The 56,736-nt window shown below is 70.2% G+C and carries 50 protein-coding genes, 4 tRNA genes and 2 pseudogenes (1 of these 56 only partly in view); 37 read left to right on the top strand and 19 right to left on the bottom strand.

The features are described from left to right. From ACFYZB_RS18480 to gvpK, 8 genes and pseudogenes are all read left to right on the top strand, one after another. Positions 1-236, top strand: the 3' end of a protein-coding gene (locus ACFYZB_RS18480) for an NADH-quinone oxidoreductase subunit J (protein ID WP_388759470.1). 406 nt of this gene lie to the left of the window's left edge; the window shows 236 of its 642 coding nt (coding positions 407-642); the start codon falls outside the window, past its left edge; it ends in the stop codon at positions 234-236. Further along, the gene (gene nuoK / locus ACFYZB_RS18475) at positions 236-610 is read left to right on the top strand and encodes an NADH-quinone oxidoreductase subunit NuoK (RefSeq protein WP_351214354.1); all 375 of its coding nucleotides are present in this window, start codon (positions 236-238) and stop codon (positions 608-610) included. Before ACFYZB_RS18480 ends, nuoK begins: the two co-directional genes overlap by 1 nt. Further along, positions 607-2,601: an NADH-quinone oxidoreductase subunit L gene (locus ACFYZB_RS18470; protein ID WP_388759467.1), complete on the top strand. Its 1,995-nt coding sequence runs from the start codon at positions 607-609 to the stop codon at positions 2,599-2,601. The genes nuoK and ACFYZB_RS18470 overlap by 4 nt, the downstream gene beginning before the upstream one ends. A gap of 6 nt (positions 2,602-2,607) precedes the next feature. Beyond that, entirely contained in the window at positions 2,608-4,182 is a 1,575-nt protein-coding gene (locus ACFYZB_RS18465; RefSeq protein WP_388759464.1) for an NADH-quinone oxidoreductase subunit M, read from the top strand. Continuing rightward, positions 4,179-5,699 (top strand): NADH-quinone oxidoreductase subunit N, encoded by a 1,521-nt coding sequence (locus tag ACFYZB_RS18460; RefSeq protein ID WP_388759462.1) that lies wholly within the window; start codon positions 4,179-4,181, stop codon positions 5,697-5,699. Before ACFYZB_RS18465 ends, ACFYZB_RS18460 begins: the two co-directional genes overlap by 4 nt. 236 nt (positions 5,700-5,935) lie before the next feature. Continuing rightward, positions 5,936-6,799 carry a zinc metalloprotease HtpX gene (htpX, locus tag ACFYZB_RS18455; protein ID WP_351214362.1) on the top strand — a complete coding sequence of 288 codons (864 nt, stop codon included), beginning with the start codon at positions 5,936-5,938 and terminating at the stop codon, positions 6,797-6,799. Positions 6,800-6,888: 89 nt separating this feature from the next. Then, positions 6,889-7,047: pseudogene (gene gvpO / locus ACFYZB_RS18450) on the top strand (gas vesicle protein GvpO); the annotation flags it as partial. 123 nt (positions 7,048-7,170) lie between these two features. Further along, positions 7,171-7,269: pseudogene (gvpK, locus tag ACFYZB_RS18445) on the top strand (gas vesicle protein GvpK); the annotation flags it as partial. A 21-nt stretch (positions 7,270-7,290) separates the two neighbouring features. On the opposite strand, the gene ACFYZB_RS18440 reads toward gvpK, so the two are convergent. The 3 genes from ACFYZB_RS18440 to ACFYZB_RS18430 form a co-directional block, all read right to left on the bottom strand. Continuing rightward, positions 7,291-7,692, bottom strand: a complete 402-nt coding sequence (locus ACFYZB_RS18440) for a YccF domain-containing protein (RefSeq protein WP_351214364.1) — start codon at positions 7,690-7,692, stop codon at positions 7,291-7,293. 141 nt (positions 7,693-7,833) lie between these two features. Then, a complete protein-coding gene (locus ACFYZB_RS18435) occupies positions 7,834-9,087 on the bottom strand; it encodes an APC family permease (protein WP_388759458.1) in 1,254 nt (417 codons plus the stop codon). Between the two features lie 220 nt (positions 9,088-9,307). Then, positions 9,308-9,796 (bottom strand): YajQ family cyclic di-GMP-binding protein, encoded by a 489-nt coding sequence (locus ACFYZB_RS18430; protein ID WP_166001462.1) that lies wholly within the window; start codon positions 9,794-9,796, stop codon positions 9,308-9,310. Positions 9,797-10,040: 244 nt separating this feature from the next. On the opposite strand from ACFYZB_RS18430, the gene ACFYZB_RS18425 reads away from it, so the two are divergent. Both ACFYZB_RS18425 and ACFYZB_RS18420 read left to right on the top strand, forming a co-directional pair. Then, a tRNA-Tyr gene (locus ACFYZB_RS18425) sits at positions 10,041-10,122 on the top strand. Positions 10,123-10,440: 318 nt separating this feature from the next. Beyond that, positions 10,441-10,692 (top strand): hypothetical protein, encoded by a 252-nt coding sequence (locus tag ACFYZB_RS18420; RefSeq protein ID WP_388759454.1) that lies wholly within the window; start codon positions 10,441-10,443, stop codon positions 10,690-10,692. 91 nt (positions 10,693-10,783) lie between these two features. On the opposite strand, the gene ACFYZB_RS18415 is transcribed toward ACFYZB_RS18420, so the two are convergent. The 4 genes from ACFYZB_RS18415 to ACFYZB_RS18400 all read right to left on the bottom strand — a co-directional run bounded on the left by ACFYZB_RS18415 (position 10,784) and on the right by ACFYZB_RS18400 (position 14,650). After that, the gene (locus ACFYZB_RS18415) at positions 10,784-11,239 is read right to left on the bottom strand and encodes a transposase (RefSeq protein ID WP_388759514.1); all 456 of its coding nucleotides are present in this window, start codon (positions 11,237-11,239) and stop codon (positions 10,784-10,786) included. Then, a complete protein-coding gene (locus tag ACFYZB_RS18410; RefSeq protein WP_388759452.1) occupies positions 11,155-12,372 on the bottom strand; it encodes an ISL3 family transposase in 1,218 nt (405 codons plus the stop codon). The genes ACFYZB_RS18415 and ACFYZB_RS18410 overlap by 85 nt, the downstream gene beginning before the upstream one ends. Positions 12,373-12,504: 132 nt before the next feature. Beyond that, positions 12,505-13,776 (bottom strand): glycoside hydrolase family 3 N-terminal domain-containing protein, encoded by a 1,272-nt coding sequence (locus ACFYZB_RS18405; RefSeq protein ID WP_388759450.1) that lies wholly within the window; start codon positions 13,774-13,776, stop codon positions 12,505-12,507. Positions 13,777-14,167: 391 nt separating this feature from the next. After that, positions 14,168-14,650, bottom strand: coding sequence for a carboxymuconolactone decarboxylase family protein (locus ACFYZB_RS18400; RefSeq protein ID WP_388759447.1), 483 nt, complete (start codon positions 14,648-14,650; stop codon positions 14,168-14,170). Between the two features lie 173 nt (positions 14,651-14,823). On the opposite strand from ACFYZB_RS18400, the gene ACFYZB_RS18395 reads away from it, so the two are divergent. Genes ACFYZB_RS18395 through ACFYZB_RS18385 form a run of 3 tightly spaced genes read left to right on the top strand, consistent with a single transcriptional unit; the run spans position 14,824 to position 15,701 of the window. Continuing rightward, the gene (locus ACFYZB_RS18395; RefSeq protein WP_388759445.1) at positions 14,824-15,177 is read left to right on the top strand and encodes a DUF6233 domain-containing protein; all 354 of its coding nucleotides are present in this window, start codon (positions 14,824-14,826) and stop codon (positions 15,175-15,177) included. 44 nt (positions 15,178-15,221) lie between these two features. After that, positions 15,222-15,446 carry a hypothetical protein gene (locus tag ACFYZB_RS18390; RefSeq protein ID WP_351612174.1) on the top strand — a complete coding sequence of 75 codons (225 nt, stop codon included), beginning with the start codon at positions 15,222-15,224 and terminating at the stop codon, positions 15,444-15,446. A gap of 42 nt (positions 15,447-15,488) precedes the next feature. Further along, complete coding sequence (locus ACFYZB_RS18385; protein ID WP_351214378.1) at positions 15,489-15,701, top strand: hypothetical protein; 213 nt, start codon at positions 15,489-15,491, stop codon at positions 15,699-15,701. A gap of 129 nt (positions 15,702-15,830) precedes the next feature. Here ACFYZB_RS18385 and ACFYZB_RS18380 read toward each other — a convergent pair whose 3' ends face one another. Continuing rightward, entirely contained in the window at positions 15,831-16,487 is a 657-nt protein-coding gene (locus ACFYZB_RS18380; RefSeq protein ID WP_388759442.1) for an SDR family oxidoreductase, read from the bottom strand. A gap of 455 nt (positions 16,488-16,942) precedes the next feature. Next, entirely contained in the window at positions 16,943-18,208 is a 1,266-nt protein-coding gene (locus ACFYZB_RS18375; protein WP_388759439.1) for an amidohydrolase family protein, read from the bottom strand. A 370-nt stretch (positions 18,209-18,578) separates the two neighbouring features. Between ACFYZB_RS18375 and ACFYZB_RS18370 the strand changes: the two genes are divergently transcribed. The 8 genes from ACFYZB_RS18370 to ACFYZB_RS18335 all read left to right on the top strand — a co-directional run bounded on the left by ACFYZB_RS18370 (position 18,579) and on the right by ACFYZB_RS18335 (position 23,799). Next, positions 18,579-18,651 (top strand) — tRNA-Thr (locus ACFYZB_RS18370). Positions 18,652-18,697: 46 nt separating this feature from the next. Continuing rightward, positions 18,698-18,770: transfer RNA gene (locus tag ACFYZB_RS18365), tRNA-Met, on the top strand. 90 nt (positions 18,771-18,860) lie between these two features. Continuing rightward, a complete protein-coding gene (rpmG, locus tag ACFYZB_RS18360; RefSeq protein ID WP_003948671.1) occupies positions 18,861-19,025 on the top strand; it encodes a 50S ribosomal protein L33 in 165 nt (54 codons plus the stop codon). Positions 19,026-19,208: 183 nt separating this feature from the next. After that, positions 19,209-19,661, top strand: coding sequence for a MaoC family dehydratase N-terminal domain-containing protein (locus ACFYZB_RS18355; RefSeq protein WP_153539332.1), 453 nt, complete (start codon positions 19,209-19,211; stop codon positions 19,659-19,661). A 7-nt stretch (positions 19,662-19,668) separates the two neighbouring features. Next, positions 19,669-20,097, top strand: coding sequence for a MaoC family dehydratase (locus ACFYZB_RS18350; RefSeq protein WP_388619550.1), 429 nt, complete (start codon positions 19,669-19,671; stop codon positions 20,095-20,097). Positions 20,098-20,209: 112 nt separating this feature from the next. After that, positions 20,210-20,779: a TetR/AcrR family transcriptional regulator gene (locus tag ACFYZB_RS18345; RefSeq protein WP_388759435.1), complete on the top strand. Its 570-nt coding sequence runs from the start codon at positions 20,210-20,212 to the stop codon at positions 20,777-20,779. A 165-nt stretch (positions 20,780-20,944) separates the two neighbouring features. Next, positions 20,945-22,363, top strand: coding sequence for a DHA2 family efflux MFS transporter permease subunit (locus ACFYZB_RS18340; RefSeq protein ID WP_388759432.1), 1,419 nt, complete (start codon positions 20,945-20,947; stop codon positions 22,361-22,363). Positions 22,364-22,743: 380 nt separating this feature from the next. Then, positions 22,744-23,799, top strand: coding sequence for a UDP-N-acetylmuramate dehydrogenase (locus tag ACFYZB_RS18335; protein ID WP_388759429.1), 1,056 nt, complete (start codon positions 22,744-22,746; stop codon positions 23,797-23,799). A 38-nt stretch (positions 23,800-23,837) separates the two neighbouring features. Here ACFYZB_RS18335 and ACFYZB_RS18330 read toward each other — a convergent pair whose 3' ends face one another. Then, on the bottom strand, positions 23,838-24,470 hold the full coding sequence (locus tag ACFYZB_RS18330) for an NAD(P)-dependent oxidoreductase (protein ID WP_388759426.1): 633 nt from the start codon (positions 24,468-24,470) through the stop codon (positions 23,838-23,840). Positions 24,471-24,575: 105 nt separating this feature from the next. On the opposite strand from ACFYZB_RS18330, the gene ACFYZB_RS18325 reads away from it, so the two are divergent. Together ACFYZB_RS18325 and ACFYZB_RS18320 are read left to right on the top strand one after the other, a co-directional pair. Next, positions 24,576-25,187, top strand: a complete 612-nt coding sequence (locus tag ACFYZB_RS18325) for a TetR/AcrR family transcriptional regulator (RefSeq protein WP_388759423.1) — start codon at positions 24,576-24,578, stop codon at positions 25,185-25,187. 45 nt (positions 25,188-25,232) lie between these two features. Then, positions 25,233-25,958, top strand: coding sequence for a hypothetical protein (locus ACFYZB_RS18320; RefSeq protein WP_388759420.1), 726 nt, complete (start codon positions 25,233-25,235; stop codon positions 25,956-25,958). Here ACFYZB_RS18320 and ACFYZB_RS18315 read toward each other — a convergent pair. Next, the gene (locus ACFYZB_RS18315; RefSeq protein WP_388759417.1) at positions 25,903-26,943 is read right to left on the bottom strand and encodes an adenosine deaminase; all 1,041 of its coding nucleotides are present in this window, start codon (positions 26,941-26,943) and stop codon (positions 25,903-25,905) included. The two genes, ACFYZB_RS18320 and ACFYZB_RS18315, sit on opposite strands and share 56 nt — an antisense overlap. Positions 26,944-27,077: 134 nt before the next feature. After that, entirely contained in the window at positions 27,078-28,304 is a 1,227-nt protein-coding gene (locus tag ACFYZB_RS18310) for a pyridoxal phosphate-dependent aminotransferase (RefSeq protein ID WP_351214401.1), read from the bottom strand. A 262-nt stretch (positions 28,305-28,566) separates the two neighbouring features. Here ACFYZB_RS18310 and ACFYZB_RS18305 point away from each other — a divergent pair. The 10 genes from ACFYZB_RS18305 (at position 28,567) to ACFYZB_RS18260 (ending at position 41,884) form a co-directional block, all read left to right on the top strand. Then, a tRNA-Trp gene (locus ACFYZB_RS18305) sits at positions 28,567-28,639 on the top strand. Positions 28,640-28,745: 106 nt separating this feature from the next. Continuing rightward, complete coding sequence (gene secE, locus ACFYZB_RS18300; RefSeq protein ID WP_132857187.1) at positions 28,746-29,033, top strand: preprotein translocase subunit SecE; 288 nt, start codon at positions 28,746-28,748, stop codon at positions 29,031-29,033. A gap of 80 nt (positions 29,034-29,113) precedes the next feature. Next, positions 29,114-29,968, top strand: a complete 855-nt coding sequence (nusG, locus tag ACFYZB_RS18295) for a transcription termination/antitermination protein NusG (protein WP_388759414.1) — start codon at positions 29,114-29,116, stop codon at positions 29,966-29,968. 183 nt (positions 29,969-30,151) lie between these two features. After that, entirely contained in the window at positions 30,152-30,586 is a 435-nt protein-coding gene (gene rplK / locus ACFYZB_RS18290; RefSeq protein WP_030345386.1) for a 50S ribosomal protein L11, read from the top strand. Between the two features lie 103 nt (positions 30,587-30,689). Further along, complete coding sequence (gene rplA / locus ACFYZB_RS18285) at positions 30,690-31,415, top strand: 50S ribosomal protein L1 (protein WP_388759411.1); 726 nt, start codon at positions 30,690-30,692, stop codon at positions 31,413-31,415. A 200-nt stretch (positions 31,416-31,615) separates the two neighbouring features. Beyond that, positions 31,616-32,512, top strand: a complete 897-nt coding sequence (locus tag ACFYZB_RS18280) for a hypothetical protein (protein ID WP_388759408.1) — start codon at positions 31,616-31,618, stop codon at positions 32,510-32,512. A 280-nt stretch (positions 32,513-32,792) separates the two neighbouring features. Beyond that, positions 32,793-33,323 (top strand): 50S ribosomal protein L10, encoded by a 531-nt coding sequence (rplJ, locus tag ACFYZB_RS18275; protein ID WP_208899324.1) that lies wholly within the window; start codon positions 32,793-32,795, stop codon positions 33,321-33,323. 111 nt (positions 33,324-33,434) lie between these two features. Next, the gene (gene rplL, locus ACFYZB_RS18270; RefSeq protein WP_388759405.1) at positions 33,435-33,818 is read left to right on the top strand and encodes a 50S ribosomal protein L7/L12; all 384 of its coding nucleotides are present in this window, start codon (positions 33,435-33,437) and stop codon (positions 33,816-33,818) included. Positions 33,819-34,396: 578 nt separating this feature from the next. Then, positions 34,397-37,882 (top strand): DNA-directed RNA polymerase subunit beta, encoded by a 3,486-nt coding sequence (gene rpoB / locus ACFYZB_RS18265; protein ID WP_388759402.1) that lies wholly within the window; start codon positions 34,397-34,399, stop codon positions 37,880-37,882. A 102-nt stretch (positions 37,883-37,984) separates the two neighbouring features. Continuing rightward, positions 37,985-41,884 (top strand): DNA-directed RNA polymerase subunit beta', encoded by a 3,900-nt coding sequence (locus ACFYZB_RS18260; protein WP_388759399.1) that lies wholly within the window; start codon positions 37,985-37,987, stop codon positions 41,882-41,884. Between the two features lie 63 nt (positions 41,885-41,947). Here ACFYZB_RS18260 and ACFYZB_RS18255 read toward each other — a convergent pair whose 3' ends face one another. The 6 genes from ACFYZB_RS18255 to ACFYZB_RS18230 form a co-directional block, all read right to left on the bottom strand. Beyond that, a complete protein-coding gene (locus ACFYZB_RS18255) occupies positions 41,948-43,417 on the bottom strand; it encodes a M48 family metalloprotease (protein WP_388759397.1) in 1,470 nt (489 codons plus the stop codon). A gap of 44 nt (positions 43,418-43,461) precedes the next feature. Next, positions 43,462-43,974 carry a Pycsar system effector family protein gene (locus tag ACFYZB_RS18250; protein WP_388759395.1) on the bottom strand — a complete coding sequence of 171 codons (513 nt, stop codon included), beginning with the start codon at positions 43,972-43,974 and terminating at the stop codon, positions 43,462-43,464. After that, positions 43,971-45,395, bottom strand: coding sequence for a PE-PGRS family protein (locus tag ACFYZB_RS18245; protein ID WP_388759393.1), 1,425 nt, complete (start codon positions 45,393-45,395; stop codon positions 43,971-43,973). The genes ACFYZB_RS18250 and ACFYZB_RS18245 overlap by 4 nt, the downstream gene beginning before the upstream one ends. 29 nt (positions 45,396-45,424) lie before the next feature. Then, positions 45,425-47,584, bottom strand: a complete 2,160-nt coding sequence (locus ACFYZB_RS18240; RefSeq protein WP_388759391.1) for a hypothetical protein — start codon at positions 47,582-47,584, stop codon at positions 45,425-45,427. Beyond that, positions 47,581-48,588: a hypothetical protein gene (locus ACFYZB_RS18235; RefSeq protein WP_388759389.1), complete on the bottom strand. Its 1,008-nt coding sequence runs from the start codon at positions 48,586-48,588 to the stop codon at positions 47,581-47,583. The genes ACFYZB_RS18240 and ACFYZB_RS18235 overlap by 4 nt, the downstream gene beginning before the upstream one ends. Before the next feature lie 184 nt (positions 48,589-48,772). Then, entirely contained in the window at positions 48,773-49,471 is a 699-nt protein-coding gene (locus ACFYZB_RS18230) for a Crp/Fnr family transcriptional regulator (RefSeq protein ID WP_388759511.1), read from the bottom strand. Between the two features lie 454 nt (positions 49,472-49,925). On the opposite strand from ACFYZB_RS18230, the gene rpsL reads away from it, so the two are divergent. The 4 genes from rpsL (at position 49,926) to tuf (ending at position 54,286) form a co-directional block, all read left to right on the top strand. Then, the gene (gene rpsL / locus ACFYZB_RS18225) at positions 49,926-50,297 is read left to right on the top strand and encodes a 30S ribosomal protein S12 (protein WP_003948652.1); all 372 of its coding nucleotides are present in this window, start codon (positions 49,926-49,928) and stop codon (positions 50,295-50,297) included. A 2-nt stretch (positions 50,298-50,299) separates the two neighbouring features. Beyond that, a complete protein-coding gene (rpsG, locus tag ACFYZB_RS18220) occupies positions 50,300-50,770 on the top strand; it encodes a 30S ribosomal protein S7 (RefSeq protein WP_055706461.1) in 471 nt (156 codons plus the stop codon). Positions 50,771-50,809: 39 nt separating this feature from the next. Further along, on the top strand, positions 50,810-52,936 hold the full coding sequence (fusA, locus tag ACFYZB_RS18215) for an elongation factor G (RefSeq protein ID WP_351214427.1): 2,127 nt from the start codon (positions 50,810-50,812) through the stop codon (positions 52,934-52,936). Positions 52,937-53,092: 156 nt separating this feature from the next. Further along, entirely contained in the window at positions 53,093-54,286 is a 1,194-nt protein-coding gene (tuf, locus tag ACFYZB_RS18210) for an elongation factor Tu (protein WP_388759386.1), read from the top strand. A 137-nt stretch (positions 54,287-54,423) separates the two neighbouring features. Here the strand turns inward: tuf and ACFYZB_RS18205 are convergent, their stop codons facing one another. Continuing rightward, positions 54,424-56,469 (bottom strand): glycosyltransferase family 4 protein, encoded by a 2,046-nt coding sequence (locus ACFYZB_RS18205; RefSeq protein WP_388759384.1) that lies wholly within the window; start codon positions 56,467-56,469, stop codon positions 54,424-54,426. Positions 56,470-56,736: the final 267 nt, after the last annotated feature.

Genomic DNA, 56,736 nt, shown 5'->3' with positions numbered 1-56,736 from the left:
TGGTCGTCGACGCCTTCCGCACCACCTGGATCGACCTGAGCGGGCCGGCCGCCGGCTCCACCCGGGTCACCGGCGAGAGCCTGTTCCGGAACTGGGTGCTGCCCTTCGAGGCCCTGTCCGTGCTGCTCCTCGCGGCCCTGGTCGGCGCGATCGTCCTGTCCCGCAGGGCGAAGGCGGACGCGAACGCCACACCCCCGGCCGTCGTGACCGCCGGCGAGAAGGAAGGCGCCCGCTGATGCACCTCGCCTACCCGGCCGTACTCTCCGCCCTCCTGTTCTGCACCGGCCTGTACGGCGTCCTCGCCCGCCGCAACGCGATCCTGGTCCTGATGTCGGTCGAGCTGATGCTCAACGCCGTCAACCTCAACCTCGTCGCCTTCGACGTCTGGCTCAGCCGGGCCGCGAAGGAGACCCTGCACTCCGGCCAGGCGCTGACCCTGTTCACCATCACCATCGCCGCCGCCGAGATCGGCATCGGCCTGGCGATCGTGCTCGCCGTCTACCGCAACCGCGGCACCTCCGACATCGACAAGCTCCGCGACACCGCCGAGGGCCCCGGCACCGAGGGACCGGACTCCTCCGCGGCCGAGAAGGCTGAGGCCACCGCGTGACCACGACCACCCTCGCCGTCCTCGTCCCCCTTCTGCCGTTCCTCGGCGCCGCGGCCGGGCTGCTGCTCGGCCGCACCGCGCCCGGGTTCGTCCGCCCGCTCGCGGTGCTGCCGCCGCTGGCCTCGCTCGTCCTGGCCGCACTCGTCGCCGCACGCCAGGGCGGTGGCCAGGCCATCACCGCCCACACCGGACTGACGCCTACCGGCTCGGTCCCGATCGAGCTGGCCCTGGACGTCGACGGCTTCGCCGCACTCGTCGCGATCCTGGTCGCGTTCGTCGCCGCCTGCGTGCAGATCTACTCGACCGGCTATCTGCGCGACGACCCGCGCTACCCCTCCTACGCCGCCCTCGTCTCCCTGTTCACCTCCGCGATGCTCCTGGTCGTCTACTCCGGCGACCTGATCGTGCTGCTGGTCGGCTGGGAAGTCATGGGCATCTGCTCCTACTTCCTGGTCGGCCACTACTGGGAGACCCCCGAGGCCCGTGCCGCCTCCCTGAAGGCCTTCCTCGTCACCAAGCTCGGCGACGTGCCGTTCCTCATCGGCCTGTTCGCGCTCGCCACCGACGCAGGCTCGTTCCGGATCACGCGTGTCCTCGGCGCCGTCGCGAGCGGCAACCTGCACCACCCGACCGTCGTTGCCCTGCTGCTCCTCGCGGGCGTCGCGGGCAAGTCGGCGCAGTTCCCGCTGCACACCTGGCTCCCGGACGCGATGGCCGGCCCCACGCCCGTCTCGGCGCTGATCCACGCCGCGACGATGGTCGCCGCCGGTGTCTACTTCATCGCCCGTCTCCTCCCGGTGTTCGAGGCGTCCCGGGCCGCGATGGTCGTCCTCGCCGTCATGGCCGCCGTCACGATGGTGGGCTCCGGCCTCGCCGCGCTCGCCCAGGACGACATCAAGCGCGTCCTCGCCTACTCGACCATCGGCCAGCTCGGCTACATGACCGGCGCCCTCGCCGTCGGCGACCGCGGTGCCGCCGTCTTCCACCTCCTGTCCCACGGCGCCTTCAAGGCGCTGCTGTTCCTCGCGGCCGGCGTGATCATCCACGCCGCCGGCACCAACTCACTGGCCGCCATGTCCCGCATGCGCGGCCTGCGCGACCGCGTCCCGGACGCGTTCTGGACGATGACCGTGGCGCTCCTCGCGCTCGCCGCGATCCCGCCGTTCAGCGGCTTCTTCTCCAAGGAGTCCGTCCTCGGCGCCGCCGAGCACGTGGTCGACGGCCACCCGGACCACGCCCCCTGCGCCGCCGGCTGGATCGTCCTCGTCGCCGGGCTGGTCACCGCCCTCCTCACCGCCGCCTACGCGACCCGGCTGTGGCTGCTGGCCTTTTGCGGCCGGGGCGCCGAGGCCCCCGACCACGGCCGTCAGCCCCTGACGATGACCGTGGTGCTGTGGGTGCTCGCCGTGCCGTCGCTCGCCTTCGGCGGGCTCGCCTACCGGGCGCTGCCCGGCTGGTTCGACGGCCGCGACCTGACCCCGACCCTGCTCACCTCCATCCTCGGCACGGGCCTCGCCCTGGTCGGCGGGCTGCTCACCTACGGCGCCTGGCAGCGCACCACCGCACTCGCCGCCCGGGTCCCGCTCGGCGCGGTCGCCGCCCATCCGGGGGAGGACGCCGGGCTGGTCGAGGCCGAGGCCATCGCCACCCACGAGCCGGCCTACGGCGACATCGCCTACGCGCCCGACCCGGCGGACCCGGCGCGGCTGCTACTCGGCCCGCTGCGCCGCCACGCGGCCGCCGGCTTCCACCTGGACGCCGTGTACGCGGCGCTGTTCGTCCGCCCGGTCCAGGCCGGAGCGAGTCTCGTCCGGTTCCTCGACCGCGAGGTCGTCGACACCTACGTGCAGGGCGCGGCCGCCCTGCCCCGGCTGCTCGGGGCCGCCGTACGGCGGGCGCAGACCGGCAATGTGCAGACCTATGTGAGCGCGCTGCTCGCCGGCACCGTCGTCCTGGCGGTCGCCGTCGTCCTCGTCGCCACGGGAGCGTGAGCAGGCGTGATCGATATCAACGAGTCCGTGATGCAGTTCCTTCTGGCATTCGTGGTCGTCGGCCCGCTCCTCGGCGCCGTCGCCGCCCTCCTCCCGGCCCCGCCCGGACTGAAGGGGAAGTCGCCCGGGCAGGCCGTGCTGCGGCACGGTGTGACCGTGACCGGCGCGATCCTCATCGCCGCGATCGTCCTCGCGCTCGGCTTCGACCACGACCATCCGTCGAAGATGCAGGCCACGACGGACATCAGCTGGATCCCCGCGCTGGACGTGCGGATCCACCTCGGCATCGACGGCATCTCCCTCCCCCTCGTCGTCCTGACCGCGCTGCTGACCTTCCTCTGCGCGCTGTACTCCTACTTCAAGCCGCCCGCGGGCGGCTCCCCGAAGGCGTTCGTCGCACTGCTGCTCCTGCTCGAGTCCGGCACCCTCGCGACCTTCGCCGTCCTCGACCTGCTGCTGTTCTTCCTCGCGTTCGAGATGGTGCTCATCCCGATGTACTTCCTCATCGCCCGCTGGGGCGGCGAGGGCCGGACCCGGTCCGCGTGGAAGTTCATCCTGTTCACGCTGCTCGGCTCCGTCGTCATGCTGCTCGGCCTGCTCCTGATCGGGATCAAGGCGGGCACGTTCGACATGGTGGCACTCGCCACTGACAACGGCCGGTCGCTGACCGCGTCCGTGCAGGTCATCGCCGTTCTGGCGATCGGGATCGGGCTCGCGGTGAAGTCGCCGATGTGGCCGCTGCACAGCTGGCTGCCCGACGCCCACACCGCCGCTCCGACCGTCGGCTCGGTCCTGCTGGCCGGCGTCCTGCTGAAGATGGGTACGTACGGGTTCGTCCGGATCCTGCTGCCGGTCGCACCGCACGGCTTCCACACCTTCGCGCCGTACCTCGCCGCGTTCGCCGTGGTCGGGATCATCTACGGATCCCTGGCCTGCCTGGCCCTCGCCAAGCGCGGCGCCAAGGGCGACCTCAAGCGGCTGATCGCCTACTCCTCCGTCGGCCACATGGGCTTCGTCCTGCTGGGCATCGCCACCATGACGCCGACCGGCGTCAACGGCGCCCTGTTCGCCAACATCGCCCACGGCCTCATCACCGGCCTGCTCTTCTTCCTGGTCGGCGCGCTGAAGGACCGCACGGGCACGACCGACCTCGACACCCTCGCCGAGGAGACCGGCCTCGCCCTGTACGGCAAGGCGCCGCGGCTCGGCGGCCTGCTCGCGTTCGGCGCGGTCGCCTCCCTCGGCCTGCCCGGGCTCGCCGGGTTCTGGGGCGAGATGCTGGCGCTGTTCGGCGCGTTCGAGCCCGCCGCCGGCCTCAGCCGGCCGGCCTTCCTCACCTTCATGGCGATCGGCGCGTTCGGCACCCTGCTGACCGCCGCGTACATGCTGATCGTGGTCCGCCGCGTCTGCATGGGCGCCGCGCCGCAGGAGGCCCCGAAGCTCGCCGACGTCCACGGCTACGAGTTCGCCGCGTGGACCCCGCTCGTCGCCCTCACCGTCGTCGCCGGACTGTGGCCGAGGGCGCTGCTCGGCCTGACCGACCCGGCCGTGCACCAGCTCCTCGCAGGAGGCACCCGATGAGCGCCCAGCCCCTCGCCGAGTCGCTGGTCCAGTCCGTCGACTGGCTCGCCGTCGCCCCGCCGACCATCGCCGCCGCGGTCGGACTCGCCGTCCTGGTCGCCGACCTGTTCCTGCCCGAGGCCCGCAAGGCCGTCCTCGGCTGGGTCTCGGTCGCCGGACTGGCCGTGGCCGGGCTGATGCTCCTGCCGCTGCTGGGCGGCGACCGCAGCACGTTCTGCGTGAACGGCGGTGGTACGCGCGCGTGCAGCTACACCGCCGACCACTTCGCACTCGTCATCCAGTTCCTGGTCCTCGGCGGCGCGCTCCTCGCGGCCCTGCTGTCCGTCACGAACCTCAAGGACGACCAGCGGCGTGTCCCGTCCGGCGAGTTCTGGTTCCTGCTGCTGTCCTCCGCGGCCGGTGCCGCCCTGCTGCCCGCCTCCCGCGACCTGGCCACCCTGATCGTCGCCCTGGAGGTCGCCTCCCTGCCCGCCTTCGCCCTTGTCGGTATCCGGCACGGCGACGAGCGGTCCTCCGAGGCCGCCCTGAAGTTCTTCCTGTCCTCGGTGACGGCCACCGCGGTCAGCCTGATGGGCATCAGTTTCGTCTACGCCTCCACCGGCACCCTCTACCTCACCCAGGTCGCCCAGCGCCTGCCCCACGTCGGCGGACAGTTGCACACGCTCGCCCAGGCGGGTGTCGTCCTCACCCTGATCGGCTTCGCCTTCAAGACGGCCGCCGTCCCCTTCCACTTCTGGGTGCCCGACACCTACGTCGGCGCGCCGCTGCCCGTCGCCGCCTACCTGTCGGTCGTCGGCAAGGCGGTCGGCTTCTCCGGCCTGATCCTCGTCACCGTCGTCGCGTTCCCGTCGTACGCCGGCGTCTGGGGCCCTGCGCTCGCCGTGCTGGCCGCCCTCACCATGACCGTCGGCAATGTCGGCGCCCTGCGCCAGCAGGCCACGCGCGCGTACAGCGCCGTACGACTGCTCGCCTGGTCCTCCGTCGGCCAGGCCGGCTACCTGCTGGTGCCGATCGCCGCAGCCGGCTACGCAAAGGACGCCCAGAAGGCGATCGGTTCGACGGTCGCGTACGCGCTGATGTACGCCGCCGTGAACCTCGGCGCGTTCGCGGTGGCCGCCCTGGTGGGCCGTAGCCGGGCCCTGAACCGGATCTCCGACTACCGCGGCCTGTACGCCGCCAACCCGCTCACCGCGCTCCTCCTGGCCTTCTTCCTGCTCTGCCTGGCCGGGCTGCCGCCGGGCGTGATCGGGCTGTTCGCCAAGGTCACCGTGTTCTCGGCGGCCGTGGACGCGGGCCTCGGCTGGCTCGCCGTCGTCATGGCCGTCAACGTGGTGATCGCCCTGTTCTACTACCTGCAGTGGACGGCACTGCTGTTCCGCGCCCCCGAGGGCGAATCCGCGCGGCACCATGTCCCGGCCCCCCTCACGGCAGCCCTCGCCCTCACCGGCGTACTCGGCGTCGCCCTGTCCGGAGCACCCCAGCTGGTCCTCCGCTTCGCGGCCACCGGACTGTTCTGAGACCCGGCCACACGCGCGTGAGGCACCCGCGGCCTCCACGCGCGCGTGGCCGAACGCGCCTGACCCACCCAGCCCTGAGCACCCCACTCACCCGGCCGTACGCACCCCGTCACCCGTACGGCCCGACGGGCACCCGCACCCACCAGGGAACTCCCAGCCGCCGCCTGGCGTTGTCACAGGCGGGAGGGTCCACTGGACCAAAGTGTTCCCCAGCTGCACGACTTGGAGGGCGCACGGTGCACCGCCGGCACAACGGGCTCAGGACCGCAGTACTCCTCGGGGGGCTGTCCGCACTCATCATCGTCATCGGCAGCTTCTTCGGCCGCACCGGCCTGGTCGTCGCGGTCCTGGTGGCCCTCGGCACGAACGCGTACGCGTACTGGAACAGCGACAAGCTGGCACTCCGCGCGATGCGCGCCCGCCCGGTCAGCGAGTTCGAGGCCCCGGCGCTGTACCGCATGGTCCGCGAGCTGTCCACGCAGGCCCGCCAGCCCATGCCCCGCCTGTACATCTCGCCCACGGAGGCCCCCAACGCCTTCGCCACGGGCCGCAACCCGCGCAACGCGGCCGTGTGCTGCACCGAGGGCATCCTGCGCCTGCTGGACGAGCGCGAGCTGCGCGGCGTCATCGGCCATGAGCTCAGTCACGTCTACAACCGGGACATCCTCATCTCCTCGGTGGCCGGCGCCCTCGCGTCGGTGATCATGTTCCTGGTGAACTTCGCCTGGCTGATCCCGGTCGGCCGCTCGGACGACGACGACGGCCCAGGCCTGCTCGGCATGCTCCTGATCATGATCCTGGGCCCGCTCGCCGCGAGCCTCATCCAGCTGGCCATCAGCCGCTCCCGGGAGTACGAGGCGGACGCCTCCGGAGCCCAGCTCACCGGCGACCCGCTGGCCCTCGCCAGTGCCCTGCGCAAGCTGGAGATCGGCACCCAGCAGCTCCCGCTGCCCCCCGAGCCCCGGCTCGAGACCGCGAGCCACATGATGATCGCGAACCCGTTCCGCGCGGGCCAGGGGCTGACCAGGATGTTCTCCACGCACCCGCCGATGGCGGAGCGCATCGTCCGGCTGGAGCAGATGGCAGGCCGCAACCGGTGAGGCCCCGCCGTCCCGGCAAGGACCGGCACGGCCAGAAGGTGATGGATCACGAACGACCGTGAGCCCGACACAGCACGCACCCCGTCGCGCAAGCCGAGGTCGAAGTCGTGGAGCTGGAGCGCGTGCCCGACACGGGCAGTGTCATGGCCGGCTACCAAGTCATATTGGACCCCGCGGGCAATCTGCTCGGGTACGAGCGCGTACACCGCTACACCCGCGCGCAGGTCGACAGAGAGGGCCGCGGTTAGGGCTGCCTTGGGACCACAGGACACCCCCTGAGCCCTTCCCCTTCGTTTGAAGGGAAAGAGATCGTGACTGTTCTGCCGCAGGGCGGCGGTGCCGTCGCCGGGCCGGCCGGAGGTTCTGGAAACCTGTACGACCGGATGGCCGAACTGTGCGACCGCCACGGCCTCACCCCGGCCGACCTCAACATCGACCTCGGGCCGCTGGGGACACTGCTGCCGCCCTGACCAGCGGTTGGCGCAGCGGCGTCAGCGCCCGGCGAACCCCTGGTCCGACGGAACCACCTCACGCCCGAGCGGCATCAGCGAGATCGGGATGAGCTTCAGGTTCGCCCAGCCGAAGGGGATCCCGATGATCGACAGGAACAGGGGGATGCTCGTGATCAGGTGGCCCAGGGCCAGCCACCATCCCGCGAAGATCACCCAGATCACGTTGCCGATGAAGGACCCCGCCCCCGCGTCCGGCCGTTCCACGGTCGTCCGGCCGAACGGCCACAGGACGAAACCGGCGATGCGCAGCGACGCGATGCCGAACGGGATGGTGACGATCAGGACGAAACAGATCAGGGCAGCGATGACATAACCGATCGCCATCCAGAAGCCGCACAGGACGAGCCACAGGATGTTGAGCAGCAGGTTGAACACCTTCATGATCGGTACCTCTCCGGGTCGCTCCGTCGGCATGCCTGCTGCCACAAGTATCAGTGCGTCAGGCGTACTCGCAGAACCGCGGCAGCCTTGTGGCCTGATCGGGAACGTACAGAGAACGTACGGAAACGATCGCGTTCGACGTCACCCGATACGCCGCCGCCGCGCCCACCGTCGTACGGCGTAGGCCGCCACGCCCACCGCGAGCACACCCGCTCCCACGGCCACCGAGACGGCGGGGAGCGCGAACGCCAGTGTGGCGCAGCCCAGCAGGCCGACCACCGGCACCACGCGGGCCGACGCGGCCGGACTCAGGGTCCACGCGGAGGCGTTGGCGAGGGCGTAGTAGGCGAGCACGCCGAAGGAGGAGAAGCCGATCGCGCCGCGCACGTCGACCGTCGCGGCCAGTACGGCGACCACCGCGCCCACCGCGAGCTCCGCCCGGTGCGGCACCTGGAAGCGCGGGTGCACGGCCGCCAGCGTCCCCGGCAGATGCCCGTCCCGGGCCATGGCGAGCGTCGTACGGGACACGCCCAGGATCAGCGACAGCAGCGAGCCGAGCGCCGCCACCGCCGCCCCGGCCCGCACCACCGGGACGAGCCCCGGCAGGCCGGCCGTCCGTACCGCGTCGGCCAGCGGCGCCGCCGCATGCCCGAGCCGGTCCGCACCGAGGACGGCGAGCACCGCGACGGCCACGCACGCGTACACCACGAGTGCGATCCCCAGGGCCAGCGGAATGGCGCGCGGGATCGTGCGCGCCGGATCCCGTACCTCCTCCCCGAGGGTCGCGATCCGCGCGTACCCGGCGAATGCGAAGAACAACAGCCCCGCCGCCTGGAGGACCCCGCCCGCGCCCGACGACAGCCCGATGTCCAGCCGCCCGGCGCCGGCTCGCCCCGAGGCCAGGCATCCGACCACCACGGCCGCGAGGACTGCCAGCACCACCGCCACGATCACCCGCGTCAGCCACGCCGACTTCTGGATCCCGCCGTAGTTCACGGCCGTCAGGGCGACCACGGCCGTGACCGCCACCCCGTGCGCCTGCCCCGGCCAGACGTAAGCACCCACGGTGAGCGCCATGGCCGCGCAGGACGCCGTCTTGCCGACCACGAAGGCCCAGCCCGCGAGATAGCCCCAGAAGGGGCCCAGCCGTTCCCGTCCGTATACGTACGTGCCGCCGGAGGCCGGATGGCGCGCGGCCAGCCGGGCCGACGACAGGGCGTTGCAGTAGGCCACCACGGCCGCGAGTGCCAGCCCGGGCAGCAGCCCCGATCCGGCCGCGCGCGCGGCCGGCCCCAGGGCCGAGAACACACCGGCCCCGACCATCGCGCCGAGGCCGACGACCACGGCGTCCCGCACGCCGAGGGTGCGTCGCAGTGCGGTGCCGGTGGATGTCATGCGCCGCACCCTAGTGACCGCCGCAACCGGGTGGTGGCCTGGTGGCGTCCTTCACGTCAACAGGCCGGGAACCTACGGTCGACAGGTCGGGAACATGCGGTCGACAGGGCACGCATGCGCGCGACGACAGCAGGGAGGGGCGGGCACCGCTCGGGGGCGCCCGCCCCTCCCTGCTGCCGCGGCTGTCCTGCCGCTGTCCCGCAGGACGTCCTGGTGGGTCCTACCGGTAGTTCACGAACTGCAGCGCGAAGTCGAAGTCCTTGCCCTTCAGCAGCGCGATGACGGCCTGCAGGTCGTCCCGGCTCTTGGACGAGACCCGCAGCTCGTCACCCTGGACCTGGGCCTTCACACCCTTGGGGCCCTCGTCGCGAATGATCTTCGCCACCTTCTTCGCGTTCTCCTGGGAGATGCCCTCCTGGATCGACGCGAAGATCTTGTACTCCTTGCCGGACAGCTGGGGCTCGCCGGCGTCCAGGGCCTTCAGCGAGATGCCGCGCTTGATCAGCTTGGACTGGAAGACGTCGAGGACGGCCTTCACCCGGTCCTCGGAGTTCGCCTCCATGAGGATCTTGTCCCCGGACCATGAGATCGAGGCACCCACGCCCTTGAAGTCGTAGCGCTGCGAGATCTCCTTGGCGGCCTGGTTGAGGGCGTTGTCGACCTCCTGCCGCTCGACCTTCGAGACGATGTCGAAACTGGAGTCGGCCATGTCCTGTGGCTCCTTGTATCGGGGTGCTTATCGGTGCGGATCGGTGCGAATCGTGCATGCCGACGTGCGCGGTGACGGCCGCCGGGCCCGGCATGACACAGGGCCGCATCCGCACCAGCCTAGCCATCCCGCGAGCCGGGGGGCGGAGATCAATCGGGTGGCGAAGCACCCCTGTGTATCGGGTATTGTTTACGTCGTCGCCAGGGAGCGCCGCCGAAAAGCGGTTCGATCTGGTGGTCAACCCGGCGGTGTGCCCGAGCGGCCAAAGGGAGCAGACTGTAAATCTGCCGGCTCAGCCTTCCCAGGTTCGAATCCTGGCGCCGCCACACGGTAACGAGAGCCCCGTGACCTGCGAGAGCAGGTCACGGGGCTCTCGTCGTGTCTTCGGGTGTCGGCGACGGCTGAAAAGTGGTTCTGGATCACTTTCCGTGTCAGGGCCACGGAGCGTCACCGGAACCGCGATCATGAACGGTCGTGACTGATGTGGCGCCTCATGGACAGCCAGAGCAATCGGTTGTCCCTTGAACGCCGCCCCAAGGCAGAATCAGCGCATGACAACTTGAAGAGCACCGGCCGGAAGGAAGTCCTGGCGCAAGCGGGGAAACGGCTGGTCCGTCCGCGACGGTGACCGCTGGATCTGCCTCGTGTGCCACGAGCCTGTCCGCTCCTACCAGTTCCGCTTCCATCCGCCCGAGTCCTCCAGCTTCGAGCGCTGCATCGGGTTTGCCTGGTGCTCGGGGTGCCGGATCTACTCGGGCAACATGGTCTACGTTCCTCGCAAACGCCTCCTGGTCGACGCGCTTGCCTCGCTACCTGCCGATGACCGCGACCAGTTGCTCCGGAAGGAGGCCGCACTGGTCGACTATCTCGACAGCCGAGGCCTCGGCCAACACTGACCGGAGCCCCCATTCCGAGCCGTCGTGCTGCTCGGCGCCATCACCGTCCAGCTCCGATGCGTGACCCTCCACGCCATCAGGACCGGCGGTTTCACGCGTGGAGGACACGCTTGCGCAGGAGGTCGAAGTTGGCGCGTCCGAACATCTGCCGCTTCAGCATTTTGATCTTGTTGTTGTGACCCTCGACCGCCCCGGAACTGTAGTTCAGGGTGAGGCCGGCGACGACCGCATCGAGGTCCTGCAGGAGACCGGTGGCGAAACTTCGAAGGGCTGGGACCTGGTCCTGCTGGACGCGTGTGATCCAGTCCTTGAGCTCTCGGCCGCGTCGATCGTTCATCAGCTCGGCGAAGGTCCTGACGTGCCAGGCGGTGGTGGCGAGTGCCGGGCCGCGTGTCAGCACCTCCTTGAGCTGCTGGCACGCGTCGGTTGAGAGGCGGTCGGGGTGGCGGGTGATCCAGCCGGTCACGTCTCTGACAGAGGGCTTGCGGCGGGGCGGGTCCTGGTGCGGGAACGCTGTGCGGAGTCGGCGGACATACTCGCGGACGATCTGCTCCTGCCCGGGGAATCCGCGCTGCTGGATCTCCTCGAACAGGCGCCGGGCGATCGTGTGGCCCTCACTGAAACGCTGGTGGAGACAGGGCTTGTAGGGGTCGAGGATGCTGGTGCGTCCCGTCCAGCGGCCGACCAGCAGCTCGTCGGGATCGTTCGCGCCGGCAGTCGGTGGACAGTGCCGCGGGCCAGGCCAAGTCGGCGGGCGATGACGCGCAGGCTGAACCCGTCCTCCATGAGCGCGTGGACGGCGGCGTGCTGTTCGCGGACCCGGTCGGACAGCCGACCGGTCCGGCGGGGCTCAGCGGCGACGGATGGAAGAACAACTTCTTCGGTTGAGAGGGTCGGAGGAGCTGGTTCGCGCAGCAAGGCCCGGTGTTGCAGCACGGTCTTCTCCACCGCGTCGGAGAGGTTCTGCCACAGGTGGAATCGGTCGGCGACGTGGATCGCGTCCGGGGCACCGAGTCGGACGGCTTCGGCGTAGGAGGCGGAGCGGTCGCGGCAGACGACCTTCACGCCCGGATGGCCGGCCAGCCAGGAGCGCACGGTCTCGACCGTGCGGTCGGGCAGCAGGTCAACCGCGCGACAGGTCTCGATGTCGACGAGGACGGTGGCGTAGACATGGCCCTTGCGCAGAGCGAACTCGTCGATGCCGAGCACGCGCGGCACCGGGGACGCAGGGTCGGGCAGGGCGCGTATCAGTCGCAGGAGCGTGGATCGGCTCACCGGGACCGCGAAGGTCTCGGCCAGGCGGGAGCCGGCCCGGCCTGCCAGGGCCAGGGCGAGCTGCTGAAGTGCGGTCTGCAGGCCCTGGCTTCGCCGTCCGTGGCGGAAGGTCAGCCCTGCCGCCTGCTCGACGAAGGTGGATCGCGGGCACATCCGTTCATGACAGCGGAACCGTCGGACTCGTAACTCGACCACCACCCGGCGCCCGCCCGCCGCGCTGTCGTCCAGCCGCCGTACGTAGCTGCTGTGCACTCGGGCCGAGACGGTTCCGCACGACGGGCAGCCCGCCTCGTCGCTGGTCGTGGCGGCATGGACGATGACGCGGTCGGCGTGGATGGTCAGGGAGTTGACCGCGACGTCGGCGGCCTGGTTGAGCCAGAGGTCCTGGTGGAGAGCATGAGTCACGACCGTTCATGATCGCGGTTCCGGTGACGCTCCGTGGCCCTGGCACGGAAAGTGATCCAGAACCACAATTCAGCCGTCGCCGACATTCGGGGTGATCAGCGGTCTGTCTCACCCTGTCTCGCGTCTTCGTGCTCAGGGGCAGAGATTCACGTGTCGGACGGCCAGGACGTGCCCCGCTGCGTCGATGAGGCGGCTGCGGGCGAGGTGTCCGCCGGTCACCGCATTGGTGATAGCCGTGGCGATCGAGGAGGTTTGGGAGCTGACGTTGCCCCCTAGGTCGAACATGACCATGTCGGCGCCGGAGCGCAGGGCCTGGACGGCGGCTGTGGGAACGCTGAAGCCGGCTGCGGAGATCGCCTTGGCGCTGAGTGAGTCGGTGACCACCAGCCCCTTGAAGCCCAGCTTGCCGCGCAGCTCGGAGCTGATGGCGGTGGGGGACAGGCTCGCCGGATTGGTGCCCAAGCCCGGCACAACGTTGTTGGAGACCATGATGGCCGGGGCGCCAGCCTTGATGGCCGCTGTGAACGGTGGGATGGCCACCTTTTGCAGGGTGGACCAGGGCAGGGTGCGGGCAGGGCCGAAGTCGGAGTTGTAAGTCGAGCCGCCGAGACCCGGGAAATGCTTGACGACGGGTGTCACACCTCCGGCGCGCAACCCGTTCATGTACGCGACACCGTCCTTGGAGACCACCGAGGTGCTGCCGCTGAAGGACCGCCAACCGTCGGGATTGGTCTTGCTGGGGGCCACGTTCCTCCCGTCGACGTCGACCACCGGCGCGAGGTCCATGTTCACCCGGGCGGCCGCCATCTTGGTCGCGACTTGGGTGACGTTCTGCTGGATCTGTGCCGGGGTCCAGTTCGTGCCCATGTAGGCGGCCCAGGGCAGGGAACCGACGAGGTTCGTCATGCGCTGGATGCCACCGCCCTCCTCGTCGGTCATCACCAACAGGCCCAGATGGCCCGGTACATGCGTCTTCAGCGTGGTCAACCTGGAGCCGAGGTCTGACGGCGCCTTGCTGCCGAACAGCAGCACACCGCCCGCACCGGCGGTCACCTCGGAGGTGACGTCGGACACCGAGGTCTCCGACACCGGGACGGCGACGGTCAGCATGGCCAGTCGGCGGTTCGACCACCCGGCCAGCTTCGTGCTGTTGGTGCACGTCGTGGCGGCGGTCGGGAGGTCCGGGGCGAGGGACGGATGGGACGAGGAAGGCGCGGCGGACGGGGCGTGGGGCACGCCAGGGCTACTGGGGTGCGCGGCCGCCTTGGGGGTGCTCGTGCCACAGCCCGCCAGGAGCATCGCCGCCACGGCGGCGGTGCCCAGAATTCGTGCGTTCCCGGCCCGGCCGGGGAGCCGCAGCGGTGCTGTCGTCCTTCTGCGGTCACGGTACGACGGGAGATTCATCGTCCGGCCTCCTTCGGACTGAGGGCCGTATGAGCGTGAGGTGGGCGTTGCGACGCGTGAGATGCGCACCAGCCGGCATGTGTTCGCCGGTCCACAGTCGGACTGCCAGGATCCCGCGCATCGGGGTCGAACGAAAGTTCAGCGGATGTGAGTGTGGTCGCTCAGGAATTGACTTCGATCACGCTTCACCCTGGCCGCAGCGCCGGTCACAGTGGGGCGAGTGTGGGGCGTGACGCCTTAGGGCCGAAAAACCGCCAGGTCAGAGCAGATCCCGGCGCGGCCTGTAAATCTGCCGGCTCAGCCTTCCCAGGTTCGAATCCTGGCGCCGCCACACGGTAACGAGAGCCCCGTGACCTGCGAGAGCAGGTCACGGGGCTCTCGTCGTCGACCGTCAGTGGAACTTGGCGGCCATGCCCGCCTCGTAGTCACCGGCGGGCTGCTGGGTGATGACGTTTCCGCGGTTGAAGGCGTTGATGACGGCGATCTGGGCCACCAGGTCGGCGAGCTGGTCCTCGTCGTAGTACTTGGCCGCGTTCGCCCAGACCTCGTCCGGGACGCCGCCGGCCGCGTCGGCGATGCGGGTGCCCTGCTCCGTCAGCTCCAGCGCCGCGCGCTCGGCGTCGGTGAAGACCTTGGCCTCCCTCCAGGCGGCGACCAGGTGGAGGCGTACGGCGGTCTCGCCGGCCGCGGCGGCCTCCTTGGTGTGCATGTCGATGCATCCGGCACAGCCGTTGATCTGGCTGGCGCGGAGCATCATCAGTTCACGCGTCGAGGCCGGCACGGTCGACTCCGAGAGCGCCCTGCCCGCGGCGATGAGGTGCTTGAGGGCCTTGGCGGCGACCGGGGCGGCCATGACGTTCAGACGAGCTTCCACGGTGTACTCCTGGGTGGTTGCCGATGCGTACGCCCTCTTGGACAGAGCAGCCCCGCACGCTGTGACAGGGATGGATGTGACCTGCGCCTCAGTGGTGGAGAGCCGTTTCATGGGACCTAGTCGGCCGCCTCCCCGTGGTCGCACTTCCCGGTCTCTTCACTAGAATCGAACGTGTGAACGATGACCGTCCGCTGACGCGTCTCGACATGCTGCGTTTCGCCCGCCGCGTCGTCGAACATCAGGCCGCGCGGCAGCTCGCCCTGATGGACCGGTGGATCGCGGACGAGGAACGCCGGGAGGCCGAGAGGCAGAGCCGCGCCGCCACCCGGCAGGCCGCTCCGGACTGGCTGATCGAGCGCGGCCTGAACGGTCGCACCGCGGTGTACGTCCACGTCGGCGGCTGTACGAGCGCGGGCGGGCGTGCCAAGGGGGTCGGCCGGGACCAGGCGGTGCGTGCCCTCGCCGAGGAAGGGGTCGCCGCATGCCCGCTGTGCCGCCCCGACACCGAGCTGGGAATACTGGAATGACCGGTCCGGGTGCGGGCCCGACCGGTCCGGACGATGCTGGAGCCATGGCCGGGAAGCGACCCATCATCGTGCACCTGCCGTCCCCGACCGGCGGCCGCCGGGTCCGGGTGGACGGCGAGATCCTCGGCCTGGCGCACAACGTCGGGGACCTGGTGGAGTTCCTGCGCCGCGCGGGGTTGGAGATCGAGCCGGAGCAGGTGGCGGACTCGCCGCTGATCGACTGGCGCGGGGTGGGCCCCGATCGCTGGGAAGCCGAGACCCGTACCTGACAGCGGTGTCGCCTCAGCACCGCTGCGGGGCACACTGACGGCATGTCCTCCCGACGCAGAACCTGTCCTGTGTGCCGTCGCGACATCGCGGTCGTGGCGGGTCGCTACGCGCGGCACGATCCGCCGGGGGCGAGGGAGAACGGGGAGCTCGTCTCCTGTGCCGGGTCCCGGCAGCAGGCGCAACTCGGGGCTGTACAGCCGGCGTTGGACGGATACGCCGTGCCGGAGTTTCCCGGGCAGCTGCCTCTGTTCTGAGTCACGAGGAGGTGGAGGTAGCCGGATTGTGTGTGGAGGCAGGGCCGTGGGAGACCTGACGGGTCGGCAGGTCGGCTGTGCTGAAAGGGCGGTCGCGGACTCAGTCCGTTCAACGACCGGTGTTCCGCCTCAGTCCCCGGCCACCGACTTCACCGCCACGGACACCGGCGTCGATCCGCTGATCAGCTCCAGCGTCAGGCCGGTCGTCGCCGGGGTGTCCACCAACTCCGCCAGTACGGCGGCCACATCGTCCCGCGGGACGGCACCGCGCCCGGTGTGCGCCTCCAGGCGGACCTGACCGGTACCGGCGTCGTCCGTCAGCGAGCCGGGGCGCAGGATCGTCCAGTCCAGCGCCTCCTGACGGGTCACGTACGCGTCCGCCTCGCCCTTGGCGCGCAGGTACGCGTCGAAGACACCGTCGCCCTGGTGCGCGGGATCCGCGCCCATCGAGGACACGACCAGGAAGCGGCGCACGCGCGCGCGTACGGCCGCGTCCGCGAACAGCACCGCTGCGCCCCTGTCCACCGTCTCCTTGCGCGCCGCCCCGCTGCCCGGGCCCGCGCCGGCCGCGAACACCGCCGCGTCGGCGCCCTGCAGGTGCGCCGCGACCTCCTCCAGCGAGGCGGACTCCAGGTCGAGCAGCACCGGCTCGGCACCGGCAGCCCGCAGATCGTCGCCCTGTTCGGACCTGCGGATGATCCCCGCGACCTGCTCTCCGCGCGCGGAGAGCAGGCGCTCCAGCCGCAGCGCGATCTGACCATGACCACCAGCGATGACAATGCGCATGAAACCGACCGTACGCCGGACGGGGCGCATCCGCCGCACGAGTTAATCGGCGTGGCGCAACCGCGCCGGGCGCACACCCACCGGCACGCGCGGGCACGCACAGGGCACCGCCCATGGGAGCAACGCGGGGCGCGCACGGGCCGCGTCCATGGGCGTAACGCCGGCCACGCACGGGGCACGCATCATCGCCACGTGCCGGGGCGCACCCGCACACACGTCCATTGGCGCAGCGCCGGGCGCACACCCACCGGCACGCGCGGGCGCGCACGGGGCACCGCCCATGGGAGCAACGCGGGGCGCGCACGGGCCGCGTCCACGGGCGTAACGCCGGCCACGCAGGGGCGTATCCACCGGTATGCGCTGGGCGCACTGGCTCACCCCGGGCGCGCGAGGGCACCCGCCCGCGGCAACACCCGCCTACGCGCTCCCGGGCGCCGACCTCGGGCCGCGCCCCCTCACGACAACTCGCCCCGCCCCTGGCGCGGCAACCCGAGTTCCGCCGTGGCCGCCGAGTTGCAGTACTCGCGCACCGCGCTCGTGCGGGCCACCACTCGGCCCCGGTGGACCACGATCCGGCTGTAGGCCAGGGACAGGGCACCGGCCAGCCGGTTGCCGCGGACGGCGAGGAGGTCCGCAGGGAAGCCGGCCTCCACGCGCACCTCCGGCAGGCCCAGCGTCGCGCGGGCCGAGGCGCTGACGGCGGAGTAGGCGTCCTCCGGGCGCAGGCCGTGGGCGGAGGCGAGGAGGTAGGCGGCCTCCAGGGGGTCGCCACGGCCGACGGGGTTGGAGGCGTCGCGCAGGGCGCCGCTGCCGGCCGACACACGCACCCCGGCCGCGCGCAGCAGCCGTACCGGAGCGGCGCCGCGGCGGTCGGCGCCGCAGCAGCCGCCCTGGGGCAGGCAGATGACCGTCACGCCGGCCGCCGCGAGCTGGTCCGCGGCGCGGGAGGCGGCCTCGGCGGGGAGGCGGGCGAGTCCGGCGCACGGTCCGATCGTCACGCCGGGGCGCAGCCCCCCGGCCATGGATGCGAGCCGGGACAACCGGGCCGGGTCGGAGGCGTCCGTGTGCAGGTCCACCGGGCAGCCGTGCTCGGAGGCGACCTCCAGGACCGCTTCCACATAGCCCGTGGGATCGGGGTCCAGGTCGGGGCAGCCGCCCACCGCGGAGGCGCCCATCTTGACCGCGTCGCGCAGCATCGCCAGCCCGTCGGCCCCGGCCACCCCGGTCAGCAGCCGCGGCATCGCCACCGTCGTCAGTTCGGCGAGCCCCCGCAGCGAGCGCCGCGCCTGCAGGACGGCGCCCAGCGCGCCGAGTCCCTGCACATCGCCCACGCGCACGTGCGCGCGTGTCGCCGTCGCACCGTGCCCGAGCTGCAGCAGGGTCGCCTCCGTCGCCCGGCGCTGCACGTCCTCGGGGGCGTACGACACCGGGCCGGGGCGCTCGGCGGACAGCGCGGTGTCTCCGTGGGCGTGCGGTTCGGCCGGGGCCGGCAGGAGCAGATAGCCGCTCAGGTCCACGCGCGCGGCGCCCGTCCGGGCAGGGCCCGGCGCCAGACTGCCGGCCGTGCCCACCGCCTCGATGCGCCCGCCGCCCAGCCGTACGTCCACCGTCCGGCCGTCGGTGAGCCGCGCCCCGCACAGCAGCAGGGCGGCCGGGTCGGACTGGCCCGAGGATCCCGAGGAGTTCGACGGCGGGTGGGGCTGCGGCTGGCTGTCGGGCATCGCGCTCCAGGATCGGGGCCGGGGGCTCGGGCGGGCCCGCGTGAGACACCGGGGCCTGGGCCCCAAGATCACGCAGAGCGAGTCGAGCCTAGGGTGGTGAGCCTCGCCGGGCGCGTAGGAGCGCAATAGTCGTACCGGTTGCTCCGCCCTTGGCAGTACACGTGTCGCCCACCCGCGTGGCCCCGCCCTGTCTTACGACGCCCACCGCGCGTGGCCCCCGCTCTCCCCGGCGGACGCCACGCGCGCGTGCCCGCATGAGCCCTCCCTGCGATTCATGAGGTCGCTGCGAGCCCTGGGGTGGAGGGTGCCGCGGGCCGCCGGATACGGATTTGGGTGAACGGCGGCGGACCGTGTAATGTCTTCATCGCTCGCCCCAATAGCTCAGTCGGCAGAGCGTCTCCATGGTAAGGAGAAGGTCAACGGTTCGATTCCGTTTTGGGGCTCTGGTGTGAGAGGTTCCCGTCGAAAGGCGGGGTCCGATCGCATCGCAGCGGTGTAGCTCAGTCGGTAGAGCAAGCGGCTCATAATCGCTGTGTCACCGGTTCAAGTCCGGTCACCGCTACTGACAGTAGCCGATTGCGGGGTCGGTCCTTCGATCGGCTACTCTTTCTTGCGTTGAATTAGTCCACCCGTTCGTCTTAGGAGCACTCACGTGGCTGCCACCGACGTCCGCCCGAAGATCACGCTGGCCTGCGTGGAGTGCAAGGAGCGGAACTACATCACCAAGAAGAACCGGCGTAACAACCCGGATCGTCTCGAGATGAAGAAGCACTGCCCTCGCTGCAACGCGCACACCGCGCACCGCGAGACGCGATAAACAGGCTCGTTCGCGAGGCCGTCCCCTTCCGAGGGGGCGGCCTCGCGGCGTTTCACCGCCTCACCGGCGCCTCGACTGCACCGGTGCTCCGGCGGCCGTGCCCCCACCTGCCCCCTGCGCATTCCCCGGCGGGATTCCGGCTAATTTGGGGCCATCACAGCAGACATCAGGAGGTGCCGGGCCATGGCGCTCGACCAGTCCTTCGTTGGACGGACCTACCCGCCCACCGCGCCCTACGAGGTGGGCCGGGAGAAGATCCGCGAGTTCGCCGAGGCGGTGGGCGAGACCAACCCGGTCTACACGGACCCGGAGGCCGCGAAGGCGTTCGGTCATTCCGATGTGATCGCCCCGCCGACGTTCGTGTTCGCCATCACCTTCCCGGCCGCGGGACAGATCGTCGAGGACCCGCAGCTCGGTCTCGACTACAGCCGCGTGGTGCACGGCGACCAGAAGTTCGCCTACAGCCGCCCGGTGCGCGCCGGCGACCGGCTCACGGTCACCTCCACCATCGAGGGGATCAAGTCCCTCGCGGGCAACGACATCCTGGACATCCGCGGTGAGGTGCACGACGAGGCGGGCGAGCACGTCGTGACCGCCTGGACCAAGCTCGTGGCCCGCGCGGCCGAGGAGGCGTGAGGACCTGATGACGGCGAAGATCGCGTACGACGACGTCGAGGTCGGCACCGAGCTGCCGGCGCAGACCTTCCCCGTGACCCGTGCCACGCTCGTGCGCTACGCGGGTGCCTCCGGGGACTTCAACCCGATCCACTGGAACGAGAAGTTCGCCAAGGAGGTCGGCCTGCCGGACGTCATCGCGCACGGCATGTTCACCATGGCCGAGGCGATCCGTGTGGTCACCGACTGGACCGGGGACCCGGGCGCGGTCGTGGAGTACGGCGTCCGCTTCACCAAGCCCGTCGTCGTGCCGAACGACGACCAGGGCGCGCTGATCGAGGTGAGCGGCAAGGTCGCGGCCAAGCTGGACGACAACACCGTGCGCGTGGACCTCACGGCGACCAGCGACGGCCAGAAGGTGCTGGGCATGTCCCGGGCGGTCGTACGGCTTGCCTGAGCTCCACCGGAACCGGTGATGTAAGGGGCGTCCTCCATGGTGGGGCGCCCCTTACGCACGTCTGGCGTCAGAGGGCTTGCCAAGTTAGTGATTGAGTACTAACTTTCTTCTCGTGGTCAGGATGAGCGCAGAAGAGCGACGTGAGAGTGTCATTCGCGCGGCGATCGCCGAATTCGCGCGGAAGGGCTACTACGGCACTTCCACGGAGGCGATCGCGGCGCGCGTGGGGGTCTCGCAGCCGTACCTCTTCCGCCTCTTCGCCGGCAAGAAGGCGATCTTCGCCGCCGCATCGCTGCGGTGCGTCGAGGACACCTGCGGGGTCTTCGAGGAGGCCGCCAAGGGCCTGGAGGGCGAGGAGGCCCTGCACGCGATGGCGGACGCCTATGTGCAGTTGATCACGGAGCAGCCCGAAAAACTCCAGATGCAGATGCAGACGTACATCACCGTCGCGGCCGTCGAGGCGGAGGGTGACCACGAGTTCGGTGAGGCCGTACGGGCCGCCTGGATGAAGCTCTGGGACACCGTCCACCTGCCGCTCGGGGCGGACGACGGCGAGACGACGACCTTCCTGGCCTACGGAATGCTCATCAACACCCTCACGGCCATGGGGTTTCCCTCCGGACACCGGGTCTGGCGGGGGATCGACACGCCGTCCCGGGTCGTCGGCCGGCTGGAGCACTAGCGGAACGGGGTGGTTGGCCCGCCCCTTTTCGCGTCCACGAAAGTTAGTCATCAATAACTAACAAGAAGATCGCTCACTGGGGGAGAGATGTCACAGTAGACCGCGACGAGCGCGGGCCGCGCAAGCGCCGCCTGGGCCCTCGTCATCACCAGCGTCGCCGGCTTCATGGCGGCCCTCGACAACCTCGTCGTCACCACCGCCCTGCCCTCCATCCGCAAGGACCTCGGCGGCGCACTGGACGACCTCGAGTGGACCGTGAGCGCCTACACGCTCACCTTCGCCGTCCTGCTGATGTTCGGTGCGGCGCTCGGTGACCGTTTCGGGCGCCGCAGGCTCTTCATCGCGGGACTCGCCGTCTTCACCGGCGCCTCCGCCGCCGCGGCCATGGCCCCCGGCATCGGCTCCCTGATCGCCGCCCGCGCGGTCCAGGGCGTCGGCGCGGCCGTGATGATGCCGCTCACACTGACCCTGCTGACCGCGGCCGTGCCCGCCGCCAAGCGCGGGATGATGTACGGCATCTGGGGCGCCGTCAACGGACTCGCCGTAGCCTCCGGCCCGCTCATCGGCGGCAGCCTCACCGAGCACGTCTCCTGGCACTGGATCTTCTGGCTGAACGTGCCGCTCGGGCTGATCACGCTGCCGCTCGCCCGTCTCCGCCTCGCCGAGTCCCACGGCACCGGCGCCCGGCTCGACGTCCCCGGCACCCTGCTCGCCAGTGGCGGCCTCTTCGGGATCGTCTACGGCCTGGTCCGCGGCCCCGCCGACGGCTGGACCGACACCGTGGTCCTCACCGCGCTGTTCGCGGGCGGTGCGCTGCTGACGGGGTTCGTCCTGTACAGCTCCCGCGCGGCGAACCCCATGCTGCCGATGCGGCTGTTCCGGTCCCGCGCCTTCGCCGGCATCAACGCGGCCAGCCTGCTGATGTTCGTCGGCATGTTCGGCTCGATCTTCCTGCTCAGCCAGTACATGCAGGGCGTGCTCGGCTACTCGCCCACCGAGGCGGGCCTCAGGATGCTTCCCTGGACCGGCATGCCGATGCTCGTCGCCCCGGTCGCCGGGATCCTCTCCGACCGCATCGGCGGCCGCCCGGTCGTCGCCGCGGGCCTGTTCCTGCAGGCCGCCGGTCTCGGCTGCATGGCCGCCGTGGCCACCACGGACGCCTCCTACGTCGCCCAGCTGCCCGCCCTGGTCATCAGCGGGGTCGGCATGGCGCTGTACTTCGCGCCGGCCGCCAATCTGGTGATGTCCAGCGTCCGTCCGCAGGAGCAGGGCATCGCCTCCGGCGCCAACAACGCGCTGCGCGAGGTGGGCGGCGCGCTCGGCATCGCGGTGATGTCGTCGATCTTCTCCGCGCAGGGCGGCTACGACAGCGCCCGGAGCTTCGTCGACGGCCTGCGGCCCGCCCTGGTCACCGGCTCGGCGGTGGTCGCCCTCGCCGCGGTCGCCGCCCTGGTGATCCCGGCCCGGCGCAGCGCCGCCCGCCTCGCCACGGCGGACGGACAGACCCCGGCGACTGCCCCGGAGACCGCTGCCACCGAGGCTCCTGCCCCGGCGACCGTCGCCCTGGAGGGCACCGCCCGCTGAGCACCGGCCCCGGACCCGCCGTCCGCTTCCTCGCCCACACCCCTGGGAGGCCCTCGCCCACCCCGGTGCCGAGCACGCGCGCGTGACCTTCGAAAGAGGTCGCGCGCGCGTGTACGTGTGTCAGGCGTCCACGCGCGCGTGCAGGGAGCACCGCGATCGCCCCCATGGCCGCGATGTGCGCCCAGGCGTCCACGCGCGTGCAGGGAGCACACCGCACGCCCCGAGGGGCCCCGGCCGGACGGGGAGCTCCCGTGCCCGGCCAGGCGGGGACCCCCGCCGCGGCCACCCCGGCCCGGTACAGGACCTCGGCCCGATACGGCTCCAATGAGCGCACCCGCGCGGATGCCGGGCTGTCCGGGCCGTCTCGTAGGCTTGGGGCCGTGCAGGTACTCCACGACGCCCCTCTTGCCCCGTTGACCACCTTCCGGCTGGGCGGTCCCGCGACGCGGCTGGTCACCGCGGTGACCGACGCCGAGGTGATCGCCGCCGTCCGTGAGGCCGACGACAGCGGGACCCCGCTGCTGGTCATCGGCGGTGGATCGAACCTGGTCATCGCGGACAAGGGCTTCGACGGCACCGCCCTGCGCATCGCCACGCGCGGAGCAGAGCTGCGCGGCACGACGCTGGAGCTCGCGGCCGGTGAGGTGTGGACGGACGCCGTCGCCCGCACGGTCGAGGCCGGGCTCGCCGGCATCGAGTGCCTGGCCGGCATCCCCGGGTCCGCCGGCGCCACGCCGATCCAGAACGTCGGCGCCTACGGCCAGGAGGTCTCCTCCACCATCACCGAGGTCATCGCCTACGACCGGCGGGCCGGCGAGACCGTCACGCTGACGAACGAGGAGTGCGCCTTCTCGTACCGCCACAGCCGCTTCAAGGCCGACCCCGAGCGCTATGTCGTGCTGCGCGTGCGCTTCGAACTGGAGGACGCGGACGGGCTCTCCGCGCCCCTCAAGTACCCCGAGGTGGCCCGCGCGCTCGGCGTCGAGCCGGGAGACCGGGTGCCGCTGGCCGAAGCCCGCGAGACCGTGCTGAAGCTGCGTGCCGGTAAAGGCATGGTGCTCGACCCCGAGGACCACGACACCTGGTCCGCCGGGTCCTTCTTCACCAACCCGATCCTCACCGACGAGCAGTTCGCCGCGTTCCACGCGCGCGTGCGTGAGCGGCTGGGCGACGGCGTGGAGCCGCCCGCCTACCCGGCGGGGGAGGGCCGTACGAAGACCTCCGCGGCCTGGCTGATCGACAAGGCGGGCTTCACCAAGGGCTACGGCAGCGGCCCCGCCCGCATCTCCACCAAGCACACCCTCGCCCTCACCAACCGAGGCGCCGCCGCCACCGAGGATCTGCTGAACCTGGCCCGCGAGGTGGTCGCCGGGGTCCGCGCGGCCTTCGGGATCACGCTCGTCAACGAGCCCGTGACGGTCGGCGTCAGCCTGTAGCCGCATGGGTCCCGGTACGGCGCACGGCCGTACCCGGGTCAGTACGCCACCCCCACCCCCTGCCGCACCGTCGCCTCGTCGTCGATCATCGCCAGCATCGCGTGGGCGACGTCGGCGCGCGCGATGAAGCGGCCGTTGCGCGGGAAGCCGCCGACGACGGTGCGGTAGCGGCCGGTGAGCGGCTTGTTCTGCAGACGCGGCGGCCGTACGGACGTCCAGTCCGTGCCGCTGCGGGCCAGTTCGGCCTCCATCCCGCGCAGGTCGGCGTAGACGTCCTTGAGGATCGCCGACACCAGGCCCCGCGCGGCACGGTCCAGCGCGCCGTCGCCCTCGGGGGCGGGGCCGACGGGACCGGCGCTGACCACGAGCAGCCGTCGTACGTCCTCGGCCTCCATGGCGCCCAGGACCGTACGGGTCAGCCGGGTGGCGACCCCGGCGTCCTTGCGGCTGCGCGCGCCCAGGCCGGAGAGGACCGCGTCCCGGCCCCTGACGGCCGTGCGCAGCTCCTCGGGGTCGGTGAGGTCGGCGCGGAACACCTCCAGCGCGTCGCCTGAGACATCGAGCCGGGCCGGATCGCGGACCACGGCCGTCACCCGGTGGCCGGCGCGCAGCGCCTGACGCACGAGCTCCCGGCCGATGCCGCCGGTGGCGCCGAAAACGGTGAGGTTCATGAGTGTGCTCCCGTACTCGGGACTGGTGGGTGAGTGTTCACTCACCCTGCTTCCCTCTAGAGTGGGTAAGCACTCACTCACTCGTCAAGCCCGATTGGACGCCCCATGGAGCCGAAGCCGGCGCGTGTCCGCATCCTCGACGCCGCCCACGAGCTCATGCTCACCGTCGGCCTCGCCCGCGCCACCACCAAGGAGATCGCCCGCGCGGCCGGCTGCTCCGAAGCGGCCCTCTACAAGTACTTCGACAGCAAGGAGGACCTGTTCGTGCGCGTGCTCGCCGAGCGCCTGCCGCGGCTCACGCCCCTGCTGAACAGCCTCGCCGCCGAACCGGGACAGGGCACCCTGGCGGGCAACCTCACCGAGATCGCCCGCCAGGCCGCCCTCTTTTACGAGCAGAGCTTCCCGATCGCCGCCTCCCTGTACGCCGAGACCCAGCTCAAGCGGCGGCACGACGACGCCCTGCGCACGCTCGGCTCCGGTCCGCACCGGCCCATCCAGGACCTGGACGCCTACCTGCGCGCCGAACAGGCCGTCGGCCGCGTCCGTGCCGACGCCGACACCTTCGCGGCCGCCTCCCTGCTGCTGGGCGCCTGCGCGCAGCGCGCCTTCGCCTACGACGCGACCGACACGGGGGAGCGTCCGTCGGTCGACGCGTTCGCCGCGCGGCTCGCGGGGACGCTGCTGGGGGGAATCTCCGTTGCAGCGGCCTCGGCGTGAGCGTCACGCTGGGCGCATGACGAACGCCTCCGGGATCACGGCCGTATGCGGCTGAGGCTGCGCGAGTTCCGCCCCCGCACCGGCCCGCACGAGCACCGGGTCGTCCAGCCCCGGCACCCCCTGCGCCACACCTCCCTGCGCGCCCCCGAGCCGATCGGGCTGCTGCTCGGCGACCACGACGGACTGAGCCGACTGGCCGGCCTGTTCTCCTTCGCCGCCTACTCCCGGCACACGATCGTCCATGTGCCACTGCGCGACGGCGTTCCGCCGGACGAGGGCGTGGGCGAGCGGGTCGACCTCGTCATCGCCCATCACACACTCGGCCTGCGCCCCGCACAGTGGCCCGGACTGCGCCGCGGGCTCCGCCAGGGCGCGCCACTGACCGTCCGCACCGACGAGGCACGCACCGCGCGGGACGCCGCGACCTGGCGCGAGCGCCGGGACCGGACAGGCCTTTGCGAGGAGCTGCGGCACGCCGCACACGCGCGTACGTTCTTCCTCTTCGGCAGCCGGGACCTGTTCGCCGAGACCGCCGCCGAGTTCGCCCACGCCGCCGGCTGGGGCCCCCGCCAGAAGGGCGTCGCCACGGGACGCCCGGCGCTGATGACAGGGCTCGCACTGACCCAGCCGCCCGGTGGCGGACACCCGGTCGAGGTACTGGTCTGCTTCAAGCCGTATCCGCCCTACGCCCACTTCAGACGGCCAGGCGAGCCGTTCAGGCGGCCGGACGGGCCAGCCAGTCGTCCACGCCGGCCAGCAGCCGCGCCCTGACGTCCTCCGGGGCGGCCGAACCCCGCACCGACTGGCGGGCCAGCTCGGCGAGTTCGGCGTCGGAGAAGCCGTGCGCGTGCCGGGCGATCTCGTACTGGGCGGCCAGCCGGGAGCCGAACAGCAGCGGGTCGTCGGCGCCGAGGGCCATGGGCACACCTGCGTGGAAGAACGTCCGCAGCGGCACGTCCTCGGGCTTCTCGTACACGCCGAGGGCCACGTTCGAAGCCGGGCACACCTCGCAGGTCACGCCCCGGTCGGCCAGCCGCTTCAGCAGCCGCGGGTCCTCCGCCGCGCGCACCCCGTGCCCGATCCGCGAGGCGTGCAGGTCGTCCAGGCAGTCGCGGACCGAGGCCGGGCCGGTCAGCTCGCCGCCGTGCGGGGCCGACAGCAGACCGCCCTCGCGCGCGATGTGGAAGGCCCGGTCGAAGTCCCGGGCCATACCCCGCCGCTCGTCGTTGGAGAGTCCGAAACCGACCACGCCCCGGTCCGCGTACCGCACCGCGAGGCGGGCCAGCGTACGGGCGTCCAGCGGGTGCTTCATGCGGTTGGCGGCGACAAGCACCCGCATGCCGAGCCCGGTCTCCCGGGACGTCGTCTCCACCGCGTCCAGGATGATCTCCAGCGCGGGGATCAGCCCGCCCAGCCGGGGCGCGTACGACGTCGGGTCCACCTGGATCTCCAGCCAGCCCGAGCCGTCCTTCAGGTCCTCCTCGGCGGCCTCCCGGACCAGCCGCCGGATGTCCTCCGGTTCGCGCAGGCAGGAGCGCGCCGCGTCGTACAGCCGCTGGAAGCGGAACCAGCCCCGCTCGTCCGTGGCCCGCAGCTTCGGCGGTTCGCCGCTGGTCAGGGCCTCCGTCAGAGCCTCGGGCAGACGTACGCCGTACTTGTCGGCCAGTTCCAGGACGGTTCCCGGTCGCATCGAACCGGTGAAGTGCAGGTGCAGATGGGCTTTCGGCAGCTCAGAGACATCACGTACACGCTCCATCCCAGGATCCTGCCGTACGCACCTGTCACACCGGTAGCCGTTTCCCCGTACGTGGTCTTGCTCGCACAAACGAACAGGGGCGCCCCGAGCATTCAGGGTGCCCCTGTCCAAAAATGGACCACAAACGGACCGGCTCAGGCCTTGGCCTCCGCCAGCAGCTTCTGGATGCGGCTCACGCCCTCGACGAGGTCCTCGTCGCCCAGCGCGTACGACAGCCGCAGATAGCCCGGCGTGCCGAAGGCCTCGCCCGGGACGACCGCGACCTCGGCCTCCTCCAGGATCAGCGCGGCCAGCTCGACGGTGTCCTGCGGGCGCTTGCCGCGGATCTCCCTGCCGAGCAGGGCCTTGACCGACGGGTAGGCGTAGAAGGCGCCCTCGGGCTCGGGGCAGACCACGCCGTCGATCTCGTTGAGCATCCGCACGATGGTCTTGCGGCGCCGGTCGAAGGCCTCGCGCATCTTCGCCACGGCCTGAAGGTCACCGGAGACGGCGGCCAGGGCGGCCACCTGGGCCACGTTGGAGACGTTCGAGGTGGCGTGCGACTGCAGGTTCGTCGCGGCCTTGACAACGTCCTTGGGGCCGATGACCCAGCCCACGCGCCAGCCGGTCATGGCGTACGTCTTCGCCACACCGTTGACGACGACGCACTTGTCGCGCAGCTCGGGCAGCAACGCCGGCAGGGACACCGCGGCGGCGTCGCCGTAGACCAGGTGCTCGTAGATCTCGTCGGTGAGCACCCACAGGCCGTGCTCCACGGCCCAGCGGCCGATCGCCTCGGTCTCGGCCTCCGTGTAGACCGCGCCGGTCGGGTTGGAGGGGGAGACGAAGAGCACGACCTTCGTCTTCTCGGTGCGCGCCGCCTCCAGCTGCTCGACCGAGACGCGGTAGCCGGTCGTCTCGTCGGCCACGACCTCGACCGGGACACCGCCGGCCAGGCGGATCGACTCCGGGTACGTCGTCCAGTACGGCGCCGGGACGATGACCTCGTCGCCCGGGTCGAGGATCGCGGCGAACGCCTCGTAGATGGCCTGCTTGCCGCCGTTGGTGACGAGGATCTGCGAGACGTCGGGCTCCCAGCCGGAGTCGCGCAGGGTCTTCGCGGCGATGGCGGCCTTCAGCTCGGGCAGGCCGCCGGCCGGCGTGTAGCGGTGGTACTTGGGGTTCTTGCAGGCCTCTACGGCCGCCTCGACGATGTAGTCCGGGGTCGGGAAGTCGGGCTCACCGGCGCCGAAGCCGATCACCGGACGCCCGGCGGCCTTCAGGGCCTTGGCCTTGGCGTCCACGGCGAGGGTGGCGGACTCGGAGATCGCGCCGACTCGGGCGGAGACCCGGCGCTCGGTGGGTGGGGTTGCAGCGCTCATGGAGCCCATCGTTCCAGACCGGAAATGTCCCCGGCACACGGGTTTCACGGACTGAACAAGGAGGAGTCGTGACGTGAACACGGGTCCGAATCCGGCCCCCGGCCAGGACGATCTTTGGTCAAGTGGCCCCGGACGGGCGCTTTCTGTTCGACGCCGGGCCGCGGACCACGTACACTCTCACCTCGTTGGCCTTCAGAAGCCGCTGCCGAAACCGGTGCACACCGCGCACCCGTTTGGATGCGGTACGTTGGGGGGCACACAAAGGGTCGTAGCTCAATTGGTAGAGCACCGGTCTCCAAAACCGGCGGTTGGGGGTTCAAGTCCCTCCGGCCCTGCTACACACACCGCCAGGATGTGTGCGCATGTACGTACAGCAATGCACCGCCGTGCGGCTCAGAAACCGGGCGCGGCACGGCCACGACCCGGGACCAGGTGAGGACAATGACGGACGCCGTGGGCTCCATCGACACGCCTGACGCCCAGGATGAAGTGCAGGAGTCCAAGAAGAAGGCCCGCAAGGGCGGCAAGCGCGCCAAGAAGGGCCCGCTGAAGCGCCTCGCCACCTTCTACCGCCAGATCATCGCGGAGCTCCGCAAGGTCGTCTGGCCGACGCGCAACCAGCTGACGTCGTACACCACCGTGGTGATCTTCTTTGTCGCCATCATGATCGCGCTGGTGACCGTGATTGACTATGGGCTCAACCACGCGGCCAAGTACGTCTTCGGCTGAGCCAAGAGCGAAGGGCGCCGTGGCACCGGCGCCCGTTTTCGCATGTTCCACCCCTATGTATCCAGGAAGAAGCAGCCATCGTGTCTGACCCGAACCTGAACGACGACGCCATCGAGCCTCGCGGGACCGCTGCCGAGATGGTGGACGACGAGCTCGACATCGTCGAGGGCGCGGACGAGCAGGACGAGTTCGAGGCTGCCGAGGCCGAGGCGGGGGAGCCGGCCGAAGAGGCTGCCCTGAACGTCGAGGACGAGGACGAGGCCGAAGAGGCTGCCGCCGAGGCCGAGGAGGCCGCCGAGGAGGAGCCGGCCGCGCCCGTCGACCCCGTCGAGGCACTGCGCGAGGAACTGCGTTCCCTGCCCGGCGAGTGGTACGTCATCCACACCTACGCCGGTTACGAGAACCGCGTGAAGACCAACCTGGAGCAGCGCGCCGTCTCGCTGAACGTCGAGGACTACATCTTCCAGGCCGAGGTGCCGCAGGAGGAGGTCGTCCAGATCAAGAACGGCGACCGCAAGACGATCAAGCAGAACAAGCTGCCGGGTTACGTCCTGGTCCGCATGGACCTGACCAACGAGTCCTGGGGCGTCGTCCGCAACACCCCGGGTGTCACCGGCTTCGTCGGCAACGCCTACGACCCGTACCCGCTGACCCTGGACGAGATCGTCAAGATGCTCGCTCCGGAGGCCGAGGAGAAGGCCGCCCGCGAGGCCGCCGAGGCCGAGGGCAAGCCGGCCCCGCAGCGCAAGGTCGAGGTCCAGGTGCTGGACTTCGAGGTCGGCGACTCGGTCACCGTCACCGACGGCCCGTTCGCCACGCTGCAGGCGACCATCAACGAGATCAACCCCGACTCGAAGAAGGTCAAGGGCCTGGTGGAGATCTTCGGCCGCGAGACGCCGGTCGAGCTGTCCTTCGACCAGATCCAGAAGAACTGATCCAGAAGAACAAGTCCATTTCTGGACGTCGCTCTTCCGCGCAGGTCAGGCGGGCTGCTTCAGCCGGTCTGACCTGCTCGGTTTTTGGCCGCGCATCTATACCCGTTATCGTTGTGCGGTATGCCTGCGTCAGGATCTGATCCTCGCGCGGGCATGGACCCGAATGAAAGGACCCGGAGAGCTATGCCTCCCAAGAAGAAGAAGGTCACGGGGCTCATCAAGCTCCAGATCCAGGCCGGTGCCGCCAACCCGGCTCCGCCGGTCGGCCCCGCGCTGGGTCAGCACGGTGTCAACATCATGGAGTTCTGCAAGGCCTACAACGCCGCGACCGAGTCGCAGCGAGGTTGGGTCATCCCGGTGGAGATCACGGTCTACGAGGACCGCTCCTTCACCTTCATCACCAAGACGCCGCCGGCCGCGAAGATGATCCTCAAGGCCGCGGGCATCGAGAAGGGCTCCGGCGAGCCGCACAAGACCAAGGTCGCCAAGATCACCGAGGCGCAGGTCCGCGAGATCGCCCAGACCAAGATGCCCGACCTGAACGCGAACGACCTGGACGCCGCGGCGAAGATCATCGCCGGTACCGCGCGCTCCATGGGCGTCACGGTCGAGGGCTGACCTCAACCCCCCTCAGCAGTCATGCGGCCGTAGCCGGTCGCACGTGGCAGGGCCTGCTCGGCCCAGGGACCACGACTCCTTTCAGAACACACAGGAGCAAGTTGTGAGCAAGCGCAGCAAGGCTCTCCGCGCTGCGGACGCCAAGGTCGACCGGGAGAAGCTGTACGCCCCGCTCGAGGCCGTCCGTCTCGCCAAGGAGACCTCCACGACCAAGTTCGACGCCACCGTCGAGGTCGCCTTCCGTCTGGGTGTCGACCCGCGCAAGGCCGACCAGATGGTCCGTGGCACCGTGAACCTTCCGCACGGCACCGGTAAGACCGCCCGGGTCCTGGTCTTCGCGACCGGCGACCGTGCCGAGGCCGCGCGTGCCGCGGGCGCCGACATCGTCGGCGCCGACGAGCTGATCGACGAGGTGGCGAAGGGCCGTCTGGACTTCGACGCCGTCGTCGCCACCCCGGACCTCATGGGCAAGGTCGGCCGCCTCGGCCGCGTCCTCGGCCCGCGTGGTCTGATGCCGAACCCGAAGACCGGCACCGTCACCCCCGACACCGCCAAGGCCGTCACGGACATTAAGGGCGGCAAGATCGAGTTCCGCGTCGACAAGCACTCGAACCTGCACTTCATCATCGGCAAGTCGTCCTTCGACGACGCCAAGCTGGTGGAGAACTACGGCGCCGCGCTGGAGGAGATCCTCCGTCTGAAGCCGTCCGCCGCCAAGGGTCGCTACATCAAGAAGGCCGCCATCACCACCACGATGGGCCCCGGCATCCCGGTCGACCCGAACCGCACCCGCAACCTCCTCGTCGAGGAGGACCCGGCCGCCGTCTGAGCCATCCGCTCACCCCGGTAGCCGCGTCAGGTACGCGTGAGTGAGGGCGGGCCCCGCAACCTTCTGGGTGCGGGGCCCGCCCTTTCTTCGTGCGAACTCTCGTACGACTGTCAGTGGCCTGAGTTACCGTGCAGGACACACGAGTTCTCATAGGGGTGGGACCAGATGAAGAGCACGACGTCCGCCGTACGGCCCTTTCCATGGCCGCTGCCGCCGCGCTGACCTCCGTGGCGGCCTGCGGCTCCTCCTCGAGCTCCGGCAAGGGGGACAAGGCCGCCGGCGGCGAGACGATCCACCTCAGCCCCGTCGCCGCCGTGCTGCGCACGGCCGAACAGTCCACCGACAAGGCGGACTCGGCGAAGGTGCGCTCCACCTTGGTCATCGGCGATGTGATGTCGATGTCGGGAAACGGCACCATGCGCTGGGGCAACGGCCTCACCGGCAGCCTCGCCATCACCTTCACCGGTGGCAAGATCGCCGAGGCCATGCACAAGGTCGGCGCGGCGCCGTCGGTGCAGGCCCGTTACCTGCCGGACGCCTACTACGCGAGCCTGGGCGGCACGTCCGCCGAGCGCCTGGGCGGCAAGCACTGGATCAAGTACTCGTACGACCTCCTCGCCCAGGTCAGCGGCGCCTCAGGGTCGTACCTGAAGGACCAGATACGCACCGCCACCCCGACCCAGACGGTGAAGCTGCTGCTGGCCTCCCATGACGTGGAGAAGGTCGGCCAGGAGACCGTCTCCGGCGTCCGTATGACGCACTACGCGGGCACGGTGAACGTCGCCGACTTCGCGGGCAGGAGCAGCAACCTCGGCGCGGACCAACTGGCCGCCCTGAAGAAGCAGCTCGACCAGGCCGGCATCGCCACCGAGACCGTCGACATCTGGCTCAACGACCAGAACCTGCCGGTGAAGAAGATCGAGAAGGCCGCCACGACCAAGGGTGAGATGGTCAACACCGCCTACTACAGCGACTACGGCGTTCCCGTCACCACCGAGGCCCCGCCGGCCTCCGACACGCTGGACTTCGCCAAGCTCATGAAGTCCAGCGGCCTGCCCAACGGCACCGCGACGGGCAGCAGCACCACGACGTCCTGACCCGATTTGCTCGGCGGTGCCCCCGTCCCTTACTCTCTTCCAGAAGCCAAAGACCGCTGGTCGTTGCCGTGCGCTCGAACGAGGGCGCGGTGGCCGAAGGATCCGCTGAAAAGTGGGCGACCCGCGCAGGTGACAGTGGAAGAACTCCCGGAGTGCGCGCGCCGAGCGCGTGTGCGGCCGGTCGAGTCCGCCCCGAGCGCCTGCGCCGGGGCGTTTCGTTTTCCCCAGTCCTCCTTCGGGTCCGCGCGGTCCGAATCACCCGGAAGGAGGCCGAGGCTCTATGGCGAGGCCCGACAAGGCTGCCGCGGTTGCCGAGCTGACGGACAAGTTCCGCAGCTCCAACGCCGCCGTGCTGACCGAGTACCGCGGTCTCACCGTGGCGCAGCTCAAGACGCTGCGCCGGTCGCTCGGTGAGAACGCCCAGTACGCCGTGGTGAAGAACACGCTGACCAAGATTGCGGCCAAGGAGGCCGGGATCACGCTGGAGGACCAGCTCTTCGCTGGCCCGACGGCCGTCGCCTTCGTCACCGGTGACCCGGTGGAGTCGGCGAAGGGTCTGCGTGACTTCGCCAAGGACAACCCCAATCTCGTCATCAAGGGCGGTGTCCTCGAGGGCAAGGCCCTCTCCGCCGACGAGATCAAGAAGCTTGCGGACCTCGAGTCCCGCGAGGTTCTGCTCGCCAAGCTGGCGGGCGCCATGAAGGGCAAGCAGTCCCAGGCTGCCGCGCTCTTCCAGGCGCTCCCGTCGAAGCTCGTCCGCACCGTGGACGCGCTGCGCGCCAAGCAGGCCGAGCAGGGCGGTGCCGAGTAATTCGGCTCGCATCATGACCGCCGCCGCCAGGCAGCGGTCGTAGCGGGCCGAACGTACGCCCGCCAGTCATGTACATCCGGCACCAGCCGATTTAGTGGAAGGAAAGCCATCATGGCTCTCACCCAGGACGAACTGCTCGCCGAGTTCGAGGGCATGACCCTGATCCAGCTCGCCGAGTTCGTGAAGGCGTTCGAGGAGAAGTTCGACGTCACCGCCGCCGCCCCCGTCGCGGTTGCCGCCGCCGGCGCCCCGGGTGCCCCGGCCGCCGAGGCCGTCGAGGAGAAGGACGAGTTCGACGTCGTCCTCACCGGCGCCGGCGACAAGAAGATCCAGGTCATCAAGGTCGTGCGTGAGCTGACCTCCCTGGGTCTGAAGGAGGCCAAGGACCTCGTCGACGGCACCCCGAAGCCGGTCCTCGAGAAGGTCAACAAGGAGGCCGCCGACAAGGCCGCCGAGGCCCTCAAGGGCGCCGGCGCGTCCGTCGAGGTCAAGTAAGACCTTCGCGACCGCAGAGACGGCCTCCTAGGGCTGGGACCGTGAAAACGTCCCCCCTGGGGCTGTAACGCGAACGCACCGAAGGGCGATCATCCATCCGGGTGGTCGCCCTTCGGCGTTCCCCGGTGTCCGGCCCGGGCTGCCTTGCACCTGTGTTCGTGAGGGGTAAGGTGATCTTCGTCCTGTCTCAGGAGGGCGGGGTTCCGGCTGGAGGCCCTTGACGAACCGCACGCAGCGCGCAATTCTCAGGACGCGTCGTCACAAGGATCCGAATCCGAGGCATGGATCGACGACGAAGAGGGCAGTATCAACGTGCGTTGAGGGCGGCATGCCGAGGGCGTTGACAAGAGCGGTGAGTACAGCGAGGGTCCCGACAAACCCGCACTGGACATCAGTGTGCCAAGTGGCTACACTGACCCTTTGCGCTGCCTGTTAGCTGTCCCCTGCCCGTCACCAGGGGTCTGCCCTCACTCGAGCACTGACGACAAAAGCCACCTTGACCTGGGGTTTCTGTCTCTGTGTACGGGAGAGGGGCCGGCACGCGCGTAGTGAGTCCGAGCCCTCGGAAGGACCCCCTCTTGGCCGCCTCGCGCAATGCCTCGACCGCGAATATGAACAACGGCGCCAGCACCGCCCCGCTGCGCATCTCCTTTGCAAAGATCAAGGAGCCTCTCGAGGTTCCGAACCTGCTCGCGCTGCAGACCGAGAGCTTCGACTGGCTGCTCGGCAACACCGCCTGGCAGAGTCGGGTCGAGGAGGCTCTGGAGAACGGTCAGGACGTCCCCACCAAGTCCGGTCTGGAGGAGATCTTCGAGGAGATCTCCCCGATCGAGGACTTCTCCGGGTCGATGTCCCTGACGTTCCGGGACCACCGCTTCGAGCCGCCGAAGAACTCCATCGACGAGTGCAAGGAGCGCGACTTCACGTACGCCGCCCCGCTCTTCGTCACCGCGGAGTTCACCAACAACGAGACCGGTGAGATCAAGTCCCAGACGGTCTTCATGGGCGACTTCCCGCTCATGACGAACAAGGGCACTTTCGTCATCAACGGCACCGAGCGTGTCGTGGTGTCCCAGCTGGTCCGTTCCCCCGGTGTCTACTTCGACTCCACCATCGACAAGACGTCCGACAAGGACATCTTCTCCGCCAAGATCATCCCGTCCCGGGGCGCCTGGCTGGAGATGGAGATCGACAAGCGCGACATGGTCGGTGTCCGTATCGACCGCAAGCGCAAGCAGTCGGTCACCGTGCTGCTGAAGGCGCTCGGCTGGACGACCGAGCAGATCCTCGAGGAGTTCGGCGAGTACGAGTCCATGCGCGCCACCCTGGAGAAGGACCACACCCAGGGCCAGGACGACGCGCTGCTCGACATCTACCGCAAGCTGCGTCCGGGCGAGCCCCCCACGCGTGAGGCCGCGCAGACGCTGCTGGAGAACCTGTACTTCAACCCGAAGCGCTACGACCTCGCCAAGGTCGGCCGCTACAAGGTCAACAAGAAGCTCGGTGCGGACGAGCCGCTGGACGCCGGTGTGCTCACCACCGAGGACGTCATCGCCACCATCAAGTACCTGGTGAAGCTGCACGCCGGCGAGACCGAGACGGTGACCGAGTCCGGTCGCACGATCATGGTCGAGACCGACGACATCGACCACTTCGGCAACCGCCGTATCCGCAGCGTCGGTGAGCTGATCCAGAACCAGGTCCGTACGGGTCTCGCCCGTATGGAGCGTGTCGTGCGCGAGCGCATGACCACGCAGGACGTCGAGGCGATCACGCCGCAGACCCTGATCAACATCCGGCCGGTCGTCGCCTCCATCAAGGAGTTCTTCGGCACCAGCCAGCTGTCCCAGTTCATGGACCAGAACAACCCGCTGTCGGGGCTGACGCACAAGCGTCGTCTGAACGCCCTCGGCCCGGGTGGTCTCTCCCGTGAGCGGGCCGGCTTCGAGGTCCGTGACGTGCACCCCTCGCACTACGGCCGCATGTGCCCGATCGAGACGCCGGAAGGCCCGAACATCGGTCTGATCGGCTCGCTCGCCTCCTACGGCCGGGTCAACGCGTTCGGTTTCATCGAGACGCCGTACCGCAAGGTCGTCGACGGCCAGGTCAGCGACGAGGTCGACTACCTGACCGCCGACGAGGAGGACCGCTTCGTCATCGCGCAGGCCAACGCGCCGCTGAACGACGAGATGCGGTTCGCCGAGGCCCGCGTGCTGGTCCGCCGCCGTGGCGGCGAGGTCGACTACGTCGGCCCCGAGGACGTGGACTACATGGACGTCTCGCCGCGCCAGATGGTGTCGGTCGCGACCGCCATGATCCCCTTCCTCGAGCACGACGACGCCAACCGTGCCCTCATGGGCGCGAACATGATGCGTCAGGCCGTGCCGCTGATTAAGTCGGAGGCCCCGCTCGTCGGCACCGGCATGGAGTACCGCTCCGCGGTCGACGCCGGCGACGTGGTCAAGGCCGAGAAGGACGGTGTGGTCCAGGAGGTCTCCGCGGACTACATCACCACCGCCAACGACGACGGCACGTACATCACGTACCGCCTGGCCAAGTTCTCCCGGTCCAACCAGGGCACCTCGGTCAACCAGAAGGTCATCGTCAACGAGGGCGACCGCGTCGTCACCGGCCAGGTGCTGGCCGACGGCCCGGCCACCCAGAACGGCGAGATGGCCCTCGGCAAGAACCTGCTCGTGGCGTTCATGCCGTGGGAGGGTCACAACTACGAGGACGCGATCATCCTGTCGCAGCGCCTCGTGCAGGACGACGTCCTCTCCTCGATCCACATCGAGGAGCACGAGGTCGACGCCCGTGACACCAAGCTCGGCCCCGAGGAGATCACCCGGGACATCCCGAACGTCTCCGAGGAGGTCCTCGCCGACCTCGACGAGCGCGGCATCATCCGCATCGGTGCCGAGGTCATCGCCGGTGACATCCTCGTCGGCAAGGTCACCCCGAAGGGCGAGACCGAGCTGACCCCCGAGGAGCGCCTGCTGCGCGCCATCTTCGGTGAGAAGGCGCGTGAGGTCCGTGACACCTCGCTGAAGGTGCCGCACGGCGAGACCGGCAAGGTCATCGGCGTGCGCGTCTTCGACCGCGAGGAGGGCGACGAGCTGCCGCCGGGCGTGAACCAGCTGGTCCGCGTCTACGTCGCGCAGAAGCGCAAGATCACCGACGGTGACAAGCTCGCCGGCCGCCACGGCAACAAGGGTGTCATCTCCAAGATCCTGCCGATCGAGGACATGCCGTTCCTGGAGGACGGCACCCCGGTCGACATCATCCTCAACCCGCTGGGTGTGCCGTCCCGAATGAACCCGGGACAGGTCCTGGAGATCCACCTCGGCTGGCTCGCCAGCCGCGGCTGGGACGTCTCCGGCCTCGCGGACGAGTGGGCCCAGCGCCTGCAGGCCATCGGCGCCGACCAGGTCGCCCCGCGCACCAACGTCGCGACCCCGGTCTTCGACGGTGCCCGCGAGGACGAGCTGGCGGGTCTGCTGCAGCACACCATCCCGAACCGCGACGGCGAGCGCATGGTCCTCCCGTCCGGCAAGGCGCAGCTGTTCGACGGCCGTAGCGGTGAGCCGTTCCCGGACCCGATCTCGGTCGGCTACATGTACATCCTGAAGCTGCACCACCTGGTCGACGACAAGCTGCACGCCCGCTCGACCGGTCCGTACTCGATGATCACCCAGCAGCCGCTGGGTGGTAAGGCCCAGTTCGGTGGCCAGCGGTTCGGTGAGATGGAGGTGTGGGCCCTCGAGGCCTACGGCGCCGCGTACGCCCTCCAGGAGCTGCTGACCATCAAGTCCGACGACGTCACCGGCCGCGTGAAGGTCTACGAGGCCATCGTCAAGGGCGAGAACATCCCCGAGCCCGGCATCCCCGAGTCCTTCAAGGTGCTCATCAAGGAGATGCAGTCGCTCTGCCTGAACGTGGAGGTGCTGTCCAGCGACGGTATGTCCATCGAGATGCGCGACACCGACGAGGACGTCTTCCGCGCTGCGGAGGAGCTCGGCATCGACCTGTCCCGGCGCGAGCCGAGCAGCGTCGAAGAGGTCTGACGGGAGTCCGGCAGGGGCCTCACCGATGAGTGAGGCCCCCGCCGACCCCCAGGCCCCCGTTTCAGACCAAAGACTTTCGACCCTGAGAGGGATTGACGCATAGTGCTCGACGTCAACTTCTTCGACGAGCTCCGGATCGGCCTGGCCACCGCTGACGACATCCGTCAGTGGAGCCACGGTGAGGTCAAGAAGCCCGAGACCATCAACTACCGCACCCTCAAGCCCGAGAAGGACGGACTCTTCTGCGAGAAGATCTTCGGTCCGACCCGGGACTGGGAGTGCTACTGCGGCAAGTACAAGCGCGTCCGCTTCAAGGGCATCATCTGCGAGCGCTGTGGCGTCGAGGTCACGCGCGCCAAGGTGCGCCGTGAGCGGATGGGCCACATCGAGCTGGCCGCTCCCGTCACGCACATCTGGTACTTCAAGGGTGTCCCCTCGCGCCTCGGCTACCTGCTGGACCTGGCGCCGAAGGACCTCGAGAAGGTCATCTACTTCGCCGCGTACATGATCACGTACGTCGACGAGGAGCGCCGTACCCGCGACCTTCCCTCCCTGGAGGCGCACGTCTCGGTCGAGCGCCAGCAGATCGAGAACCGCCGCGACGCCGACCTGGAGGCCCGCGCCAAGAAGCTCGAGTCCGACCTGGCCGAGCTGGAGGCCGAGGGTGCCAAGGCCGACGTGCGCCGCAAGGTGCGCGAGGGTGCCGAGCGCGAGATGAAGCAGCTGCGCGACCGCGCGCAGCGCGAGATCGACCGCCTCGACGAGGTGTGGAACCGGTTCAAGAACCTCAAGGTCCAGGACCTCGAGGGCGACGAGCTGCTCTACCGCGAGCTGCGGGACCGCTTCGGCACGTACTTCGACGGCTCGATGGGTGCCGCGGCGCTGCAGAAGCGCCTGGAGTCCTTCGACCTCGAGGAGGAGGCCGAGAAGCTCCGCGAGATCATCCGCACCGGCAAGGGCCAGAAGAAGACCCGTGCCCTCAAGCGCCTGAAGGTCGTCTCCGCGTTCCTGCAGACGTCCAACAGCCCCAAGGGCATGGTCCTGGACTGCGTCCCGGTCATCCCGCCGGACCTGCGTCCGATGGTGCAGCTGGACGGTGGCCGCTTCGCGACCTCCGACCTGAACGACCTGTACCGCCGTGTCATCAACCGCAACAACCGTCTGAAGAGGCTCCTGGACCTCGGTGCCCCGGAGATCATCGTCAACAACGAGAAGCGCATGCTTCAGGAGGCCGTTGACGCCCTCTTCGACAACGGCCGTCGCGGCCGCCCGGTGACCGGCCCCGGCAACCGCCCGCTGAAGTCCCTCAGCGACATGCTGAAGGGTAAGCAGGGCCGCTTCCGTCAGAACCTGCTCGGCAAGCGTGTCGACTACTCGGCGCGTTCCGTGATCGTCGTCGGTCCGCAGCTGAAGCTGCACCAGTGCGGTCTGCCGAAGGCGATGGCGCTGGAGCTGTTCAAGCCGTTCGTGATGAAGCGCCTGGTCGACCTGAACCACGCGCAGAACATCAAGAGCGCCAAGCGCATGGTGGAGCGCGGCCGCACGGTCGTGTACGACGTCCTCGAAGAGGTCATCGCCGAGCACCCGGTCCTGCTGAACCGTGCTCCCACCCTGCACCGCCTCGGCATCCAGGCCTTCGAGCCGCAGCTGGTCGAGGGCAAGGCCATCCAGATCCACCCGCTCGTCTGCACCGCGTTCAACGCGGACTTCGACGGTGACCAGATGGCCGTGCACCTGCCGCTGTCCGCGGAGGCGCAGGCCGAGGCCCGCATCCTGATGCTGTCCTCGAACAACATCCTCAAGCCGGCCGACGGCCGTCCGGTGACGATGCCGACCCAGGACATGGTCCTCGGTCTGTTCTTCCTCACCACCGACGGCGAGATGCGTGACGTCAAGGGCGAGGGCCGCTCGTTCGCGTCCGTGGCCGAGGCGATCATGGCGTTCGACGCCGGCGAGCTCTCGCTGCAGTCGCGCGTGGACATCCGCTTCCCGGTGGGCACCATCCCGCCGCGCGGCTGGACCCCGCCGGCGCGCGAGGAGGGCGAGCCGGAGTGGCAGCAGGGTGACAGCTTCCGCCTGAACACCACGCTGGGCCGCGCGCTCTTCAACGAGCTGCTGCCCGAGGACTACCCGTTCGTCGACTACGAGGTCGGCAAGAAGCAGCTCTCCGAGATCGTCAACGACCTCGCCGAGCGCTACCCGAAGGTCATCGTGGCGGCGACGCTCGACAACCTGAAGGCGTCCGGCTTCTACTGGGCCACCCGTTCCGGCGTCACCGTCGCCATCTCCGACGTCGTCGTTCCCGAGGCGAAGAAGGAGATCGTCCGCGGCTACGAGGCGCAGGACGAGAAGGTCCAGAAGCAGTACGAGCGCGGTCTGATCACCAAGGACGAGCGCACACAGGAGCTCATCGCGATCTGGACCAAGGCGACCAACGAGGTCGCCGAGGCGATGAACGAGAACTTCCCGAAGACCAACCCGATCTTCATGATGGTGAACTCGGGTGCACGAGGCAACATGATGCAGATGCGTCAGATTGCCGGTATGCGTGGTCTGGTGTCGAACGCGAAGAACGAGACCATCCCGCGGCCCATCAAGGCGTCGTTCCGTGAGGGTCTGTCCGTGCTGGAGTACTTCATCTCCACGCACGGTGCCCGTAAGGGTCTGGCGGACACCGCCCTGCGTACCGCCGACTCGGGTTACCTCACCCGTCGTCTGGTCGACGTCTCCCAGGACGTCATCATCCGCGAGGAGGACTGCGGCACCGAGCGCGGCCTCAAGCTCCACATCGCGGAGGTCGGCGCGGACGGCGTGCTGCGCAAGGCGGACAACGTCGAGACGTCCGTGTACGCGCGCTGCCTCGCCGAGGAGATCGTGGTCGACGGCAAGGTGCTGGCCCCGGCCGGTACCGACCTCGGTGACGTGCTCATTGACGAGCTGGTCAAGCACGGCGTCGCGGAGGTCAAGACCCGCTCGGTCCTGACCTGCGAGTCCGCCGTCGGCACCTGCGCGATGTGCTACGGCCGTTCGCTGGCCACCGGCAAGCTGGTCGACATCGGTGAGGCGGTCGGCATCATCGCCGCCCAGTCCATCGGTGAGCCCGGTACCCAGCTGACGATGCGTACCTTCCACACCGGTGGTGTGGCCGGTGACGACATCACCCAGGGCCTGCCGCGTGTCGTCGAGCTCTTCGAGGCCCGTACCCCGAAGGGTGTCGCCCCGATCTCCGAGGCTTCCGGCCGCGTCCGGATCGAGGAGACCGAGAAGACCAAGAAGCTCGTCGTCACCCCGGACGACGGCAGCGACGAGACGGCCTACCCGATCTCGAAGCGCGCCAAGGTCCTGGTCAGCGAGGGCGAGCACGTCGAGGTGGGCCAGCAGCTCACCGTGGGTGCCACCAACCCGCACGACGTGCTGCGCATCCTGGGCCAGCGTGCCGTCCAGGTCCACCTGGTCGGCGAGGTCCAGAAGGTCTACAACTCGCAGGGTGTGTCGATCCACGACAAGCACATCGAGATCATCATCCGGCAGATGCTCCGCCGCGTGACGATCATCGAGTCCGGCGACGCCGAGCTGCTGCCCGGCGAGCTGGTCGAGCGCTCGAAGTTCGAGACCGAGAACCGTCGTGTGGTCCAGGAGGGCGGTCACCCGGCCTCCGGTCGTCCGCAGCTGATGGGTATCACCAAGGCCTCGCTGGCGACGGAGTCCTGGCTGTCGGCCGCCTCCTTCCAGGAGACGACCCGAGTCCTGACGGACGCGGCGATCAACGCCAAGTCCGACAGCCTCATCGGCCTCAAGGAGAACGTCATCATCGGTAAGCTCATCCCGGCCGGTACGGGCCTGTCCCGCTACCGCAACATCCGGGTCGAGCCGACCGAGGAGGCCAAGGCCGCGATGTACTCGGCCGTCGGCTACGACGACATCGACTACTCGCCGTTCGGCACCGGCTCCGGCCAGGCCGTTCCGCTGGAGGACTACGACTACGGTCCGTACAACCAGTAAGCGAGCAGCTTGAAGGGCGGTCACCCCTCGGGGTGGCCGCCCTTCGGCGTTTCCCCGGGGATCTCAGCGACGGAGCCGGAGGTACGGCTCCAGGGCACTCAGCCGGGTCTCGTGGTCGGGATGGGTGGACAGCAGCCGGGCCAGGGTGCCGGGCTCCTGCAGCTTCTGCCCCTGCGCCACGGCGGCCGCCTTCGCCGTCTCCTCCTCCGTCCGGAAGTGGTGGATCACCTCGGCCAGCCGGGGGGCGAAACCGAGCTCGGCGGCCTGCTGGTCGGCGCGCAGCTCGCCGCGCCGGCCGACGTAGGCGAGCAGGTACGGGGCGGCGACCAGCGGGACGGTGATGTACCAGGCGCCGAGGAACCCGGCGACCACCACCATGCCCAGGAAGAAGTAGACGCAGCCGGTGGCGGCCAGCGAGAACACGCGGGACACGGCGATTGCGATCCGGGCCAGGGCGCGCATCACGGCCCAGGCGATCCGTCCGGGCAGCGAGTACCAGTAACCGAGCAGACCGGCCCACGCGTGGCCGCCGGTGTGGTGGCCCAGCTCGTGGGCGAGTACGGCGGCGAGGTTGCTGCTGGGGATCTTGTTCAGGGCGTACGTGGTGACGCCGACGACATGCCCGGCCACGGCGACGGCGTTCAGCTCGCCGCTGTTCTCCACCATCAGCTCGTACGTCTGCGCCTCGATGCCGGCCCGGGCGGTCACCTCCCGCCAGACCGGTTCGAGCCGGGCCCGCTCCTCGGCCGTTGGCAGGCGGAGCTTGAGCACGTGCCGGGCGAACGCCAGCTCGGTGGGCCGGTGGAAGACGAGGGCACCACTGAAGAGCCAGGCCACCGTGACGATCCAGCCCATCACGGTGCCGAACACCCCGAGGGCGATCGAACCGACCACGGCCAGACTCACCAGCGCCCCCGGCAGCTGCACGGCCAGCCGCCCGATCGCGGTCACGTCGGCCCCACGCTGATGCTCGGCGACGAGCACGCGCCCGCCACGGTGCCGGTAGTCGAGATCGTCGGGGGCGGGCTCGGACGGGTCCGGGGCGTGCGGGGGAGCGTCGGGGGACGGCAGGGGCGCGGTGGGGGCGCCCACGTGGTGCGCCGCCCCGGCAGACGCGCCCGGCGGGCCCGGGTATGCCGGGGGCGCGGGGTCCGCGCTCTGGCCGGGGTATGTCGGTGCCGGGGTGGGGTGGGGGCCGGTGCCTTCGGCGGGGTAGGCGGGGGCGGTTGCCGGGTACGGGGGCGCGGGGTCGGGGCTTTGGCCGGGGTATGTGGGTGCGGGGGTGGAGTGGGGGCTGGTGGCTTCGGCAGGGTAGGCGGGGGCGGTTGCCGGGTAGGGCGGGCCGGCGGTCGGGTAGGCGGGCGTGGGGGCCGGGTAGGCGGGCGTGGGGGCAGGGTACTGGGGCGGCACGCCAGGGTAGGGAGGCGGAGCGGCGGTCGGGCCTGTGCTCGAGGGCACGGTGGCGTCCGGGTACGCCGGCTCGCCGGGGTAGGCGGGAGCGGGCGGTACGGCCGGATCCGGGGGCTGGGACATGGAACGGGACTCCTTCGAGTGGTGCGGGGACGACGGCTGCGGGCTCAGCCGATGAGCGCGGCGGCGGGCAGCAGAAGGGCGCCGGCGCAGAAGGCGAGCAGGCCGACGCGGATCCAGCGGTGCTTGGACGCGGCGATCCGGCTGGTCGCGGTGAGTGCCGCCAGCAGGGCGGCGGCGGGATCGCGGTCGGTGTCGGCGAGCGCCTCGGCGAGACGGTCCTCGCGCACGGCCTGCTGGATGTCACCGAAGTAGCAGAGCGGCCGCCCGGCCGCCCACGAACCGCTGTGGTAGCGGGGCAGCACGGCGAGCAGCAGCGCGGCCAGCGACAGCGCGAGCGAGGCAGCGCCGCCCCACCAGGCGGCGGCACCGGCCGCGGACAACTCGCCCGGCGACCAGTCCCGTCCGGACATCAGCCCGGTGAACACACCGGCCGTCAGCCCCAGCGCCGCCACCAGCACGGACGCCTTGGTGTCGGCGCGCCCGATCTCGCCACGCAGCTCCCGCAACAGCCGCTCGGCGGACGTACCAGTGGCCACATCGGTGTCCGGGCTGGTCATGCCGGTCCCGCTTCGGGCAGCTCGGGCGAGGTGGTGCCGACGGGGCCGCCCGGCGTGGCGGGTGGCTGCCCGGGCAGGGGAGGCACGGTGGGTGCCGGTCCCGGGGCGACGGGCGGTGTGGGGGGCGCGAACGCCGCCTGCCCGTACGCCGGGCCGGCACCGGGCGGCCCGTAGGGCGCGGGTGCCTGCCCGGACGGCGGACCGGGCGGGTATGGCTGCGGATACGGCTGCTGCGGGGCGTACGGCGACGGGGCGTAAGGCGATGGCGGACTGGGAGAGGGGGCGTACGGCGACGTGTGGGGCGCCGGACCGGGAGCCGCCCCGCCGCCGGGGACCGCCGTGCCGACGGCTTCGCTGCCTCCGGCCTGCGGGGGCGCGGGCGGCCCCGCGTACGGCTCGGCGTACGACGGCGCCGGCACCGCGCCCGGCGGCAGCGCCTCCGGGGCCGCGACCGGCGGCGTCTGCGCGGCCCGGTCCTGCTGCTCGATCAGGTCGTCGACGGAGGCCAGCACCGACCGCGCCGACTCCGCCTTCTGGAAGTCCTCCAGCGTGTCGCCCGCGATCAGTTCCAGCTGCTTGCGGATGGTGCCGAGCTGGTCCTTCTGCAGGGTGCCGATCACCATCTTCGTGTCCATGGGGTGCTGGGCGAGGTGCAGCGCCCACGCGGCCACGCCACCGTGCTGCAGGTGGTACTGGTAGAACGCGAGCTTCTGGGCGACCAGCTGCTGCGACTGCTGCTGCCGCAGCCACTCCAGTTCGTGCTCCTGCCGGGCCTGACGCATCCGGAACTCGTGTTCGGGATCCAGCATCTCGGACTCGTAGCGCAGGCTGCGCTTGCGCCGCCGGTGGGCGATCGCCTCGTCGTCCAGGCGCAGCCGCACCACGCACGTCACCGCCAGACCGGTGCCCGCGGCGAAGCGGCCCTCCTCCATCACGGTCTCCAGCAGGGCCTGTTCGGCCTCGGGGCTGTCCTCGATGGAGAAGCGCCGGGTGAGGGGGCGGGCCAGCTGCTGCAGCTCCCGGCTGAGCCGGGTCGGTACGTCCCGTTCACCGCTCGCCACATAGGCGATCGGGTCCGCCACGCGCCAGGTCAGATCGGCGATCGCGCCGAAGGAGAAGGCGTCGTCGTCGCTGGGCAGCCGCAGCTTCAGCTGGACCGGGTGGCTGCCCATGTCCACCTCGTACACCGAGGTGTAGCGCCGGGTCGCCGCCTCCGCGCGGCTCGGCCGCTCGGGCGGCATGAAGACGTCGTACGAGCCGCTCGCGGTGACGAAGACCAGCGCGTGGTCGATTGCGCCGATCTGTCTGCGGGCGACGTAGTCGAACCGGGAGATCGGGCGCACGGTCAGCACCGGGTCGATCAGGGTGCTGTGCCGGTCGGCGTCCTGCTGCCACTCCGGCGGCCGGCGGAAGTCCGCCATGGGTCAACTCCTCGAAGGCATAGGGGGGTTCAGTGGGTCGTGGCCGGGTGCAGCACCGTGAGCAGGTGATCGGCCAGTGGCGGCCGCGGGCCGCCGTCCTCGGCGCGCAGGGTGCGCAGTTCGTGGTCGAGGCGTTTGCGGTCGTCCGCGGAGACGACGAGGGCGGGCAGCAGCAGCTCCAGCGCGTAGGCGGCGTCCGCGCGGCGGCCGCCGACGTACACCCAGGTGCGCAGGGCGTCGAGGGCCGGGCGGGTGTGGGCGCGGTCGCCCAGCGCCGTGCGCCACAGGGTGGCGAGGTCACGGGCCGCGTCCGCCTCGTACATGCCGCTCTCGGCGTACCAGCCGACGAGCGCGCCGTCCTCGGAGTTGTCGCAGGCCCGCACGAACGCGGCGAGAGCCAGGTCGCGGACCGCCGGAGTGTCCAGGTACAGCAGCCGGACGAACTCGGCGAGCACCTCCCCGCGGCGCCGGCCCGGGCCGCCGGACAGCAGCAGGGCGGCGGACTCGGTGAGGTTGTCCCGTTCGGCCTTGTTGCTGGCGTCGGCGCGGGCCCGGGCGGCGAGTGCGCCGAGCGCGGGCCCGGCCAGGTCGGGGCGCAGCGGCGCGAGCAGGCCGAAGGCGCGGATGGCCGTCCAGCGCCGCCCCACGTGCCCGTCGGAGCACCACTGGGTGAGCAGCCGCAGCACCACCGGCGCCCCGAGCAACTGGGCGAGGGTGAGCGTGTTGGCGGCGGTGACACGCGGGCCGAAGGCCCGGGAGGTCGCCCAGCGGTCGACGAGCAGCGCCATCGTCGAGGGCAGGTCGGCGGCGGCGAGCAGTGCGGTGGCCGCCGCCGCGCGGGTCCGCACCAGGGGGCGGCCGTCGCGGGCGAGCTGCCCGATCCACGCCACGAGGGCGGGCCGGGCGGAGGGATGGCGGGTCCACACCTCGGTGAGCAGGACGCGCGAGGTGCGCTCCTCGCGGAACCCGGCGGTGAACTGCGGCACCGAGCCCCACTCGGTCGGTTCGCCGCGCAGCTCCCCGTGCGCCCGGGCGAGCGTGAGCCGGTCGGCGGCGGCCGGCCCGAACACCGGGATCTCGGGCGGCACTTCGGGGTGCTGCAGCCGCTGGAAGTGCACGTACAGCGTGTCGGCGAGTTCGGCGGCGAGGACGTACGGGGCCTGGTCGAATACGGCGAGCGAGATGAGGAAGGCCTTGTCGCGCAGACCGGTGTCCGGGTCGCGGAGCCAGTCGCGGCACTGCTTCTCCACCGCCGCCTGCCCGAAATCGGCGAGCCGCGCCAGGGCCGGCTCGCTGCCGTCGTAGTCGCCGAGCGCCTCGGCGAACGCGGCGGCCTCGGCGGGATGCCGGTCGGCGGCGAGGAACTCGGCCACCGGTTCGAGGGCCAGGAGCCTGTCCACGTCGTCGCCGTCCGGTCTGCGCCGCGCCAGATGCGCCCGTACGACGTCCAGCGGGCTCGGCGGAACCCAGGCGCAGGGCATGACGCCCGGCAGATGGGGGGAGTTCTCGACGGTGACGACGAGATAGCCGTCGGCCTTCTCCAGCTGCTCGCGGGCCGCGTAGAGGTGGGTGTCGCGCAGGGGGCGGTTGCGGCTGAGGGGCAGGTCGCGCAGGACGTGCCCGCCGGGCCGGGACAGCCTGCCGCTGAGCGCCCCGGGGGTGGTCTCGGGGTCGAGGGCGTGGACGGCGGGGACGCCCAGGCGGTGCAGCAGCATCAGCGCGGCGGCGCTGCGGCCGGTGGCGTGCGCGCCGGAGAGGACCAGGACCCGCTCCTCGCGCAGCCGCCGCAGCGCGCCGGCGAAGGCAGGGCCGTCGGAGAAGACGGCGGCCAGCGCGTCGAGATGGGCCGGGGGGATCTCGCCGGAGGAGTCGGTGCCGTCGGCCGCCGGGCCGTGGTGGTGGTGCTCGTGGACCTCGGTCCGGCCGCCCATGTACACGTCGCCGCCGACCTGCCCGCCGGACACGCCGTGCTGGGCACCGCCGACGAGGCTGCCGCCAAAGGCCGCGGTGTCCCCGAGGATGAACCCCGGGGTGTGCGCGAACAGCTCCCGCTGCGCGGCCCGCGCCTCCTGCGTGCGCTCCTCCGGCTCGGGTCCGTCCTCCTCGCCGGCCGCCGCGTCCTCGGGCGGGATGCCGGCGGCGGCCGCCTGCCCGCCCTCCTGCGGCCCGGCCGCCTCGCCCGCCGTCACGCGCCCTCACCCGCCGTACCGCCCAGCCGCACGTCCCCGGTGACCTGTCCCCCGGACACCCCGTGCTGGTCCCCGCCGACGAGGCTGCCCCCGAAGCTCGGGGACCCACTGCCGAAGTTGAAGACGACCCCGCCGCCCGCGGGGCCCTGGGCGGGTGCGGCGCCGGGCTGCGTCGTCGCGGGAGCCGTCTGTGCCGCGCCGGCCTGCGCCGACGGGGCCGGGACGGTGGCGGCGCCGTCCACCCCTGCCGTTGCGGGCACCGGCGTGTCGAGGGACGCCCGGCCGGCGCCCCCGCCGGCTCCCGCGGGTCCGCATTCCGCGGGCGGCGCCCCGGACGTCGTTGCCCCCCGTGCCCCCGGTGCCGGGTCGTCCCCCGGGAAACCCGGCACCGGGGGCTCCCCCGCCCCCGTGTCGGCGTGGTCGTGGTCGCCCGCCGGTACCGGGCCGTGGAGCCAGGCGCGCAGCGGGCCGTTCTTGCTGGTCACCGTCACGGGGCGGAAGTCGGCGGCGGGGACGCCGACGTGGTCGTGGCGCACGATGCCCGCGTGCACGCCCTCCGACACGCACAGCGCGAAGCCGTCCGCCCGGGCGCGCAGCGCCTCGCGCAGCAGCTGGGCGTCGAGGAGCCGGCAGGCGTGGTTCAGGTCGGAGCCGACCCAGCCGCCGTGCTCGTCCACGGCGACGTATCCGTTCGCGACCACGCCCCGCAGCCGGATCTGCGCCGTACTGGACGCGGAGCGGTTGTACGCGTGCAGCTGGGCCGGCACCTCGGTCAGCAGGGCCCGCAGCAGCGCCCGTACGGAGGCGCTCGCGTCGATCAGCTCCATCACCGAGTCCCCCCGGTCCGCCCGTGAGCGCAGCGTCTCGTCGATGCCGGCGGCCTCCAGGACCTGGTTGGCGATGTCGTACAGCTTGCGTCGCAGGATCTCCTGGTCGACGTCGTCCCGGTCGCTGTACTTCTCGATGTCGAGCAGGAGGAACGTCCGGCTCACGGGATCGGTCATGGTCGCCTTTCGTCGGCTTGCCGCTGGGTGGCTCGTCGGTGGGTGGCTCGTCGCCCGGTGGTTCGCGGGCCGCCGCCCGTGGCAGCAGAGTGGCGCCGGTGGCGGCAGGGCCGTGAGGACGGATGACCCACCCGAACTGTGACCGTGTGCACACAAGGCCCGCCGGGCGCAGCGCACGCGGGGTTCACTCGCGCCCCTCAGCCCGTGCGATCCGGCGCAGCACGTCCGGCCGTACGATCACCAGCGCGCGCCGCCCGGTGGTGACCGCGCCCCGCTCCCGCAGCTCCTTCAGCAGCCGCTGCACCATCTCCCGTGAGGCCCCCACCGACCCGGCGAGCTCCTGCTTGCTCAGCGGCACGGACAGCTCGATGCCCTCGGCGGTGCGCCGGCCGTGGGTGCGGGCGAGTTCGAGCAGCAGGGTCGCGAACCGCTCCCGCACGCTCATCGAGGCGAACTCCAGCCGGCGCCGGTCCGCGGCGCGCGTCCGGTCCGAAGCGAGGCCGAGCAGGGCGAAGGAGACGGCGGGGGAGCGGGCGAGGAACGCGGTGAAGCGTTCACGCTGGACGGCCACGGTCCGCACGTGCTCCAGCGCGGTCACGGTCGCCGACCTGGTCCGTCCCGTCAGCGCCGCCGCCTCGCCGACCACGTCGCCGGGTCCGCGCAGTGCGAGCAGCGCCTCGTACCCGTTGGCCGCGGCGGCCGTGACCTTCGTCCAGCCGCGCACGATGAACAGCACGTGCGAGGACGGTTCACTCTGGTGGAGCAGCACGACGCGCGGCGCGTACGACAGTTCGTGGCCGAGCGCGAGCAGCGCGGCCCGCTCCGCCTTCTCCAGCCGGGCCAGGAAGGGCACCCTGTCGCCCAAGCCGTCGTCGCCCGGCATGTCACCCGAAATGCCCGGCGTGTCTCCCGGCGTGTGCGGTATGTCTCCCGGCATGCCGGGTAAGCGACCAGCCGTCATCTGATCCTCGTCCCCCCTCGGCGTGGCGATCGCTCAACGTACAGAAGGGCCGGGCCGGGCGAGACGGGAACGAGCCGGATTCACGCATACGCGGCACAATGGCGGGAAGGGAAGCAGGACAAGTCCGGCGTGTCGGTGCCCGCTCCATTTGTTTTGACCGAAGTCCGTGAGGTAGGTACGCTCAGACCTTGTGCCTGGGGTGTGCCCTGGCTCTCGTGCGTGCCTTCAAACCGCATGGCGAGCCATGAGCGGCCACCGTAATCTGTGCTCTTTTCGCCTTGCGGCGGGAGTCCGCCGGATTCGACACACCCGACCGCGTGGGTCGGTGACGTTCCAGGTTAGCTGTACCCATCGGCACACAGAAACCGGAGAAGTAGTGCCTACGATCCAGCAGCTGGTCCGCAAGGGCCGGCAGGACAAGGTCGAGAAGAACAAGACGCCCGCACTCGAGGGTTCCCCTCAGCGTCGTGGCGTCTGCACGCGTGTGTTCACGACCACCCCGAAGAAGCCGAACTCGGCCCTCCGCAAGGTCGCGCGTGTGCGTCTGACCAGCGGCATCGAGGTCACCGCTTACATTCCGGGTGAGGGACACAACCTGCAGGAGCACTCCATCGTGCTCGTGCGCGGCGGCCGTGTGAAGGACCTGCCGGGTGTTCGCTACAAGATCATCCGCGGTTCCCTCGACACCCAGGGTGTCAAGAACCGCAAGCAGGCTCGCAGCCGTTACGGCGCCAAGAAGGAGAAGTAAGAATGCCTCGTAAGGGCCCCGCCCCGAAGCGCCCGGTCATCATCGACCCGGTCTACGGTTCTCCTCTGGTGACCTCCCTGATCAACAAGGTGCTGCTGAACGGCAAGCGCTCGACTGCCGAGCGGATCGTTTACGGCGCCATGGAGGGCCTGCGCGAGAAGACCGGCAACGACCCGGTCGTCACCCTCAAGCGCGCTCTCGAGAACATCAAGCCGACCCTCGAGGTCAAGTCCCGCCGTGTCGGTGGCGCCACCTACCAGGTCCCGGTCGAGGTCAAGCCCGGCCGTGCCAACACCCTGGCGCTGCGCTGGCTGGTCGGTTACTCCCGCGCCCGTCGCGAGAAGACCATGACCGAGCGTCTCCTCAACGAGCTTCTCGACGCCTCCAACGGCCTCGGCGCGGCCGTGAAGAAGCGCGAGGACACCCACAAGATGGCCGAGTCCAACAAGGCCTTCGCGCACTACCGCTGGTAGTCGCTACCCACATCGAGACCGAGAGAAGACTGAAGCCTTATGGCTACCACTTCACTTGACCTGGCCAAGGTGCGCAACATCGGCATCATGGCCCACATCGACGCGGGCAAGACGACCACCACCGAGCGGATCCTGTTCTACACCGGTGTGTCTTACAAGATCGGTGAGGTCCACGACGGCGCTGCCACCATGGACTGGATGGAGCAGGAGCAGGAGCGTGGCATCACGATCACCTCTGCTGCCACCACCTGCCACTGGCCGCTGGAGAACGTCGACCACACCATCAACATCATCGACACCCCGGGCCACGTCGACTTCACCGTCGAGGTGGAGCGCTCCCTGCGCGTCCTCGACGGTGCCGTGACGGTGTTCGACGGTGTCGCCGGCGTTGAGCCGCAGTCCGAGACGGTGTGGCGTCAGGCGGACCGCTACGGCGTTCCGCGTATCTGCTTCGTCAACAAGCTCGACCGCACGGGCGCCGAGTTCCACCGCTGCGTGGACATGATCTCGGACCGCCTGGGCGCGCAGCCGATCGTCATGCAGCTCCCGATCGGTGCCGAGGCCGACTTCAAGGGCGTCGTGGACCTGGTCCGCATGAAGGCGCTCGTGTGGTCCGCCGAGGCCACCAAGGGCGAGATGTACGACGTCGTCGACATCCCGGCCACGCACACCGAGGCGGCCGAGGAATGGCGCGGCAAGCTCCTCGAGGCCGTCGCCGAGAACGACGAGCAGCTGATGGAGCTGTACCTGGAGGGCGAGGAGCCCACCGAGGAGCAGCTCTACGCGGCGATCCGTCGTATCACCATCGCGTCCGGCAAGGGCACCGGCACCACGGTGACCCCGGTGTTCTGTGGCACCGCGTTCAAGAACAAGGGCGTCCAGCCCCTGCTCGACGCGGTCGTGCGCTACCTGCCTTCCCCGGTTGACATCGAGGCCATCGAGGGCCACGCGGTCAACAACCCGGAGGAGGTCGTCAAGCGCAAGCCGTCCGACGACGAGCCGCTGTCCGCGCTGGCGTTCAAGATCATGAGCGACCCGCACCTCGGCAAGCTCACCTTCGTCCGCGTGTACTCCGGCCGCCTGGAGTCCGGCACCGCCGTGCTGAACTCCGTCAAGGGCAAGAAGGAGCGCATCGGCAAGATCTACCGCATGCACGCCAACAAGCGTGAGGAGATCGAGTCGGTGGGCGCCGGCGACATCGTCGCCGTCATGGGCCTGAAGCAGACCACCACCGGTGAGACGCTGTCCGACGACAAGAACCCGGTCATCCTGGAGTCCATGGACTTCCCGGCGCCGGTCATCCAGGTCGCCATCGAGCCCAAGTCGAAGGGCGACCAGGAGAAGCTGGGCGTCGCGATCCAGCGCCTGGCCGAGGAGGACCCGTCCTTCCAGGTCCACTCGGACGAGGAGACCGGCCAGACCATCATCGGTGGTATGGGCGAGCTGCACCTCGAGGTGCTGGTCGACCGTATGCGCCGTGAGTTCAAGGTCGAGGCCAACGTCGGCAAGCCGCAGGTGGCGTACCGCGAGACGATCCGCAAGGCCGTCGAGCGCGTCGACTACACCCACAAGAAGCAGACCGGTGGTACCGGTCAGTTCGCGAAGGTGCAGATCGGCATCGAGCCGCTCGAGGGTGGCGACACCTCGTACGAGTTCGTGAACAAGGTGACCGGTGGCCGCATCCCGAAGGAGTACATCCCTTCGGTGGACGCCGGTGCGCAGGAGGCCATGCAGTTCGGCATCCTCGCCGGTTACGAGATGACCGGCGTGCGCGTCATCCTCCACGACGGTGCCTACCACGAGGTCGACTCCTCCGAGCTCGCCTTCAAGATCGCCGGTTCGCAGGCCTTCAAGGAGGCCGCGCGCAAGGCCAGCCCCGTGCTGCTCGAGCCGATGATGGCCGTCGAGGTCACCACGCCCGAGGACTACATGGGTGAGGTCATCGGCGACATCAACTCCCGCCGTGGCCAGATCCAGGCCATGGAGGAGCGGGCCGGTGCCCGCGTCGTGAAGGGCCTCGTGCCCCTTTCGGAGATGTTCGGTTACGTCGGCGACCTGCGCAGCAAGACGTCCGGCCGCGCCAGCTACTCCATGCAGTTCGACTCCTACGCCGAGGTTCCGCGGAACGTCGCCGAGGAGATCATCGCGAAGGCCAAGGGCGAGTAACGCACCGCGTTCACACGCCGTAGGCTTGACTCCGGAGCCTCAAGGGGCAAACAGCCGTGAACCCGGATGTTTGCCCCCGGTTCCGGGCCTTTACAGCAAAGATCACCTGGCGCCGATGAAGTAAGGCGTACAGAACCACTCCACAGGAGGACCCCAGTGGCGAAGGCGAAGTTCGAGCGGACTAAGCCGCACGTCAACATCGGCACCATCGGTCACATCGACCACGGTAAGACGACCCTCACGGCCGCCATTACCAAGGTGCTGCACGACGCGTACCCGGACCTGAACGAGGCCACCCCGTTCGACAACATCGACAAGGCGCCCGAGGAGCGTCAGCGCGGTATCACCATCTCCATCGCGCACGTCGAGTACCAGACCGAGGCGCGTCACTACGCCCACGTCGACTGCCCGGGTCACGCGGACTACATCAAGAACATGATCACCGGTGCCGCCCAGATGGACGGCGCGATCCTGGTGGTCGCCGCGACCGACGGCCCGATGCCGCAGACCAAGGAGCACGTGCTCCTGGCCCGCCAGGTCGGCGTTCCGTACATCGTCGTCGCCCTGAACAAGGCCGACATGGTGGACGACGAGGAGATCCTGGAGCTCGTCGAGCTCGAGGTCCGTGAGCTCCTCTCCGAGTACGAGTTCCCCGGCGACGACGTTCCGGTCGTCAAGGTCTCCGCTCTCAAGGCCCTCGAGGGCGAGAAGGAGTGGGTGGACTCCGTCCTCAACCTGATGAACGCCGTCGACGAGTCGATCCCGCAGCCGGAGCGCGACGTCGACAAGCCGTTCCTCATGCCGATCGAGGACGTCTTCACCATCACCGGTCGCGGTACGGTCGTCACCGGCCGTATCGAGCGTGGTGTCCTCAAGGTCAACGAGACCGTCGACATCATCGGCATCAAGCCGGAGAAGACCTCCACCACGGTCACCGGCATCGAGATGTTCCGCAAGCTGCTCGACGAGGGCCAGGCCGGTGAGAACGTCGGTCTGCTGCTCCGCGGCATCAAGCGCGAGGACGTCGAGCGCGGCCAGGTCATCATCAAGCCGGGCTCGGTCACCCCGCACACCGAGTTCGAGGCCCAGGCCTACATCCTGTCCAAGGACGAGGGTGGCCGCCACACGCCGTTCTTCAACAACTACCGCCCGCAGTTCTACTTCCGTACGACGGACGTGACCGGCGTGGTGACCCTCCCCGAGGGCACCGAGATGGTCATGCCGGGTGACAACACCGAGATGAAGGTGGACCTCATCCAGCCCGTCGCCATGGAAGAGGGCCTGAAGTTCGCCATCCGCGAGGGTGGCCGCACGGTGGGCGCCGGCCAGGTCACCAAGATCGTCAAGTAAGTTCCGCTTGCTTGAGGGTCACCTGACCTGAAGGTCTTCCGACCTACGGGGAGGCCCGTACGACTCCGGTCGTACGGGCCTCTTCGCTTTCTCCGGCAGTTCGTGTGTGCACCGGCTGACGTTGCGGATGACGGCCGCTACGGCAGATCGACGGCGTTGACGGACAGGTCGTTGTCGACCGTGTAGTACGGCCGTACCCGGGCGCGTCCGCGCGGGGTTTCCTCGAACAACGTGACGGGGTACACGTACACCTTCTTGCGGTCCTTGACGTCACCGAACCACCCGCCGACGCGCACCGGTTCGGCCCGGCCGGCGACGCGGACCGACAGGTCCCACAGGTCCTGCTCGTCGTGGTGGTGCCGGGCGACGTCCGCGCAGCTGACGCGGGCGTGCAGCAGCCCTTCCCCGTCGCGGTGCCAGGACGGCTCCAGGACCGGGGCGTCGGCGCGGCCGCGGTGCCGCAATTCGGCACCCTCGGCGTCGGCGTCGGTCCCGAACAGGCGCACCGTCACGCCGATCTCGCCGCCGTCGATGTCGATGCCCTGTACCTCGGCGTGCACGTCGGCCTCACGGGTGCTCAGCGCGACGAACCCGTCCACGGTCGTGTACGGCAGCAGGGCCCGCACCGGGGAGAGCTGCGGCTCGGGCCGGAAGTCCATCAGGCCCCGCAGGTCGAGCAGGTCGCTGCGCAGCCGCTTGCGCGGCCCCTTCGCCGGAGCGATCCACAGGTCCCACACCGCGTTCCCCAGGGGCAGCGTGCGCTCGACGGGAGCCGAGAGCCGGCCGCCGGCGTCGCGGACGAGCGGCACGCGCAGGGTCGTACGGTCCTCGCCGCCGCGTCTGATCAGCAGCAGCCGGCCCTCGTCGACCGGCGCGGTGGGCGCGAGCACCACGCGCAGCGAACCGTCCGCGTCGGCATGGAGGGACCCGCTCATCGGCGCCGGCGCCGGCGACACGGGCGGCTGCGGCGCTGCCGCCTGCGGCGCGGCCGTCCGGCCGGCGCGGTTGCGCAGCAGACGGCCCCACAGCGAGGTGCGGCCGGGCGCCGCGGTGGAACGGCCGGCACCGAGCTCACGGAACAGCTCCTCGTAGCGCACGGCGATCGCGGCGGGGTCGAACCGCTCGGCGTTGCGGCGGGCCGCGGCACCCATCGCGGCCCGCGCGCTGTCGTCGTCGATCAACCGCAGCAGGCCCTCGGCGATGGAGTCGACGTCTCCCGGCCTGACCAGCAGGCCGTCCTCGCCGTCGCGGATGATCTCACGCGGGCCGAGCGGGCAGTCGGTGCTCACGACCGGGACTCCGCAGCGCATCGCTTCCACGATGGTCATGCCGAAGGACTCGCTGTCCGAGGTCACCGCGGCGATCGAACCCTTGACCCACTCGGCCTCGATCGGCGAGGCGAGTCCCATCAGATGGACCTGGTCGTACAGACCGAGGTCATTGATCAGGGAGCGCAACTTCCCGCGCTGGCCGCCGTCGCCGTAGATCCGCAAGCGCCAGTCGGGGTGCTTGGCGGCGACCTTCGCGAAGGCCTGCACGAGCAGGTCGTACCGCTTGATGACCGCGAGCCGCCCCGCGGCGACGACCGTCTTGGCGGCAGGGTCGGCCGGGGACACCGACGGCGCGGGGACGCTGTTGGGTATGGAGACGATCGGCAGCCCCGGAATGGCCATGTCGCTGCGGTAGTTGGCCGCATCGGCCTCGGAGACCGTGACGAATCCGTTCAGGCGCGCATAGGCCTTCTTCAGCTCAGGACGCAGGGCCTCCGGGTGGGATGCGAGCGTGATGTGCTCCTGGCCGATGCGCAGCGTCCGGTCGCCGCCGAAGCGCGCGACATACACGTTCAGTCCGGGGCGCGTCCCGATGAGCACGTCCGGGCTGTTCCGGCGGAAGTACGCGGCGGCTCGCTCGTCCGTCACCGTGCTGTACTGGTGGTAGCGGGCCTCGGCGGCGGGGAAGACCCGGGCCGGTGCGGACCGCTCCTCCTCGGGCACCTCACGCGTGTCGATGAGGCTGGTCAGCCTGATCCGCGGGTCCACGGCGAACAGCGGTGTGTCGGTGTTCTGGAACACCGACACGATCTCCACCTCGTGGCGTTCGGCCAGGGCCGAGGCGAGATTGATCGTCGTCCGGTTTGTCCCACCCAGGCCATACACATTGTGGATGAGGAACGAGATCTTCACGCAGTTCTCCTGCTGTACGGCATGGGTGGGGAGCCGCCGCCACGTCGGGCACAGACCGACCGCAGGGCACTCAAAGATTATTCACACACTTTCCATACCGTTTACAAGGAGTTAGAAGTCACGAAAGGCGCGCAGAGGTGCTGGCGTGGGGGGGGGGGGGGGGGGGGGGGGCACCCCCCCCCCCCCCCCGGGGCCAACCCCCCCCCCCCCCCGGGGGGGCGCGGGGGGGGGGCACCCCGGGGGGGGGGGGCGGGGTGGCACAACGAG

This window comes from Streptomyces sp. NPDC001852, from assembly GCF_042891825.1.
Lineage (GTDB): Bacteria > Actinomycetota > Actinomycetes > Streptomycetales > Streptomycetaceae > Streptomyces.
This window is presented reverse-complemented; position numbering and strand designations above follow the sequence as displayed.

Excerpts from the sequence above, each read along its gene's own strand:
- nuoK (WP_351214354.1), top strand. The coding sequence starts at position 236 with ATGCACCTCGCCTACCCGGCCGTACTCTCCGCCCTCCTGTTCTGCACC.
- ACFYZB_RS18460 (WP_388759462.1), top strand. The coding sequence starts at position 4,179 with ATGAGCGCCCAGCCCCTCGCCGAGTCGCTGGTCCAGTCCGTCGACTGG.
- ACFYZB_RS18440 (WP_351214364.1), bottom strand. The coding sequence starts at position 7,692 with ATGAAGGTGTTCAACCTGCTGCTCAACATCCTGTGGCTCGTCCTGTGC.
- ACFYZB_RS18435 (WP_388759458.1), bottom strand. The coding sequence starts at position 9,087 with ATGACATCCACCGGCACCGCACTGCGACGCACCCTCGGCGTGCGGGAC.
- ACFYZB_RS18430 (WP_166001462.1), bottom strand. The coding sequence starts at position 9,796 with ATGGCCGACTCCAGTTTCGACATCGTCTCGAAGGTCGAGCGGCAGGAG.
- ACFYZB_RS18405 (WP_388759450.1), bottom strand. The coding sequence starts at position 13,776 with ATGAATCTCCCGTCGTACCGTGACCGCAGAAGGACGACAGCACCGCTG.
- ACFYZB_RS18390 (WP_351612174.1), top strand. The coding sequence starts at position 15,222 with ATGGCCGGGAAGCGACCCATCATCGTGCACCTGCCGTCCCCGACCGGC.
- ACFYZB_RS18385 (WP_351214378.1), top strand. The coding sequence starts at position 15,489 with ATGTCCTCCCGACGCAGAACCTGTCCTGTGTGCCGTCGCGACATCGCG.
- ACFYZB_RS18380 (WP_388759442.1), bottom strand. The coding sequence starts at position 16,487 with ATGCGCATTGTCATCGCTGGTGGTCATGGTCAGATCGCGCTGCGGCTG.
- ACFYZB_RS18375 (WP_388759439.1), bottom strand. The coding sequence starts at position 18,208 with ATGCCCGACAGCCAGCCGCAGCCCCACCCGCCGTCGAACTCCTCGGGA.
- ACFYZB_RS18355 (WP_153539332.1), top strand. The coding sequence starts at position 19,209 with ATGGCGCTCGACCAGTCCTTCGTTGGACGGACCTACCCGCCCACCGCG.
- ACFYZB_RS18350 (WP_388619550.1), top strand. The coding sequence starts at position 19,669 with ATGACGGCGAAGATCGCGTACGACGACGTCGAGGTCGGCACCGAGCTG.
- ACFYZB_RS18340 (WP_388759432.1), top strand. The coding sequence starts at position 20,945 with ATGGCGGCCCTCGACAACCTCGTCGTCACCACCGCCCTGCCCTCCATC.
- ACFYZB_RS18330 (WP_388759426.1), bottom strand. The coding sequence starts at position 24,470 with ATGAACCTCACCGTTTTCGGCGCCACCGGCGGCATCGGCCGGGAGCTC.
- ACFYZB_RS18325 (WP_388759423.1), top strand. The coding sequence starts at position 24,576 with ATGGAGCCGAAGCCGGCGCGTGTCCGCATCCTCGACGCCGCCCACGAG.
- ACFYZB_RS18320 (WP_388759420.1), top strand. The coding sequence starts at position 25,233 with ATGCGGCTGAGGCTGCGCGAGTTCCGCCCCCGCACCGGCCCGCACGAG.
- ACFYZB_RS18315 (WP_388759417.1), bottom strand. The coding sequence starts at position 26,943 with ATGGAGCGTGTACGTGATGTCTCTGAGCTGCCGAAAGCCCATCTGCAC.
- ACFYZB_RS18310 (WP_351214401.1), bottom strand. The coding sequence starts at position 28,304 with ATGAGCGCTGCAACCCCACCCACCGAGCGCCGGGTCTCCGCCCGAGTC.
- secE (WP_132857187.1), top strand. The coding sequence starts at position 28,746 with ATGACGGACGCCGTGGGCTCCATCGACACGCCTGACGCCCAGGATGAA.
- rplK (WP_030345386.1), top strand. The coding sequence starts at position 30,152 with ATGCCTCCCAAGAAGAAGAAGGTCACGGGGCTCATCAAGCTCCAGATC.
- ACFYZB_RS18280 (WP_388759408.1), top strand. The coding sequence starts at position 31,616 with ATGGCCGCTGCCGCCGCGCTGACCTCCGTGGCGGCCTGCGGCTCCTCC.
- rplJ (WP_208899324.1), top strand. The coding sequence starts at position 32,793 with ATGGCGAGGCCCGACAAGGCTGCCGCGGTTGCCGAGCTGACGGACAAG.
- rplL (WP_388759405.1), top strand. The coding sequence starts at position 33,435 with ATGGCTCTCACCCAGGACGAACTGCTCGCCGAGTTCGAGGGCATGACC.
- ACFYZB_RS18255 (WP_388759397.1), bottom strand. The coding sequence starts at position 43,417 with ATGTCCCAGCCCCCGGATCCGGCCGTACCGCCCGCTCCCGCCTACCCC.
- ACFYZB_RS18250 (WP_388759395.1), bottom strand. The coding sequence starts at position 43,974 with ATGACCAGCCCGGACACCGATGTGGCCACTGGTACGTCCGCCGAGCGG.
- ACFYZB_RS18245 (WP_388759393.1), bottom strand. The coding sequence starts at position 45,395 with ATGGCGGACTTCCGCCGGCCGCCGGAGTGGCAGCAGGACGCCGACCGG.
- ACFYZB_RS18235 (WP_388759389.1), bottom strand. The coding sequence starts at position 48,588 with ATGACCGATCCCGTGAGCCGGACGTTCCTCCTGCTCGACATCGAGAAG.
- ACFYZB_RS18230 (WP_388759511.1), bottom strand. The coding sequence starts at position 49,471 with ATGCCGGGCGACGACGGCTTGGGCGACAGGGTGCCCTTCCTGGCCCGG.
- rpsG (WP_055706461.1), top strand. The coding sequence starts at position 50,300 with ATGCCTCGTAAGGGCCCCGCCCCGAAGCGCCCGGTCATCATCGACCCG.
- fusA (WP_351214427.1), top strand. The coding sequence starts at position 50,810 with ATGGCTACCACTTCACTTGACCTGGCCAAGGTGCGCAACATCGGCATC.